The sequence below is a fragment of the Marinifilum flexuosum genome (genome assembly GCF_003610555.1).
GTDB classification, from domain to species: domain Bacteria; phylum Bacteroidota; class Bacteroidia; order Bacteroidales; family Marinifilaceae; genus Marinifilum; species Marinifilum flexuosum.
Map to the genome: position 1 here is coordinate 230,687 of NZ_RAPQ01000011.1, position 57,671 is coordinate 288,357.

The 57,671-nt window shown below is 34.1% G+C and carries 58 protein-coding genes (2 of these 58 running past the window's edge); 20 read left to right on the forward strand and 38 right to left on the reverse strand.

The features are described from left to right. Window positions 1–1,282, reverse strand: partial view of an ATP-dependent Clp protease ATP-binding subunit gene (locus BXY64_RS17145; protein ID WP_120241207.1) — the 5' portion only. 1,217 nt of this gene lie to the left of the window's left edge; the window shows 1,282 of its 2,499 coding nt (coding positions 1–1,282); it begins with the start codon at window positions 1,280–1,282; its stop codon lies off the left edge, out of view. Between the two features lie 305 nt (window positions 1,283–1,587). Between BXY64_RS17145 and gyrA the strand changes: the two genes are divergently transcribed. The 3 genes from gyrA (at window position 1,588) to BXY64_RS17160 (ending at window position 6,619) form a co-directional block, all read left to right on the forward strand. Next, on the forward strand, window positions 1,588–4,086 hold the full coding sequence (gene gyrA, locus BXY64_RS17150; protein WP_120241208.1) for a DNA gyrase subunit A: 2,499 nt from the start codon (window positions 1,588–1,590) through the stop codon (window positions 4,084–4,086). A 102-nt stretch (window positions 4,087–4,188) separates the two neighbouring features. After that, a complete protein-coding gene (locus tag BXY64_RS17155) occupies window positions 4,189–5,358 on the forward strand; it encodes a tetratricopeptide repeat protein (RefSeq protein ID WP_120241209.1) in 1,170 nt (389 codons plus the stop codon). Window positions 5,359–5,449: 91 nt separating this feature from the next. Next, a complete protein-coding gene (locus BXY64_RS17160) occupies window positions 5,450–6,619 on the forward strand; it encodes a tetratricopeptide repeat protein (RefSeq protein ID WP_120241210.1) in 1,170 nt (389 codons plus the stop codon). Between the two features lie 117 nt (window positions 6,620–6,736). On the opposite strand, the gene BXY64_RS17165 is transcribed toward BXY64_RS17160, so the two are convergent. The 4 genes from BXY64_RS17165 to BXY64_RS17180 all read right to left on the reverse strand — a co-directional run bounded on the left by BXY64_RS17165 (window position 6,737) and on the right by BXY64_RS17180 (window position 11,348). After that, window positions 6,737–8,446 carry a hybrid sensor histidine kinase/response regulator gene (locus BXY64_RS17165; protein WP_120241211.1) on the reverse strand — a complete coding sequence of 570 codons (1,710 nt, stop codon included), beginning with the start codon at window positions 8,444–8,446 and terminating at the stop codon, window positions 6,737–6,739. Between the two features lie 9 nt (window positions 8,447–8,455). Further along, complete coding sequence (locus BXY64_RS17170) at window positions 8,456–9,553, reverse strand: FIST signal transduction protein (protein ID WP_120241212.1); 1,098 nt, start codon at window positions 9,551–9,553, stop codon at window positions 8,456–8,458. Between the two features lie 157 nt (window positions 9,554–9,710). Continuing rightward, on the reverse strand, window positions 9,711–10,880 hold the full coding sequence (locus BXY64_RS17175; protein ID WP_120241213.1) for an adenylate kinase: 1,170 nt from the start codon (window positions 10,878–10,880) through the stop codon (window positions 9,711–9,713). A 93-nt stretch (window positions 10,881–10,973) separates the two neighbouring features. Beyond that, a complete protein-coding gene (locus BXY64_RS17180; RefSeq protein WP_147376026.1) occupies window positions 10,974–11,348 on the reverse strand; it encodes a DUF7670 domain-containing protein in 375 nt (124 codons plus the stop codon). A gap of 213 nt (window positions 11,349–11,561) precedes the next feature. Here BXY64_RS17180 and BXY64_RS17185 point away from each other — a divergent pair, with 213 nt between their 5' ends. Genes BXY64_RS17185 through BXY64_RS17195 form a run of 3 tightly spaced genes read left to right on the forward strand, consistent with a single transcriptional unit; the run spans window position 11,562 to window position 14,167 of the window. Then, a complete protein-coding gene (locus BXY64_RS17185; protein ID WP_120241215.1) occupies window positions 11,562–11,963 on the forward strand; it encodes a hypothetical protein in 402 nt (133 codons plus the stop codon). 4 nt (window positions 11,964–11,967) lie between these two features. Then, window positions 11,968–12,999, forward strand: a complete 1,032-nt coding sequence (locus tag BXY64_RS17190) for a glycoside hydrolase family 130 protein (protein WP_120241216.1) — start codon at window positions 11,968–11,970, stop codon at window positions 12,997–12,999. Between the two features lie 7 nt (window positions 13,000–13,006). Beyond that, window positions 13,007–14,167 carry a glycosyltransferase gene (locus BXY64_RS17195; protein ID WP_120241217.1) on the forward strand — a complete coding sequence of 387 codons (1,161 nt, stop codon included), beginning with the start codon at window positions 13,007–13,009 and terminating at the stop codon, window positions 14,165–14,167. Here the strand turns inward: BXY64_RS17195 and BXY64_RS17200 are convergent. From BXY64_RS17200 to BXY64_RS17330, 26 genes are all read right to left on the reverse strand, one after another. Further along, a complete protein-coding gene (locus BXY64_RS17200) occupies window positions 14,164–15,648 on the reverse strand; it encodes a glycoside hydrolase family 130 protein (protein WP_120241218.1) in 1,485 nt (494 codons plus the stop codon). The genes BXY64_RS17195 and BXY64_RS17200 overlap by 4 nt on opposite strands. A 73-nt stretch (window positions 15,649–15,721) precedes the next feature. After that, entirely contained in the window at window positions 15,722–16,327 is a 606-nt protein-coding gene (locus tag BXY64_RS17205; protein ID WP_120241219.1) for a trimeric intracellular cation channel family protein, read from the reverse strand. Between the two features lie 138 nt (window positions 16,328–16,465). Continuing rightward, on the reverse strand, window positions 16,466–18,727 hold the full coding sequence (locus tag BXY64_RS21775; protein ID WP_120241220.1) for an NADP-dependent malic enzyme: 2,262 nt from the start codon (window positions 18,725–18,727) through the stop codon (window positions 16,466–16,468). A 193-nt stretch (window positions 18,728–18,920) separates the two neighbouring features. Then, window positions 18,921–19,385, reverse strand: a complete 465-nt coding sequence (locus BXY64_RS17215) for a hypothetical protein (RefSeq protein WP_120241221.1) — start codon at window positions 19,383–19,385, stop codon at window positions 18,921–18,923. Between the two features lie 98 nt (window positions 19,386–19,483). After that, a complete protein-coding gene (locus BXY64_RS17220; protein WP_120241222.1) occupies window positions 19,484–20,218 on the reverse strand; it encodes a tetratricopeptide repeat protein in 735 nt (244 codons plus the stop codon). Window positions 20,219–20,322: 104 nt separating this feature from the next. After that, window positions 20,323–21,192, reverse strand: a complete 870-nt coding sequence (locus BXY64_RS17225) for a glucosaminidase domain-containing protein (protein ID WP_120241223.1) — start codon at window positions 21,190–21,192, stop codon at window positions 20,323–20,325. Window positions 21,193–21,731: 539 nt separating this feature from the next. After that, window positions 21,732–22,262: an alpha-ribazole phosphatase gene (gene cobC / locus BXY64_RS17235; protein ID WP_120241225.1), complete on the reverse strand. Its 531-nt coding sequence runs from the start codon at window positions 22,260–22,262 to the stop codon at window positions 21,732–21,734. 9 nt (window positions 22,263–22,271) lie between these two features. Further along, entirely contained in the window at window positions 22,272–23,027 is a 756-nt protein-coding gene (locus BXY64_RS17240; RefSeq protein WP_120241226.1) for an adenosylcobinamide-GDP ribazoletransferase, read from the reverse strand. 319 nt (window positions 23,028–23,346) lie between these two features. Then, window positions 23,347–24,396 carry a nicotinate-nucleotide--dimethylbenzimidazole phosphoribosyltransferase gene (cobT, locus tag BXY64_RS17245; protein ID WP_120241227.1) on the reverse strand — a complete coding sequence of 350 codons (1,050 nt, stop codon included), beginning with the start codon at window positions 24,394–24,396 and terminating at the stop codon, window positions 23,347–23,349. 23 nt (window positions 24,397–24,419) lie between these two features. Beyond that, on the reverse strand, window positions 24,420–25,466 hold the full coding sequence (gene cobT, locus BXY64_RS17250) for a nicotinate-nucleotide--dimethylbenzimidazole phosphoribosyltransferase (RefSeq protein ID WP_110359571.1): 1,047 nt from the start codon (window positions 25,464–25,466) through the stop codon (window positions 24,420–24,422). Between the two features lie 3 nt (window positions 25,467–25,469). Next, window positions 25,470–26,618, reverse strand: a complete 1,149-nt coding sequence (locus BXY64_RS17255) for a BPL-N domain-containing protein (RefSeq protein ID WP_120241228.1) — start codon at window positions 26,616–26,618, stop codon at window positions 25,470–25,472. A 10-nt stretch (window positions 26,619–26,628) separates the two neighbouring features. Continuing rightward, window positions 26,629–27,153: a bifunctional adenosylcobinamide kinase/adenosylcobinamide-phosphate guanylyltransferase gene (locus BXY64_RS17260; protein ID WP_120241229.1), complete on the reverse strand. Its 525-nt coding sequence runs from the start codon at window positions 27,151–27,153 to the stop codon at window positions 26,629–26,631. Window positions 27,154–27,239: 86 nt separating this feature from the next. After that, window positions 27,240–28,187 (reverse strand): adenosylcobinamide-phosphate synthase CbiB, encoded by a 948-nt coding sequence (gene cbiB, locus BXY64_RS17265; RefSeq protein ID WP_120241230.1) that lies wholly within the window; start codon window positions 28,185–28,187, stop codon window positions 27,240–27,242. Continuing rightward, a complete protein-coding gene (locus BXY64_RS17270) occupies window positions 28,163–29,194 on the reverse strand; it encodes a pyridoxal phosphate-dependent aminotransferase (RefSeq protein WP_120241231.1) in 1,032 nt (343 codons plus the stop codon). The genes cbiB and BXY64_RS17270 overlap by 25 nt, the downstream gene beginning before the upstream one ends. 149 nt (window positions 29,195–29,343) lie before the next feature. Next, window positions 29,344–30,258, reverse strand: coding sequence for a dihydroorotate dehydrogenase (locus BXY64_RS17275; RefSeq protein ID WP_120241232.1), 915 nt, complete (start codon window positions 30,256–30,258; stop codon window positions 29,344–29,346). Next, a complete protein-coding gene (locus BXY64_RS17280; RefSeq protein WP_120241233.1) occupies window positions 30,252–31,016 on the reverse strand; it encodes a dihydroorotate dehydrogenase electron transfer subunit in 765 nt (254 codons plus the stop codon). Before BXY64_RS17280 ends, BXY64_RS17275 begins: the two co-directional genes overlap by 7 nt. 61 nt (window positions 31,017–31,077) lie before the next feature. Next, window positions 31,078–31,515, reverse strand: a complete 438-nt coding sequence (locus BXY64_RS17285; RefSeq protein WP_120241234.1) for a helix-turn-helix transcriptional regulator — start codon at window positions 31,513–31,515, stop codon at window positions 31,078–31,080. A gap of 1,003 nt (window positions 31,516–32,518) precedes the next feature. Further along, the gene (locus BXY64_RS17290) at window positions 32,519–32,872 is read right to left on the reverse strand and encodes a hypothetical protein (protein WP_120241235.1); all 354 of its coding nucleotides are present in this window, start codon (window positions 32,870–32,872) and stop codon (window positions 32,519–32,521) included. After that, window positions 32,873–33,595, reverse strand: coding sequence for a M48 family metallopeptidase (locus BXY64_RS17295; RefSeq protein ID WP_120241236.1), 723 nt, complete (start codon window positions 33,593–33,595; stop codon window positions 32,873–32,875). 50 nt (window positions 33,596–33,645) lie between these two features. Continuing rightward, window positions 33,646–33,933, reverse strand: coding sequence for a hypothetical protein (locus BXY64_RS17300; protein WP_110359561.1), 288 nt, complete (start codon window positions 33,931–33,933; stop codon window positions 33,646–33,648). 105 nt (window positions 33,934–34,038) lie between these two features. After that, window positions 34,039–34,533, reverse strand: coding sequence for an RNA polymerase sigma factor (locus tag BXY64_RS17305; protein WP_120241237.1), 495 nt, complete (start codon window positions 34,531–34,533; stop codon window positions 34,039–34,041). 185 nt (window positions 34,534–34,718) lie between these two features. Further along, on the reverse strand, window positions 34,719–35,600 hold the full coding sequence (locus tag BXY64_RS17310; protein ID WP_120241238.1) for a MerR family transcriptional regulator: 882 nt from the start codon (window positions 35,598–35,600) through the stop codon (window positions 34,719–34,721). Between the two features lie 112 nt (window positions 35,601–35,712). Continuing rightward, window positions 35,713–37,500, reverse strand: a complete 1,788-nt coding sequence (locus tag BXY64_RS17315; protein WP_120241239.1) for a fasciclin domain-containing protein — start codon at window positions 37,498–37,500, stop codon at window positions 35,713–35,715. 121 nt (window positions 37,501–37,621) lie between these two features. Then, a complete protein-coding gene (locus tag BXY64_RS17320; RefSeq protein WP_120241240.1) occupies window positions 37,622–38,926 on the reverse strand; it encodes a dicarboxylate/amino acid:cation symporter in 1,305 nt (434 codons plus the stop codon). Between the two features lie 102 nt (window positions 38,927–39,028). Then, window positions 39,029–39,571 carry an FKBP-type peptidyl-prolyl cis-trans isomerase gene (locus tag BXY64_RS17325; RefSeq protein WP_120241241.1) on the reverse strand — a complete coding sequence of 181 codons (543 nt, stop codon included), beginning with the start codon at window positions 39,569–39,571 and terminating at the stop codon, window positions 39,029–39,031. 123 nt (window positions 39,572–39,694) lie between these two features. Beyond that, window positions 39,695–40,180, reverse strand: a complete 486-nt coding sequence (locus tag BXY64_RS17330) for a thioredoxin family protein (RefSeq protein WP_120241242.1) — start codon at window positions 40,178–40,180, stop codon at window positions 39,695–39,697. Between the two features lie 242 nt (window positions 40,181–40,422). On the opposite strand from BXY64_RS17330, the gene bioA reads away from it, so the two are divergent. The 8 genes from bioA (at window position 40,423) to mtaB (ending at window position 48,692) form a co-directional block, all read left to right on the forward strand. Then, window positions 40,423–41,709: an adenosylmethionine--8-amino-7-oxononanoate transaminase gene (gene bioA / locus BXY64_RS17335; protein WP_120241243.1), complete on the forward strand. Its 1,287-nt coding sequence runs from the start codon at window positions 40,423–40,425 to the stop codon at window positions 41,707–41,709. A 7-nt stretch (window positions 41,710–41,716) separates the two neighbouring features. Next, window positions 41,717–42,838 (forward strand): aminotransferase class I/II-fold pyridoxal phosphate-dependent enzyme, encoded by a 1,122-nt coding sequence (locus BXY64_RS17340; RefSeq protein ID WP_120241244.1) that lies wholly within the window; start codon window positions 41,717–41,719, stop codon window positions 42,836–42,838. Then, entirely contained in the window at window positions 42,828–43,517 is a 690-nt protein-coding gene (locus BXY64_RS17345; RefSeq protein WP_120241245.1) for a pimeloyl-ACP methyl esterase BioG family protein, read from the forward strand. The genes BXY64_RS17340 and BXY64_RS17345 overlap by 11 nt, the downstream gene beginning before the upstream one ends. Further along, entirely contained in the window at window positions 43,498–44,259 is a 762-nt protein-coding gene (gene bioC, locus BXY64_RS17350; RefSeq protein ID WP_120241246.1) for a malonyl-ACP O-methyltransferase BioC, read from the forward strand. The genes BXY64_RS17345 and bioC overlap by 20 nt, the downstream gene beginning before the upstream one ends. Window positions 44,260–44,264: 5 nt before the next feature. After that, window positions 44,265–44,942, forward strand: a complete 678-nt coding sequence (gene bioD, locus BXY64_RS17355; protein ID WP_120241247.1) for a dethiobiotin synthase — start codon at window positions 44,265–44,267, stop codon at window positions 44,940–44,942. A 396-nt stretch (window positions 44,943–45,338) separates the two neighbouring features. Beyond that, window positions 45,339–45,983, forward strand: a complete 645-nt coding sequence (locus tag BXY64_RS17360; protein WP_120241248.1) for a ferredoxin--NADP reductase — start codon at window positions 45,339–45,341, stop codon at window positions 45,981–45,983. Window positions 45,984–46,068: 85 nt separating this feature from the next. Continuing rightward, a complete protein-coding gene (gene miaB, locus BXY64_RS17365) occupies window positions 46,069–47,412 on the forward strand; it encodes a tRNA (N6-isopentenyl adenosine(37)-C2)-methylthiotransferase MiaB (RefSeq protein ID WP_120241249.1) in 1,344 nt (447 codons plus the stop codon). Further along, window positions 47,409–48,692 (forward strand): tRNA (N(6)-L-threonylcarbamoyladenosine(37)-C(2))-methylthiotransferase MtaB, encoded by a 1,284-nt coding sequence (gene mtaB, locus BXY64_RS17370; RefSeq protein ID WP_120241250.1) that lies wholly within the window; start codon window positions 47,409–47,411, stop codon window positions 48,690–48,692. The genes miaB and mtaB overlap by 4 nt, the downstream gene beginning before the upstream one ends. A 46-nt stretch (window positions 48,693–48,738) precedes the next feature. Here mtaB and BXY64_RS17375 read toward each other — a convergent pair whose 3' ends face one another. After that, on the reverse strand, window positions 48,739–49,863 hold the full coding sequence (locus BXY64_RS17375) for a universal stress protein (protein ID WP_120241251.1): 1,125 nt from the start codon (window positions 49,861–49,863) through the stop codon (window positions 48,739–48,741). 420 nt (window positions 49,864–50,283) lie between these two features. Between BXY64_RS17375 and rpsF the strand changes: the two genes are divergently transcribed. From rpsF to rplI, 3 genes are read left to right on the forward strand one after another with little or no spacing between them, the layout of a single operon-like run. Beyond that, window positions 50,284–50,634 carry a 30S ribosomal protein S6 gene (gene rpsF, locus BXY64_RS17380; RefSeq protein WP_110359545.1) on the forward strand — a complete coding sequence of 117 codons (351 nt, stop codon included), beginning with the start codon at window positions 50,284–50,286 and terminating at the stop codon, window positions 50,632–50,634. 3 nt (window positions 50,635–50,637) lie between these two features. Then, a complete protein-coding gene (gene rpsR / locus BXY64_RS17385; protein WP_054721204.1) occupies window positions 50,638–50,907 on the forward strand; it encodes a 30S ribosomal protein S18 in 270 nt (89 codons plus the stop codon). A 23-nt stretch (window positions 50,908–50,930) separates the two neighbouring features. Beyond that, window positions 50,931–51,374 carry a 50S ribosomal protein L9 gene (gene rplI, locus BXY64_RS17390; RefSeq protein ID WP_110359544.1) on the forward strand — a complete coding sequence of 148 codons (444 nt, stop codon included), beginning with the start codon at window positions 50,931–50,933 and terminating at the stop codon, window positions 51,372–51,374. A 116-nt stretch (window positions 51,375–51,490) separates the two neighbouring features. Here the strand turns inward: rplI and BXY64_RS17395 are convergent, their stop codons facing one another. Then, window positions 51,491–51,997, reverse strand: a complete 507-nt coding sequence (locus BXY64_RS17395) for a CAP domain-containing protein (RefSeq protein ID WP_120241252.1) — start codon at window positions 51,995–51,997, stop codon at window positions 51,491–51,493. Between the two features lie 203 nt (window positions 51,998–52,200). Here BXY64_RS17395 and BXY64_RS17400 point away from each other — a divergent pair, with 203 nt between their 5' ends. Beyond that, window positions 52,201–52,908, forward strand: coding sequence for a TapB family protein (locus tag BXY64_RS17400; RefSeq protein WP_147376027.1), 708 nt, complete (start codon window positions 52,201–52,203; stop codon window positions 52,906–52,908). Between the two features lie 16 nt (window positions 52,909–52,924). Here BXY64_RS17400 and BXY64_RS17405 read toward each other — a convergent pair whose 3' ends face one another. From BXY64_RS17405 to BXY64_RS21740, 3 genes are read right to left on the reverse strand one after another with little or no spacing between them, the layout of a single operon-like run. After that, window positions 52,925–53,794: a fructosamine kinase family protein gene (locus BXY64_RS17405; protein ID WP_120241254.1), complete on the reverse strand. Its 870-nt coding sequence runs from the start codon at window positions 53,792–53,794 to the stop codon at window positions 52,925–52,927. Further along, window positions 53,791–54,264: a low molecular weight protein-tyrosine-phosphatase gene (locus BXY64_RS17410; protein ID WP_120241255.1), complete on the reverse strand. Its 474-nt coding sequence runs from the start codon at window positions 54,262–54,264 to the stop codon at window positions 53,791–53,793. Before BXY64_RS17410 ends, BXY64_RS17405 begins: the two co-directional genes overlap by 4 nt. Window positions 54,265–54,274: 10 nt before the next feature. Continuing rightward, window positions 54,275–54,484, reverse strand: coding sequence for a zinc ribbon domain-containing protein (locus BXY64_RS21740; protein WP_120241256.1), 210 nt, complete (start codon window positions 54,482–54,484; stop codon window positions 54,275–54,277). A gap of 409 nt (window positions 54,485–54,893) precedes the next feature. Here BXY64_RS21740 and epsC point away from each other — a divergent pair, with 409 nt between their 5' ends. Both epsC and cysK read left to right on the forward strand, forming a co-directional pair. Beyond that, window positions 54,894–55,733 carry a serine O-acetyltransferase EpsC gene (gene epsC / locus BXY64_RS17420; protein ID WP_120241257.1) on the forward strand — a complete coding sequence of 280 codons (840 nt, stop codon included), beginning with the start codon at window positions 54,894–54,896 and terminating at the stop codon, window positions 55,731–55,733. An 11-nt stretch (window positions 55,734–55,744) separates the two neighbouring features. Continuing rightward, the gene (gene cysK, locus BXY64_RS17425) at window positions 55,745–56,653 is read left to right on the forward strand and encodes a cysteine synthase A (protein ID WP_120241258.1); all 909 of its coding nucleotides are present in this window, start codon (window positions 55,745–55,747) and stop codon (window positions 56,651–56,653) included. A gap of 58 nt (window positions 56,654–56,711) precedes the next feature. Here cysK and BXY64_RS17430 read toward each other — a convergent pair whose 3' ends face one another. Together BXY64_RS17430 and BXY64_RS17435 are read right to left on the reverse strand one after the other, a co-directional pair. Then, entirely contained in the window at window positions 56,712–57,299 is a 588-nt protein-coding gene (locus BXY64_RS17430) for a TonB-dependent receptor plug domain-containing protein (RefSeq protein ID WP_120241259.1), read from the reverse strand. A 62-nt stretch (window positions 57,300–57,361) separates the two neighbouring features. Beyond that, window positions 57,362–57,671 carry the 3' portion of a TonB-dependent receptor plug domain-containing protein gene (locus BXY64_RS17435; RefSeq protein ID WP_170150695.1) on the reverse strand. It continues 362 nt past the right edge of the window, so the window shows 310 of its 672 coding nt (coding positions 363–672); its start codon lies off the right edge, out of view — the gene reads right to left on this strand; its stop codon occupies window positions 57,362–57,364.

Below are 57,671 nucleotides of genomic sequence, written 5' to 3' on the forward strand. Positions count from 1 at the left end.
CCGGCACATGAATGTTTGAAATGTGAACACGAGAACCTGCTTCATCCAATGCATCAATTGCTTTATCTGGAAGATATCTGTCACTAATGTATCTCGAAGTTAGTTTTACACAAGCATCAATAGCTGCTTCTGTGTAATACACATTGTGATGATCTTCGTAACGTTCTTTGATGTTGTTTAGAATCTCAATAGTTTCTTCAGGAGAGGTAGGTTCTACCATCACTTTTTGGAAACGCCTTTCTAAAGCACCGTCTTTCTCGATATTCTGACGATATTCATCCAGGGTTGTTGCACCAATACATTGAATTTCTCCACGAGCAAGGGCTGGTTTTAACATGTTAGCAGCATCCAATGAGCCAGTTGCGCCACCTGCACCAACAATAGTGTGAATCTCATCAATAAACAAGATGATGTCAGTTGTCTTAGATAGTTCATTTAGAATGGCTTTCATTCTTTCTTCGAACTGACCACGATATTTGGTTCCTGCAACAATAGAAGCCAAATCTAAGGTTACTACACGCTTACCAAATAGTACTCGCGAAACTTTTTTCTGAACAATTCTTAAAGCTAAACCTTCTGCGATAGCAGATTTACCAACACCTGGTTCACCAATGAGTATTGGGTTGTTTTTTTTACGACGACTCAGGATCTGTGCTAAGCGCTCAATTTCAGTTTCTCTACCCACAATTGGGTCAAGAGTTCCTTCCTCTGCTGATTTTGTGATATCAATACCAAAATTATCAAGAACAGGAGTTTCTGATTTTCCTCTGGCGCTAGCACCTTTAGAACCTCCAGACATTCCACCTTTTCCCTCTCGCTCTTCAGATGGATAATCAGCTTGGGCTTTAGGGAACAAAGTTTTTAAATTTTCTTTTACCTTATTATAGTCTACAGTTTGGTCCTCTAATATTTGGGTAACCATACTCTTATCATCCTTTAATATGGCAAGAAGTAAATGACTGGTGTCAATAGTGTTATTTTTTAAGGCCTTAGCCTCTAAATAAATCAATTTAAGAACTCTTTCTGCTGATCGTTGTAAAGGAATGTTGTTTTGATCTAAATCAGTAATTGTATCTGATTTAATTTCCCTTTCAATGTTTTTTCTGATGTCGTAAAGATCAACACCCAAAGAGATAAGGATATCAACAGCAATGCCTTCACCTTCTCGAAGAATTCCTAAAAACAAATGTTCCGTTCCAATAGCGCTATTTCCAAGCCTTTCAGCTTCTTCTTTGCTGTATGAAAGAACATCTTTAATACGAGGTGAAAATTTTGAATCCATATAGTAGGTCTTTAAATTAAATTCGTAAGTAATTGTAATGTCAATATTCGAATAATATTTCTCGAATTGATTAAAGCAACATTAAAATAATGAAAAAATATTAGATACCGCCTAATTTCTGTATCAAATTTCAATTAAAAACTCAATTGAAATCGGAATTAAACTAGAAATCAAGCTCTAAAGTAAAAATGCTAAATATTTATCTTAATCCATATACAAATATAGATGCTTTTCTTACGCAAAAATCACTTATTTTGTTACTTTTGTAGTTCTGAGAAATGTTTAGAATTTTAAATTAATTATAGATGACTACGGGAGAAAGAATTATACGTATCAACATCGAGGAGGAAATGAAATCAGCCTATATCGATTATTCGATGTCGGTTATTGTTTCCAGGGCCTTGCCAGATGTTAGAGACGGCTTAAAACCGGTTCACCGAAGAGTGCTTTTCGGTATGGGCGAGTTAGGTATCACAGCAAGCAAACCGTATAAGAAATCAGCAAGAATTGTTGGTGAGGTATTGGGGAAATATCACCCACATGGTGATAGCTCTGTATACATGACCATGGTTCGTATGGCTCAACATTGGTCTTTACGTTACCCATTGATTGATGGACAAGGGAACTTTGGTTCTGTAGATGGCGATAGCCCAGCTGCTATGCGTTATACAGAGGCAAGGATGGATAAGATTGCTGAAGAAACCTTATCGGATCTGGATAAAGATACTGTTGATATGGTTCCAAACTTTGATGAATCATTAAAGGAACCAACTGTACTTCCAACCCGTATTCCTAACCTTCTTGTTAATGGTGCATCTGGTATTGCTGTAGGTATGGCAACTAATATGCCTCCACATAACTTATCAGATACTATTGATGCGATTGTAACCACTATTGATAATAAAGAAGTGGAAATGGATGAGCTTATTAAGATTATTAAAGCTCCGGATTTCCCGACGGGCGGTACGATTTATGGTTATCAAGGTGTTAGAGAGGCATTTGAGACAGGTAGGGGGCGTGTGGTAATTCGTTCCAAAACTAATATTGAAACGGATGAAAAAGGCCGTGAAAAGATAATTGTAACAGAAATTCCTTACATGGTTAATAAAGCAGAGCTGATTATGAAGGCTGCTGATTTAATCAACGATAAAAAGATTGATGGAATTTCGAATGTAAACGATGAATCAGACCGTAATGGTATGAGAATCGTATTCGATCTTAAGAGAGATGCAATTGCAAATGTTGTGTTGAATAAATTATTCAAATACACGCAAATGCAAACTTCTTTTAGTGTAAATAATATTGCACTCGTAAAAGGGCGTCCAAAATTGCTTAATCTGCGTGAATTAATTGATAATTTCGTAGAGCACAGACATGACGTTGTTGTGCGCAGAACTCAATATGAATTAAGACAAGCTGAAAAGAAAGCGCACATTCTTAAAGGGTTGATTATTGCCTTAGATCATATTGATGAAGTGATTGCATTAATCAGAGGTTCTAAGACTCCTGAGGAAGCGAAGAATGGATTGATGAGCAACTTTGATTTGGATGAAGTTCAAGCAAAAGCAATTCTTGATATGCGCTTGCAAAAACTTACAGGTTTAGAACGTGAGAAATTGCATGAGGAATACGAGGAATTGATGAAGTTGATCGATCACTTGAATGCAATTCTTGCTAATGAATCGATGAGAATGGATATCATTAAAGAAGAATTGATGGAAGTTAAAGCAAAATACGGTGATGAAAGAAGAACCGATATTGTTTATGCTTCTGAAGAGTTCAACCCAGAAGATTTCTATGCTGATGAAGAAATGGTAATTACGATTTCTCACATGGGTTATATCAAACGTACGCCATTAGCAGAGTTTAAAACACAGCATAGAGGTGGAGTAGGTTCAAAAGGATCTATTACCAGAGAGGAAGATTTCCTTGAACACATGATTATGGCTACAATGCATAATACCATGTTATTCTTTACAGAAAAAGGAAAATGTTTCTGGCTTAAAGTATACGAAATCCCAGAAGGAACTAAGCAGTCGAAGGGTAGAGCAATTCAAAATCTGTTGAATATTGAGCCGGATGACAATGTGAAGGCATATATAAATGTTCTTAACCTAAAAGAAGAGGAATATATTAATAATAACTACATAGTTTTATGTACTAAGAAAGGTGTTGTTAAGAAAACTCCTCTTGAAGCTTATTCTCGCCCTAGAGTGAATGGTGTAAATGCAATCACTATTCGTGAAGGAGATCAACTTCTGGAAGCAAAACTTACAAATGGTAAGAATGAAATCTTAATTGCAGGACGTTCGGGTAAAGCCATTCGATTTGCTGAAGATCAAGTTCGTTCAATGGGTAGAACAGCCTCTGGAGTACGAGGAATTACGCTGAAAGACGAGAGTGATGCAGTTGTTGGCATGATATGTGTTGAGAATGGAGAAGAGGATATTCTTGTTGTTTCGGAAAATGGTTATGGTAAAAGATCAAATATTGATGATTACAGAATTACCAACAGAGGAGGTAAAGGTGTTAAAACCATAAGCATTACTGAAAAAACTGGTGATTTGATTGCTATTAAGAATGTAACTGACAATGATGATTTGATGATCATTAATAAATCAGGTATTACCATTCGATTGGCAGTTTCAGATCTTCGAGTTATGGGACGAGCGACTCAAGGTGTTCGTTTGATTAATTTGAGTAAAAAGAGTGATTCTATTGCTGCTGTAGCTAAAGTAAATTCATCGAATGAAGATGATGAAGAAAAAGGAGCGGAGCAAGCAACTGAAAATACTGAAGAGTAGTATTTTGATACGTAGAATAATTATAAAGTGATTAATCTTGTTCGAATATTCAAAGAAAGGTATATTTTTGTTCGAGATTGTTATAAAAACTAAACATTGATTATGAGAAAATTATCATTAATTCTGGTTATGATTTTGAGCGTTTCGGCTGTATTCGCACAAAAAAGTAAGGTTACCGGAGCACAAAACTTTCTTACTTCAGGTAAGTTAGATAAGGCTAAAGCAGCTATTGATGAAGGAATTAAGCATGAAAAATGTGTAAACTATCCTAAAGCATACCTTGTAAAAGGTAAAGTTTACCAAGGAATTTTTGAGAGTCCACTTCCTGCATATAAAGATTTGGCTAAAAATCCACTTGATGTGGCTTTTGCTGCTTATATTAAAGCTTTAGAATTGGATGAAAAAGGAAAAATGGTTAAACCTGTAAAAGCACAGATGACTAATATGATTCCTGATTATACCAATGAAGCTGTAAATCTTTATAACGAAGGAGACCATGCTGGTGCATTGGCGGCTTTTGAAAAAGTATTGGAGATTGAAGCGATGGATATGTTTAAAGATAATCCTGTGGTAGATACTGCAGTTATTTTTAATGCAGGTATGGCAGCTCAGAAAGCTGAAATGTATGATAAAGCTATTAAGTATTACAAGCAATCTATTGATTACAATTACGGTGGAGCTAAATCATATGCTAATTTGGCAAATGTTTTAAAAACAAACGGTAATGAAGTAGAAGCAGTTAAATATCTTCACAAAGGTTTTGAATTGTTCCCAAATGATTCTTGGATGTTAGTTGAGTTAATTAACTACTATATGTTAGGAGGAGAGCCTCAAAAAGCTGCTGATTACCTTGATAAAGCCATTGCTTTAGATCCTAATAATGGTTCTTTCTATCGCGCAAAAGGTACTTTATATGAAAAGACTAAAGAACCAGCAAAAGCTGAAGAAATGTACATTAAGGCTTTAGAGTTAACTCCAGATGATTATACATCTCAGTATAACCTAGGACTTTTAAAGTTGAACGCAGCAATTGCTAAGCACAAAGAGGCTAATGAAATCATGGATGCTAAAAAGTACAATGCAGCAATTAAGGTTGTTTATGCAGAGTATGAAAAAGTAATTCCATATTTTGAAAAAGTTCTTGAAATGCAGCCAGATGAGAAAAACTCATTGATTACTTTGAAAGAATTATATTTCAAACTTAGAAACGAAAACGAAGCTTATTTAGAAAAATACAACGAAGTGAAAGCTAAGTTGGACGGAATGGAATAAAATTTCTATATTGACATAAAAAAGAGGGAAGCATTGTGTTTCCCTCTTTTTTTGTTACATTTAAACATCATTAAGTTTAATTATAGAAAACATGAAAAAATTATCATTCATTCTGGTTATGATTTTTAGCGTTTCTTCTGTATTCGCACAAAAAAGTAAGATAACCGGAGCGCAAAATTATCTTACTTCAGGTAAATTAGATAAAGCTAAAGAAGCTATTGATGAAGGAATTAAGCATGAAAAATGTGTAAACTACCCCAAAGCCTACCTTGTAAAGGGTAAAGTTTACCAAGGTATTTTTGAAAGTCCACTTCCTGTTTATAAGAGTTTAGAAAAAAATCCTTTGGATATTGCATATGCTGCATATTTAAAGGCGCTTGAGTTAGATCAGAAAGGGAAGATGCTTAAGCCTGTAAAAGCTCAAATGACCAATATGATTCCTGATTACACAAACGAAGCTGTTACTCGTTATAATGAAAAAGATTATGCTGGAGCTTTGGCAGCATTTGAAAAAGTTCTTGAAATTGAATCCATGAATTTCTTTAAAGACAATCAAGTTGTAGATACTATTGTAATTTATAATGCAGGTATGGCAGCTCAGAAAGCTGAGAAATATGATAAAGCAATTAAGTATTATAAGCAATCTATTGATTACAAGTATGGAGGGGCAAAAACATATGCATATTTGTCGAAGGTTTTAAAAGCAAAGGGTAATGAAAAAGAAGCTGTAGAGTATATTCAGAAAGGATTTGAGTTGTTTCCAAATGACTCTGATATGCTTGTTGAATTAATTAATTATTACATGTTTGGAGGAGAGCCACAGAAAGCAGCGGATTATTTAGATAAAGCGATTGCTCTGGATCCAAACAATGCATCTTTTTATAGCGCAAAAGGCCAATTATATGATAAAATGGGAGAGTTAGATAACGCCATCACCATGTATAAAAAATCAATAGAATTAGATCCAGAAGCGTTTATTCCTAGATATAATTTGGCCATTATTGTTTCAAATAAAGTTAGTAAGCATCATAAAGAAGTAAATGAAATTTTGGATGCTAAAAAATATAATGAAGCAATAAAAGAGGTTTATGCTGAGTACGAAAATGTTATACCATATTTTGAAAGTGCACTAGAAGTAAAACCAGGTGAGAAAAACATCTTGTTGATTCTGAAAGAAATTTATTTCAAGCTTAGAAATCAAAAAGAGGCTTACCTTGAAAAATATAATGAGGTTAAATCTCAATTGGATGACATACAATAAGGCTAAATTAAGGGATCAAAGATTGATCCCTTTTTAAATACTTGCATAAAAAACATAATATGAATTATAAGACTTGTAATGGTTTGATTTTATGCTTTCTATATTTTATTTGAATTCTTATTGCAAGTATTCTTGGAGTATTTGAATTAGTTTCCTTGGATCAATTGGTTTGGTTATGAAATTATCAGCGCCTGCATGTAAACATTCTTCTCGTTCATTGTTCATTGCGTATGCAGTTTGTACAATAACAGGAATTGATTTATTTGTATCCTTAATCTGTTTAATAGCTTCCATGCCATCTATTTCAGGCATTCTGATATCCATTAGCACCAAATCAATTTTAGGATTGTTATCACGACAAATTTGGATTGCATCTTTTCCGTTTTTTGCCCATACAACTGATGCGTCGGTTAATTCGATTATTGCATTTAAATAATTAAAGTTAGATCGAACATCTTCAGCTATTAGAATATTCTTTTCAGAAAAATCTAAATCGTTAATGGAACCAAGATTATCATTTGAGTTTGGCTTAGTATCATTTAGTAAATCCATCTGAACTCTACCATTGCCTGATAATCTGAAGTAAAAATTTGATCCAACGCTTTCTTCTGAATCAAACCAGATTTCACCCTTCAACAATTGAATTAACTTTTTACACAAAGTAAGCCCTAATCCAAAACCTTCGAATTTTCTATTGGCTTCATAATCCAGTTGTCGAAATACTTCAAATATATGTTTTTGTTTTTCCTTAGAAATTCCAATGCCCGTATCTCTTATGTAAAAAACTGGAATCGACTTATCATCTATATAATACCCTAATTCAATATTGCCAGTATTGGTAAATTTGATAGCATTATCAACCAAACTATCCATTATTTGAATCAACTTATCACGGTCAGATTCAATCTGTACATCCTCAGAATTATTAGGAAATACCAATTTAAAATTTACTTGAGGCTTATTGGCGAGTTGAGAATTCAAATGTGCTTTTACATCCCTTAAAGTTTCATTTATTTTAAAAGTTTTCAATGTGTAATTTAGTTGGTTTGAATCTATTTTTGATACATACAATAGATTATTAACCATCTTAAGCAGTTTACTGCTGCTATTCAGTATGTTATCAATAAATCCCTTCTGTTCTATGGGATTAATATCTTGATTTTTTAATAAATTTGAAAACCCAATTATTGCATTGATTGGAGTTCTAAATTCATGACTGATATTTGAAAGAAATGCTGATTTTAATTCATTTGATTCTTCAGCTTCTTTCTTTGCCTTTTCCAACTCCTTCTGAGTCTTTGAAATTGTGATGAGATCAAGGATAGATTTTTCGTGAAACAAACACGCCTTTATTGAAATAGCAAATTTATTAATTACATTTTTAAGTTTCCTTTGTTCAATTTCATCCCACAGTTTGTCTTGGGCCGAAGAATACAATACAACAAACCCTAACTCCCGTAGTTTGTAGCAGGTGATAACACCTCTCTCCTTCTTTCTAAACCCAATTGCTTCTCTCGCCTCCATTGTTAATGGAATTGAAAAGGAATCCTTTTCTTCGAAACATTGATTTAAAAAATTAGAATCTTCTATATAAGTTTGCTCAAGTTTAATTTGTGGATGAGAATATATTACTGTATATCCAGTAGTTTTTGCTGAGTATGGAATACTATAATTTCGAATCCAAACGCCTCCAAACTCTAAGTTTTTTCTTGACATCAAAGTTTGTAAGAAATTTTTACAGTTTTCTTTTCTATCAAGAGATTGTCCTACAGATAAAGAAAGTTCGTATAAAAAAGATATATCAGTAATTAAGCTATTTGTATTCATTATTATAAATTAATAAGCTAGTCCTAAAACAATCGATTTGTTTAGTAATTCCAAGTATCCTTCCCCACTAGAGTATATTTCTCCTATAGATAACGCACCTTCCAATTCACAATGAGGAAATTTTGTAATCAGCTCATTGTTTAATGCTTCCAATTCTTCGTCAAATTGATTTTGTAAATGTTTAACTCTTGATATACAGCTAAACATTATTGCAATTGGAGTACCCTTCGTTTCCACAAGACAATTGGAAATCATTATTTTTGAGATACTTTCTAGCTGTTCTTTTTCAATAGCCAGAATATCAATTAATGAATTTTCAGGAATATTACCAACACATGTTATGTGACCATTTGGATTTACATCAAACGGATCACGTACAATGTAATCCCTTTCTTCCTTATAGATTCCAAATGGAAAATGAATTGAATGTGTTGAGAAATTTTCTTTTGTTAGATTAATGTTTTGAGTTTCCTTGAGACATTTTTTATATACTTCAAATGCATTTTCCCAGTTGAGCTCTTTAATTAAATTTTTTTCTGATTTGGTAACAATAAATGGACCTTCAGACTTTTGCCATCCATGCTTTGAATCCATTCGAGTATTCGAATTTAGAAACACGACAATGGTTCCTGTGTTAAAGACTCCATCATTGGTTAATAAAATGCCTTTATCTTTGGTTTCTAAACAACCTACACCACCACCGAAAAAGCGAACGTTATTTCCTAAATGTGTAAATAAAGTGGTCAAATGATCAGATGCCTTTTCGGAAAGACCATCAATTAAAGTAAATGCCGTGGTGAATTTATGTTCGTGATAATCTGCATACTGATTTAAAAATTCCTCCTCAGAGTTGAAGTAAATTGGGACTACATCCAAATTAATCATTTTAATGATTATACCAGTGTCGGATGTAAGATTTTTATAAATCACTTTAGGAAATACTCCACCTATGAATAAGTGTTTTGCTTTATTTAAGGAAAGTACTAGTTCCTCTAGGTTTAATTTACAGTTTTCCCCAATCAATAATAAAAATTGAGTATTATCAGAAACAGATAGTCTCTTTAAACCTTTAAGAATACTATTGATAGTAGGTTTTTCTAAATACATAAACCTTAAAAGTGATTGATGTGATTTACAATGTTAGCAAAATTAAAAAATAATTTTCCTCAGATTTGACAAAATATCAAAACGAGATTGTCAAGTGGCGATTTTTGTGTTTTATCGAAAAAAAAAACCGGTTTTTAAATTAAAACCGGCTTTTTTGTTATCTAATCTTTTTAAATGATTCTATTACAGCTTCACTAAGTCGATCCGCAACCAGATCTTCATCCCCAACTCCATCAACTAATTCTAGTTTATTTTGTTTCGAATAGTAATTACTCACTTTAGAACTTCTTTTTTCGTGTTGTTCCAATCGATGAATAATTATATCAGTATCGGCATCATATGCTCTTTTGCTCTGTGTTTTGCTTCGGGCTGTTAACCTTTTAATCGACTCCAAAGTAGGTACATTCAAACTAATAGTGGAAGTAACCGTAGATTGAAGTTTTCTAAGTAATCCATCCAAAATATATGCCTGAACAATTGTTCTAGGAAACCCTTTAAAAATAAATCCGTTTGCGTCAGGATGCTTTTTGATTTGTCTTTCAATAAGTTTAATCGCAATTTCATCAGGAACTATATCTCCTTTCTCGATATAAGTTTTAGCACTTTTCCCCATTTCAGTTCCTTTCTTAATTTCCTGACGCATTAAATGTCCAGTTGAAATATAAACCAAGTTGAATTTTTCTGCTAATTTTCTTCCCTGAGTTCCTTTTCCTGATCCTGGAGGTCCAAGAAGAACTAAATTGATCCAAGATTTTTCAAGTGTTTGATCAATAACATTCGTTAAACGATCGAAAATTTGATTAATTCCACCTAATCCATCAATCCCATGATAGATTTCTTTTTCCTTATAAAAGTTAGCTACTGGAGCAGTTTTGGTGTCATATTCTTGTAGTCTAACATTTATTACCTCTTCAGTATCATCAGGTCTGTTCTCTTTAGTTGCTCTATCAAGCAAACGATTGCGTAATTGATCCGTAGGAACTTCTAGGCTCAACATACAATCTAATTTCGTGTTCATTTTTAGAAGCAAACCTTCTAAAATATAGGCCTGTACTGTTGTACGTGGAAAACCATCGAATAAAAAGCCCTTAACTTCGGTATTTGTTTTTATTCTCTCCTCAATAATTTGAACTATAATTTCATCCGGTACTAAACCTCCCTTTTTGATTATGTCTTTAGCTTGTAGGCCTAATTCGGTTCCTTCCGCAATTTCATTTCTTAGGATATCTCCAGTTGATATATATGCTAAGTTATACTTCTCAACCAGCATTTTAGACTGAGTTCCCTTTCCGGCACCAGGAGGTCCGAACAATGCAATGTTTAACATGTGGTTAAATTTATGTTTTTTAAGTTAGTTAAGATCCAAAATTAGTAAATTTTATGCTACATCTACCCGTTTTTAATGTTTTTATATGCTTTATTATTTTAAAAACATACGCACAGAAAAATTAAATTTTTTAGCAATTCTAAAAGCTTCTGCAAACCAACAAAATAGGTGAAGAATACCAATTAGCATAAAGATTGGAAAAATAGGCCCTATCCAGAAAGAGTAATTTACAATAGAGAAAAAGATATATCCGCCAATTAAAAGTACACATCCAATAAATTCATATTTCCAAACAACAATCAAGCCTATAAGCATTATAAAATTGCCAAGAAATAATTTTACTTCCTGATTGCTCATCATGTCGAAATCAGGAGAACCTATTTCTATAGCAAACCAAACAAAAAATAGGAATAGAAATATTCCTAAAAATCTAGCTACCCAACGAATAATGTTTATTAATAACTTCAAATCTAATAATGTTTTGCCATTTCAATTTAGCGTAATTCAAATATAACCGATTTAAAATGGATTTGAAAGTTTGATCTTAAACTAAATTGCTTTCTAAATTTTATGAGTAAAAAAACAATGTTTTATATGCTTGATTATTAATAAATTTAAGTTGACATTCTTCAATTAAAGGCGTATATTTTTATATCTAACGAACTATTTAAACTTATTGTTATGAATGCAAATTATATATGTCCACATTGTCGAAACTATCTAAATGTTAATGATAGAATTGTGATCTCAGCAAAAAATGAAAGAGGGCAAAAAGGAGTACTTTTATTTAGCATACACCTTGGTGATTATGAGATTCTTAAGCATGCGAATTTTGAAATGGAGAATGATGAGAAAATTTCCATGTTTTGTCCTTGTTGCCACAAAAGTTTATTGGACAAAAGAATTCATGAGAACATTTACAAAATCGTAATGCAGGATGAAGAAGACCAAGAATATGAAATTTTATTCTCGGGAGTATATGGTGAACGTTGCACCTATCAAATTTCTGAGGATAAAGTAGATACTTATGGTGAGCATGCAGCTAAATACCTAAACTTCACGAATTTGATTGATATGTCTTGAAATCATGAAGAGACATAATAGTAATCCGTTGATTCGCCCAGAAGATGTTAAGGCTTCCAATCCTTCATTTAAGGTTTTAGGAGCATTTAACCCTGGAGCAATACAATTTAGAGATGAAACTCTTCTTTTGATCAGAGTGGCAGAGAATTCTTTACCCGAAGAAAATCACATTACCATTCCGTATTATCAAAATGGAGAAGCCAAGGTAATGAGAATTGAAAAGGATGATCCTGAATTGATTTATAAAGATACACGAGGGTATTTTTATAAAGGTGTTGATTATTTAACAACTATGAGTCACCTGAGATTGGCTCGTAGCAATGATGGAATAAAATTTATTGTAGAGGGAAAACCATTTATCTACCCTACTCTGGATTGTGAGTGTTTTGGAGTTGAGGATGCTAGAATTGTTCAAATAGATGATGTTTTTTACATTAACTACACCGCTGTTTCAGGAGATGGATATGTAACTTATTTGGCCAAAACCAAAGATTTTATAAATGTGGAAAAGCTTGGAATTGTCTTCCCTCCTTTAAACAAAGATGTGGCTTTCTTCCCTGAGAAAGTAAATGGAAAATATGCAGCCATTCATCGTCCGGATAATAAGGGATTTGGATTACCTTCTATTTGGTATGCTACTTCTCCAGATATGATGAATTGGGGTGAACATATTTGTTTGTTACGTCCTGATGCATCAAAAACAGAACAGCAAAAAATTGGAGGCGGTTCTTCTCCAATTAAAACAGATAAAGGTTGGTTGATAGTTTACCATGCGAAAGGAGAAGATAGCGTTTACTCCTTAAAATTACTGCTTCTTGATCTTCATGATCCTACTAAAATATTAAAGAAAGTAGATACACCTGTATTGATTCCAGAAATGGAATATGAGAAAAATGGCTTTTTCCCTAATGTTGTTTTTACAAATGGTTTAGTGGAAAAAGATAATGGAGAATTGTGGATTTATTATGGCGCTTGTGATGAGACGGTTTGTCTTGCAATTACAAGTGTACAAGATCTTTTAAAATATTTTAATTAAGCCTATTATGAGAATTGCATATATTTCAACCTATCCACCTACCGAGTGTGGAATAGCAACTTACACCCAATATTTAAGTGACTCTGTAAGTGTAAAAGGAAAAGAAATTAGAATATTGGCTCAAATTGGAGCTAAGGGAGATAATGTATTTGAGGTATATGCACCACATGACAAAGACATTGCTTCCAAATTATTCTTTCATGTAGAAAGATTGACTCCTGATATTGTTCAAATAGAACATGAGTTTGGACTATTTGGAGATCAACGAGGTGTGCAGATTATAGAGTTTTTAATTCGTTGTAATCTAGCCGATACTCCTGTAGTTGTAACTTTGCATACTGTTTTTGAAGACCTTAAATATCAAGAAAAAATAATCGTACAGCATATCCTAAATCTGAGCTCAACAATAATTGTTCATGAAAACTTTCAGAAAGATATTCTGCTGAAGAGCTATAATTGCCCGAATCCAATACTTGTTATTCCACATGGAGTCCGGGAAGTAAAGAGAGTTGAGAATGCGAAAGAACTACTTGGTTTGGAAGGAAAGCAGGTGCTTTTATTAGCAGGCTATATGAGATCAACTAAGAACTTTGAGAAAATTATTGATTTGCTTCCGCGATTGGTTGAAAAGAATAAAGATTTAGTTTTGCTTATGGCTTCCAGAAGTAGAATTAATGAGCATTCAGATTATAAAGATTTGCTTTACCGATCATTGAATAAGCCAGATGTAAAGAAGCATGTTAAAATTCTATATGGCAAATTTCCTCAATTTACTTTGGATACAATTTTAAGTGCTGCAGATGTTATGGCTCTACCATATCTTAAGGGAGGTCAAAGTGGAGTGTTGGCTCAAGCATCAGCTTTGTTATTACCAGTAGTTACTTCTGAATTAATGAGTTTCAAAAATTGGATAGAAGAAGTTAAAGGTGGATTTTATGCTAAAACGGATGATGAATATGTAAATCATATCACAAATCTCCTGCAAGATGATGATTTAAGGCTTGAATTTCAAGAGAATATCAGGATTAGCAATGAGAAAATTAATTGGTCACAAATTGCTAACAGGCATATCGAATTGTATGAGAAACTTTTAGTGCCACCTATTGGTGGTGCACAGTTCTATTATAGACCAGAACGTTTAGATTCAAACACAAAAATTGTTCATTAATAATAAATCATCTTATCAAGCAATTCTTTTACTTTAAGTGATGCTATTCCAGAGCGTGAATCGGACATTGCATATGGAAGAATTAGCATGTCTTTGTGAATAATTGCACCGCATGAATACACAACATTAGGAACGTAGCCGTTTCTTTCTTGTTCGTTTGGAATTAAAAATGGATCTTTTAATAATCCAATCACTTTTGTAGGATCTTCCAGATCGAGTAAAATGGCACTTATGGTATAGGTTCGTACCGGTCCAACACCATGAATTAAAAGAAGCCAGCCTTTTTCGGTTTCAATTGGAGAACCACAATTGCCAATTTGGAAAAACTCCCAATAAAAGGCAGGTGGTTTCAAAAGTATTGGATTTTCCCAATGTTTGATATTGTCAGAAAACATGATGTACAAATTTTCATTATCATTTCTGGAAATGGTGGCGTATTTGCCATTTATCTTTCGTGGGAATAATGCCATGCCTTTGCCCTTTGATCCTTCACCCAAAAGAACCGATACTTTAAAGTGACAAAAATCAACAGTTTCTATTAATTGTGGTAAAGCTGTAAAACCATTGTAAGCTGTATAAGTTGCGTAATAAACATGTTTGCCCGTTCCGTTGCCATTTTTAAATAATACAAACCTGGCATCTTCAACTCCTTTGATCTCATTATTCGAAACAGGAAAGATTACACGTGCACTAATATCTAATTCTGGTGAAAATTTAATTTCATAATTAGCGTTGGCCAACCACAACAGGGTTTCAATAGCCTCTTCGCTACTTCTCCCTACTTTTTTGTGTTTTATATCCTTCTTTTTCCTGAAAATGTGAATGGCTTCCTTTAATTCGTCAAATGTGAATTCATCCAGTAAATTGTCTAAGATTTTTGATACTAAATCATAAGTTCCAATTTCTTTTAGCTTCAAACAAAAATCACTTTTTAAATATATGGGATCAGGAGTTCTGTTTACGCGTTCAATCAAAGCACTGTTTTTTTGTACCAAAAGTTCACCATTAGACCTAATTACACCACGTCTAAAAACAATTGAAGAAATATGTCCTTCTCCTACGGCTCTAAAACTTAGCAAAACTTTTAATCTACCAGATTCAGAATCGATAGCTTCAGGGTGGATGACAATGGATGGATTAAACAGCGCTGCAGATTCTATGGAATATTCCATGGTAAAATAAGAACCTATTAATAGCTTTTGCTCTAAACTAAAATCGTTTTTGAATTCTGTTGTCTTAACAATTTGGTCGAAATTGTCCTTAAAAATTCTCTTTATATTACGATGGCGCTTGGAAAAACTTTTTAAAGTTTGATCTAGAATTTTTTTAGCTTCTTCCTCAGGCAAAAGAAATATTCGTTCAAAAATATTCTCAATGCGCTTTGAGTTTCCTGGAGTAAAAAAACGTGTTACTACTCTGGAATCATCCGGAGTAAAATGAAGAATTTGTTTGTTTATGGAAATTGCTTTTTTATTAGCCATCTGAATCCTTTTTAACGAGCTTACTAAATATACGAAATTTCGGCTCGTTAAAGAAAAAGGAATGGCTTACCAGCTAGTATTTTAATACAGGTAATGAGATTTTAAACCTGATACAAAGCAACCTGAAAAGTATAATACAAAAAATGGTGAGGAACTGATTTAATGCAGAATTAATCTCTAAATAATTTAATAGAATAAATAAAACTCCACCAGCGAGACATGCAGTTGCATAAATTTCTTTTCTGAATATTAAAGGAATATCGTTACACAAAGTATCGCGAATTACTCCGCCCATTACCGCTGAGAATAATCCCATGATAATTGCCAGAAATGGGTGAATACCAAGACTCAATGATTTTTCAATGCCGATAATTGTAAAAACTCCAATTCCAATAGTATCAAAAAGAAACAGAGTACGCTTCAAAGTCATGATTGTATTCTTGAAAAGAAAAGTAAGTATTACACCCAAACTAATAATTATGATATAATTTAAATCACTAATCCAGGCAACCGGGAAATTACCCAATATTACATCTCTTAGCGTGCCACCGCCAATAGCTGTAATAAATCCAGTAAAGTAAGCTCCAAATAAATCAAGCTTTTTATTTGCTGCAGACAATGTTCCACTGATGGCAAATACTAGCGTTCCAATAAGATCTAGAAAATATATTACACTCATGATTTAAAATTTTTGCAAAAATAGAAAGTCCGATGATAAAACAATACCAATTGTCAATTAAAATGATCCTTTTTGATAAAAAAAGAAAGAGGATGAAATTAACTTTCATCCTCTTCATATTTGTGTTAATTTTTTAATTTATCCTTGTGCATCAACCACGGCTATTGCAGTCATATTAATGATTTCTCTTACCGAGCATCCCATGGGTACAATATGGAAAGGTTTTGCAGTTCCTAACAAAATAGGTCCGATATTTTCCAATCCACCAAGATCTTGCATTAGCTTGTAAGCAATATTTCCGGAGCTAAGGTTTGGGAAAATAATTGTATTCACATCTTTTCCTTTAATCTTGTTAAAAGCAAAGGTCTCATCTCTCAGTTTTTTATCGAGGGCAAAGTTCAATTGCATTTCACCATCAACGGGTAATTCAGGATGATTTTCGTGTAAATATTCAATTGCTTTATTGGCTTTTACAGGACTCCCTTTTCTTACCGAACCAAAGTTTGAATAAGACACCATTGCCATTACCGGATCAACATTGAATGTTTTTAATGCGCGTGCAGTACTCAATGTGGTATCAACCAACGATTGTGGCGTTGGTTCTGAATTTACTGTAGTATCAGAGAAGAAAAGTGGTCCTTTTTTGGTCATGATAATATTCATTCCTACAAGAGTTTTCATTCCTTCCTCAATACCAATTACTTTGCTGGCAATTTTAAGAGCTTCAAAATATCTGGTTGCGTATCCTGAAATAAATGCATCTGCATCACCATTTTCAACCATCATGGCACCAAAATAATTTCGGTCGTACATTTTTTCAGCTGCTTCCTTGTGAGTTAAACCTTTACGGCCACGTTTCTCACATAAAATATTAGCATAGCTGTCTCTTCTTCTTCTTTCAGCTTCACATCGAACGTCAATAATATCAGCACCAGTTAAATCCAACTCATTTTCTTCAACAATGCGCTGAATATTTTCTGGATTACCCAATATAATTGGTTTCGCAATCCCTTCGTTTAAAGCAATTTGTGCAGCTTTAAGCACATTAAAGTTATTACCTTCGGCAAATACAACACGCTTAGGGAATCTTTTTGCTTTGTTGAATACTGTTCTCAGTAATTCATTTTCTGTTCCCAATCGTTGTTTTAACTCTTCTGCGTAGGCATCCCAATCTGTAATTTCCTTTTGTGCCACACCCGATTCAACAGCAGCTTTTGCAACTGCAATGGAAACACTCGAAACCAATCTAGGATCCAAAGCTTTTGGTATAATATAATGTCTACCAAATACGATATTGGCTTCGTTATAAGCGGCATGAACAGCCTCTGGAACAGGCTCTTTTGCTAATTTAGCTATGGCATTAACCGAAGCAATTTTCATTTCTTCGTTAATAGCTGTAGCCCTAACATCAAGAGCTCCTCGGAAAATATATGGGAAACCCAATACATTGTTGATCTGGTTAGGATAATCAGATCGACCCGTAGCTACAATTACATCTTTACGAGCATCGAAAGCATCGTTGTATGAAATTTCAGGATCAGGATTTGCCAAAGCGAATACTACAGGGTTTTCAGCCATTGAAAGAACCATTTCTTTGCTCATGATTCCACCAACTGATAATCCTAAAAATACATCGGCACCCACCAAAGCTTGTTCAAGAGTATCAACATCTTGTGTTGTTATGAATTGTTTTTTCTGTGTATTTAAGTCGGTACGTTTTGAGTTGATTACACCACGACTATCGCACATGATTACATTTTCAGGCTTAACTCCTAATGAAATGTACAGTTTGGTACAAGATATTGCAGCGGCTCCTGCTCCATTTACCACTACTTTTACATCTTCAATTTTTTTATTCCCAAGTTCTAAAGCATTTAATAAACCTGCCGCAGAAATAATAGCAGTACCATGCTGATCGTCATGCATTACAGGAATATCTAACTCCTTTTTCAGTCTTTCTTCAATCTCGAAACATTCCGGAGCCTTAATATCCTCAAGGTTAATACCTCCAAAAGTTGGAGCAATAGCTTTAACTGTTTCTACAAATTTATCTACATCAGTTGCATCCACTTCGATATCGAAAACATCGATATCTGCAAATATTTTAAACAACAGACCCTTACCTTCCATAACCGGTTTCCCGGCCAATGCTCCAATATTACCTAAACCCAGAACTGCTGTTCCGTTAGAAATTACTGCTACAAGATTTCCTTTGCCAGTGTAACGATAGGCATCTGCAGCATTCTTTTCAATTTCGAGACATGGCTCGGCAACACCCGGACTATAGGCTAAAGCCAGATCTCGTTGAGTTCTGTATGGTTTTGTTGGAATAACCTCAATTTTACCAGGACGTCCTTCGGCGTGGTATCTTAAAGCATCTTTTGAACTAATCTTTGCCATTTGTTTGTTTTTCTTTGTGCAATACGCACGGTTAATAGTATTTTGTGAGTTGCAAAGATGCTAATAAAAGAGTGTAAGAAATGCCGGGAATTAGTTAAAAACTGTAATGATATCAGTATCTTACTGAATTACTTTTAATTAAGACTAGTGATAAATAAGAGAAATTTTTCTTGAATATACAGGAGGAATGAAGCTATCTTTTGCTTTTAATCAGTAATGAGTGAGAAAACTTATTTTCAGCCAGGAATTTCTTGTCGTAAGTGTGACTATTACCTTCTAAATCTTCTACAACAATTTTATTAATTTTCCATTCACCATTTTCGGATTTCTTTTTAAACAAGATTCTTCCCAAAAGCATTCCAACTTTTGTTTTTTTCTTGTTCTCACAAGTGGTTTGAATCACTTGCTTCCCCGATGGAGACTCAAAGTAAATGTCAACCTTATTTAATCCCTGTAAAGAATAAGCTCTTAAAGAAAAATAAAGTGTTTCATCTGATTTGCTTACGTCGATTGACTTTTGAACCAAATTTACGGAGTGTAAATTGAATTTACCTTTTAATTCATTGTTCGCATAGACCGAAAATGACAGCACACATATTGTCAAGAGTAGAATACCCTTGAAAAGAATCTTTTGAATGTGCTTGTAATTTAATCTCATAATCGGATGGCATGAAAATACAATTTCCTATACGAAAGAAAACAAAAAGGGATACTCAATTTTGAGTATCCCTTTCAATTTATATTATTTCTAAGAAATTACTTGATCTCAGCCTTAACTGTAGCCATTGTTTGTAAAAGATCTTCTCTTGTTGGAGCCAATGCTTTTGCTTTGGTTAACTCAGCCATTGCTTTTTTGTAGAAACCTTGAGCTTTTGCTGATTCAGCTTTAAATTTTTCTGGCTCTTTGTTAGCAATTGGATTCGCTTTTTGCATGATAGTAGCACCTTGGTTGAAATACAACATACCTAAACCAACTAATGCATCAGCCTGGTATTTTGATTTACTTTCGCTAGCTTTCTTGTAAAGATCTTCAGCAGCATCCATTTTGTTTGCTTTTTGAGCTTTTTGTCCTGCAACCAAGTAATGCTTTGAAAGAGATGCAATTAATTTTGAATTTTTAGTAGGAATTGCTTCAATACCTTTTTTCAATGTAGCAACCATTTCGTCCATTTTCTTTTGCTTCTTTTGTACTGAAGCAAGATATTGGTATGATTTTGAAAGTTTATAGTTGTTTGAAACAGATTGAGCAAAGTATTTTTCAGCTTTAGCGTAATCTTTCAATTTATTTGCACAGTAAGCAGCATTAAAAACCAATGCAGGATCTTCGAATGTATCTTCAGCTCCTAAAAATGCTTCATATTTTTCAAGTGCAGTTTTGTAATCTTTCGATTTTACTGCAGCATTACCTTCATTTTTTAGTTGAGCAGCAGATTGTGCGAATAAGCTTGTGGCACAAAAACATACTGCGATAAATAAAATTAACTTTTTCATACTTTGAATTTTATGATTATTTGATTTTATATTTTTCTGTCAAAACAAGCCTAAAAATAACGATTTCAGAGAAAATTCAAATAGAATTAACACAAAAATATTCTTCAATAAAGATTGTTTAGAGGAAATTTATTTAATTGAGCCAATTCAATGGTTTCTTTCTGTAAATACTTATCATCAATCGTATAATTGTCGTATTGAGTAAGCTGATTGTTCTTTATCAGGCTATTGAGTTTCTTCGTATATGCCTCTCCAATCTCCGAATAGCGATGCAATAATGGTACCAATTTACAAGGGTCATCGGTATTCGATCTCTCTAATCGAAACTCTTTGTAGGCACGAACCCTTGCAATGGTCTGATAATAATCATTTACCGACTCTTCTATGCTAGAATATCTGCGCACGTAGATATGTGTAGAATCTCTTCCTACCAAGGCTTTAATTCTGTTCTCTCCTTTGTTGTACGACCATATGCCAAATACATTATTTCCTTCCTGAAAAAACCTGGATGACCCCCAACCTGATTCCAAAGCGGCTTGTCCAAGAACAATACTGGCAGGATGTGGTTTTAATCTATTCTTCAATTCGGATATTTCGGAACATTTGTACTGTTCGAACAATTGAAAAAGGAAAATACTATCGCTTTCAATGTAATTAGGATGCTGTGTAAGCCAGGTTTCAATGTGTTCTACTCGTTTAATTTTCTGATTTAAATTGTGTTGAGCCAAAAGAACCGATGGCAATAACATTTCCACAAACTTCTGCTTTTTCTCTTTTACAGGAAGCATTCGTAAGGAGATTACTTTGGTATATATATAAGGAGTAATGAGTGTATCAGCAAAGGCATGCACATCGTCTTTGCTTACAATCTCTGCATATTCCGGCCTAACCTTCTCATGCGTGAATACCACACGTTCTGTACATGATACGCACATTAAAAGCAAGCAAATCAAAGAAATAAACAGTTGTTTCATGTTGAATTATTGTTAATTCCAGTTTGCTAAAATAGTATTTTATTTTGTGCTGGCAAATTTAAAACTAAAATGATCGTTGATTAGAGAAAGGTTGTTGGGGCAATCAGAAACCCTCTAAATACCATTATACTGCGGAAGCAGCTTAATTTTAGGAAAACATGCATTGCAAGCTTGCATTCCATGTTCGACCACAAAAAAATGTGTATCTCACGCTTGCAATACACATTTTATTGCAGAGAAATATGCATTTCATGCATGCAAAGTTTATTTTACGCAAAAAAAATATACTTCACATGCTTGCAAAGAATGTTCCACCAGAAAAAAATGATTTGCACATGCTTGCATTGCTTGTTGATCTCCAAAAAAATATGCTTCTCATGCGTGCAAAGCATGTTTTACCAAAAGAAAATACTCTTTACATGAGTGTAAAGGGTGTTTTTTTGTTTTCGAGGAGCTTTTTCATTAAAGTGTACCAAAAAAATCCACAAAAAAAGCAGAACCTAATTGGCTCTGCTTAAGCTTATACTATCAAAAGAAACTTATACATTTAATACAACCACCTCGCCAAATGCTGGTGTTGCAATATTAAATGAATCTTCCAACTTGATGTTCTCTTCAATAGCCTGAATGGTTCGAATTACACCGCCGTGAGTAAATACTGCAACTTTATTGTGATCCTGTGCTTTCAATTCATTCCAAAATTCCAAAACACGATCGCGAAGCATTACAAACGACTCGCCATTAGAGCATTTAAGATTTACGAAATCTTCCATCCATTTCTCAAGAAACGGATCTTTAATTTCGTCCCAAACTTTTCCTTCCCAATCGCCAAAGTGCAATTCCATTAGTCTTTTTTCTTCTTCTGCTTGATCAGGATAAATATCGTTGGCTAGTTTTTTTGCTCTTGAAAGTGGACTTGTATAAATTTTATCAAACTCCACTCCATCAAGGTTTTTCTTGACAGCTTCTAGCTCTTCAGGATATGTTTCGGCCAAATCAACATCTTTTTGTCCGTAGCAAACTCCTTGTTCTACTGCTACTGCTGTATGACGAATTAAATAGATTTCCATTTTGTAATATTAATAGTTTAAAAGTGATAAATAAGATAGGTAGAAGACAATTTCGCAAACCTGTTGAGTTGCACCAATGCAATCGCCTGTGTATCCGTTTATCCACTTGTTGTAATATCTTCCTAATAAGAATTTGCAAAGATATACAGGAATTATAATCAGGAAAAATTTAGCATTTCCTAAAAGAGCCAAAGGCAAAATTCCTGTTAATACCATAAATATAAAATTACCAATGCTTAGTTTCTGCGAATAGTCTTTTGCTTTAGAATTCTCAACTCTTGCATATTGGTGTGTGTTTACCAAAGTGGCTGCTGCCATACGTGTTGTTGAATGTGCTGCAATTAAAATCCAAGGCAATTGGTTTGCCGATATGGAAAACTGACAATAAAACTTTGTCAATATCAGGAAGATGATTCCCGTAACACCAAATGCACCAATCAAGGAATCCTTCATAATTTCCAGGATTCTTTCTTTGGTCCAACCGCCACCAAATCCGTCGCACACATCCATAAAACCATCTTCGTGTAAAGCTCCGGTTAGCAAGGCTGTTGCTACCATGCTCAATATTACTGCCAAATTAAAGGGTAAAAGGATGTTACTCATATAAAAAACAAGAGCCGCCACTCCACCAATTATTAGGCCAGCAATAGGAAAATATTTTATGGCTTCGTGCTGATATTCCTTTTTAAAATCAGCCCATTTAGGAAATGGAATTCTTGTGAAAAAGGATAATCCTGTAAAGAAAATATTGAATTCGCGTTTCATAAATTATATTGAAATCAAATTAGCGGTTGACAACTTTTTTATCTCAATTCTTGAGACTGTTTTTAATAATCTTAACTCCTTCTCGTGATGATTTTTTCCCTTTTAAGGGAACCGTAGCGAAGCGGAGCTCGTGAACACAATTGAAAATTAACTTAAATGTGAACAAAATCCCGACAGGGAAAAGGGTGAAAAAGAGAATTATAAACAAAGATACACCCTTCTGGCTGTCGCCATCTTCCCTCTGAGGGAAGAATTTAAAAATTAAAGGATTGGCAATCTAATTCTTTGTTACACTCCTTTCAAAAGAATAAATATATACTTACTCATTCACTACTTTATCGCTATTGCTTACGCCAGCATCCTCGAAACTAGCCATTTGATTCAGGAAGTTAACTGCTGATTCGATAATTGGATAAGCTACAGCAGCTCCGGTTCCTTCGCCCAATCGCATGCCCAAATCTAATATAGCATTGGCATTTAAATGTGCCAGCATATGCTTGTGCCCATTTTCGTTCGATTTGTGCGTAAAAATACAATATTCCAACACTTTAGGATTCATTTTAGATGCAGCCAAAAGTGCTGATGTAATGATGAATCCGTCTACCATGATGACCATTTTCAGTTCGGCAGCTTTTAGCATTGCTCCTGCAATCATTACGATCTCAAATCCACCAAAGTGAGCGAATATTTTTTCAATTGTTGAATCACCTTTATAGTTCTCAACAGCTGATTTTAAGATTTCATATTTTCTTTTCAAGCCTTCATCATCCCATCCGGTTCCTCGGCCAACACACTCCTTTAAATCTACATCAGCCAATAAATGCAATAAAACAGCTGCAGAAGAGGTGTTTGCAATACCCATTTCACCAAAACCAATGATATTGGTTCCACCTTTATGAGCTTGTTCAACCAAATCAGCTCCACTTTTAATGGCTAGTTGAAATTGTTCTGCAGTCATCGCGGCACCATTAAGGTACGATTTGGTTCCATGGGCAATTTTGGCATCAATTACATTCCACTCTTTGTCGAAATCGTAATTTACACCTGCATCAACAATTTTGATATCAATACCATTCTGACGACCAAATACATTGATGGCAGCTCCTCCAGCCATAAAGTTGGCAACCATTTGCCAGGTTACTTCTTGTGGATAAGGGCTAACGCCATCCAATGCTATGCCATGATCACCAGCAAAAACCATTATTGTAGGTTGTTTTAATTCTGGGGATAAGGTGTTTTGAATGCAACCTATCTTAACAGCCAATTGTTCCAACATTCCTAATGAACCAATTGGTTTGGTTTTAAAATCAATTTTGTGTTGAAGTTGTTCAATCAACTCTTTGTTTGGAGTTTTTATATCGAAATTCATATTGAAATTGAGTTTAATCTGGTTTATATTTCTTCTGTTGCTTCGCTAACGCCAGCATCCTGAAAGGAAGCCATCTCGTTCATGAATTGAGCTGCACTTTTTATTAAAGGAAAACAAACCATTGCTCCGGTTGCTTCGCCCAAACGCATACTAATATCAAGAATTGGTTCGCCACCCATGATATTCAGCATTTTAATGTGAGCTTGTTCATTCGATTTGTGTGCAAATAAGCAATAATCCTTAACCTTAGGATTGATTTTAAATGCTGCCAGTAATGCCGATGTAATGATGAATCCATCAATTAAAAGTGTCATTTTTAGTTCGGCAGCTTTTAACATGGCCCCAACAATCATCACAATCTCAAATCCTCCAAAGTGAGTAAGCACATCAATTGGATCCTTTGATTGATTGTATTTTGAAAGGCCTTCGTTTAAAAGATCGAATTTACTCTTCACACCTTCTTTATCTAATCCGGTACCTCTGCCAACACACTCCTCCAAAGAAATATCACCTAAAAGGCTAAGTATTAGTGAAGCTGATGAAGTGTTTCCAATTCCTTTTTCACCGAAAATAATGAAATTGCAACCATTTTGGTGAATTTCTTCAATCACCTCGGCACCTCGTTTAATTCCTTCGAGGCATTGTTCTTTAGTCATAGCTGGTTCTAGTCGGTAATTTTTAGTACCGTAGGCCAACTTTCTATTAATTATAGGAAGGCTTGGATCAAAATCATGATCAACACCCGCATCAACTACATTAAATTTGATACCATGTTGTTTGGCAAATACAGTTGATGCTGCGCCACCTTCCATATAATTGTATAGCATTTGATAGCTAACAGATTTTGGATAAAAACTAACTCCATCATCAGCAATACCATGATCTCCAGCAAATACAACCACATTAGGATTGTTAATTGTTGGATTTAGGCTATTTTGAATTTTCCCTAGCTGGAAAGCAATTTTTTCCAACATTCCCAACGAACCAATAGGTTTGGTTTTCGTATCAATCTTCTCCTGTAATTCTTTATTTAAATTATCTGATAAAGAATCAATTTTAAATTCAATCATCTGTTAATTTCTATTTTTACCAAGAATATTTTTTAATTCAGTTAAGCTCTTCTCCAACTGAACTTTACAATCATCGTTAGTTTCATTAGCGAATGCTACTTCCAGATCAGCCAATGCATCTGTTCTTTCCAATTTTACCAATGCAATTGAAGCTTTGCTTCTTACATCAGCATCTTTATCACGTAACAAACCAGGAATCCATTTCTTAGAAGACCAACAAGCCAATTCGATTACTTTATCAATTGCTTCCAATTTTTCTTCTTTCGATCCTGAAAGGTTTTTGTAATATTTTGATTGAAGGTCCTGAATGTCTTTTGTATAAATGATTTCATTCTTGAAGAAGTCAGGTCGCATTACAGATTTAGGGTATTTCACCATTTCATTATTTGTAGCCCAGCGAACAATACGAGGAAGCATCCAACGCATTCCAGGAGTACATTCTGGATGGCCAACAAATGAAGCCACTTTACCTTTTCCTACCGTGTTGGCTACAATAAATGGTCTGTTATTAGTCATGTTTGCAGGTGTTCCTTCAACAGTGTGAACATCAGACAACATGGTTCCCAATGATCCTTCTTCAATTTCATCTTCCGCAGAAACCAAAACTGGTCCTTCATAATACTGACAGAATGAAATTTCACGATCTTTTAATTCAGGAAAGATTTTTTCTCCTTCTTCAGTTAAAGAGAATTTAGCCAAACCATGTCCACGATGATCATGCTCAATATCAATAGCCTTATAACCAGTAAGGTTTAAGCTTGGATAGTTAGGTGTATTGGTCATGATATATGCTCCGGCACAAATACCAACTACAGCTACACCTTTATCTTTTACCAAAGAAACAACTCTTTCGATACCTGACTCTCCAAGACTCATGGTTTCACTTCGTCCACTTCCGCCAGGGAATACAATTGCATCAAAATCAAGAATTTCATCAGATACAATTTGACTTGCACGAATTACTTCACAATCAATTTTTGGATCAATTTTTAAAGCTTCAACAGCATCAGCAATACACCATGGGCTATCACCATTTTTGTCGAATACTCCGACTTTAATTCTTTGTTCAGCTTTGGTTTCTACTCGTTTACACGAATAGTTTACGCATATTAGTGTAAATAACAATACACCAATTGTAAGAAATTTGTTCATGTTAGATTAGTTAGTGGTTTATATTAAGTGTGTTTTTTATTTCAAGAGGAATACCCGATATTACCATGCTAACAATATCAGCCTTAGCTGCAATATATTGGTTAATTGTTCCCTGGATGTCATTAAAGCGCATTGCCATATCATTGCCCGGATGACCACCCAGGCCTAATTCATTTGTTACAATAATCCAATCACAATCTTGTGCGAATATTTTATCCAGCTCTTCTTTGGCTTGAGCTATTGTTTTATCATCATCATCTCCATTATCGAAGAAAAAATTATTGAGCCATAGGGTTATACAGTCTAGTAAAATAACTCTGTTATTTACATCATGCTGACTTAAGAACTTTTCTTCTTCGATGTTGGTCCATTGAGCTCCCCTGCGAGCTTTGTGTGCTTCAATTCTTTTTCTATGATTATCATCCCAAATCCGTGAAGTGGCCATATATACAGGATTTGAAGTTTTACTTAAGATCAATTTTTCTGCAAATTCGCTTTTTCCAGATCTTTGTCCTCCCGTAATTAAATGAATCATAGCTAAATGTAAATATTATAATAAGAATTATTTGTTATGGTGAATTTACGAATTTATAATTCCGACAAGAATATTTTTTTCCTTTTTTAAAACAGGCTATTCCATGGTAAGTAACAGGCTATAATAATTAGAATACCCACAAAACAAACAGCATGGTTAATGTATTTGATTTTATTGATTTCCTCATTTCTCAAAGGTCGATCATTCTCACCTATATAAGGCTTATTAACACTAACTCCTCCATAATCATGAGGACCTCCAAATCGACAATTTAAAATTCCTGCCAATGCTGATTCAGGATATCCTGCATTAGGACTTGTGTGTGCTTTTCCATATTTAAATATGAATTTTAAGCCACGATAACTTAGTGTAACAAAAATCATTAATAAAGCAGTGATTCTTGCTGGTATAAAATTAACAACATCGTCCAAACGTGCTGCGAACCTACCAAATAATATGTACTTGTCATTTTTGTAACCAATCATGGAATCCATGGTGTTAATCATTTTATAGCACATCATGCCAGGAACTCCACCTATAGCATAATAAAATAGAGGAGCTATAACACCATCCGATAAGTTCTCTGATAAAGTTTCAAATACGGCCAATCGAATCTCTTGCTCAGACAGTTGAGAAGTATCACGTCCAACAATCCATGATAGTCTTTTACGTCCTGCTTCTAATCCTAAGCTATTTAGATGACGAAACACTTCAATTCCTTCCTGCAAGAGGCTTTTGTTGGCCAATCCATAAAATACAAATACCGACGTAAAAATAAGATACGCGTAATCATTGATCTGTAATATTAAATATGAGCACAAGTAAAAAATAGCAAATACTGATGATGCAAGGAACAAACACATGATTGCACCTTTAATGAATCGATTCTTTCCTTTGTTCAACCATTTTGTCAGTATTGAAATTGAATTTCCAAAACCAACTATAGGGTGAGGTAACTTTCTGGGATCTCCAAAAATTAGATCCAAAACATATCCAATAAGAAGGGGTATTATAATGTATTTAATTTGCTCCATTTTTGTAATGCATCAATTAGCAACTGATTTTTTTCCTGGTTTAATGTTGCCACGCGAATATAAGAAGAATTTAGGCCACGAAAATTTTTAGCATCTCGAATCAAGATGCCAAATTCAGAAATTAGATAGTTTTTTAACTCTGTAGAGTCACCTTTTTCTAGTTCGATTAAAAAATAGGAAGTTTTTGTAGGCTGAATTTTAATTCCTGAAATTTTGGCCAATTTTTCGGTAAATTTTTCCGCGCTTGATTTACAATGCTTTACAGGAGGCAAAACATCTGCTTTGTGCTGAATTAGGTATTTCCCAGCCTCAATTGCTAGTGAATTTACCGTCCAGGGAGCCTTGTAGAATTCAATTTTCTGTACCAATGCCTTGTCTGCGATCAAATATCCCAATCTCAGGCCGGGAATTGCGAAATTTTTAGTGAGAGATTTTACGATGATAAGATTTTGATGCTTTTTGATCAAATCTATTGAAGATGAAATTGCATCGGTGAAATCTATATAGGCTTCATCAATTACAAAAACAGAATTTGGATGATTCTGTAGCAAAATATCAAGATCTTTTTGTAATAAAATATCGCCAGTTGGATTATTAGGATTACAGATCCAAACGAGATCCGTATCGAAGTTGGAAAAAGAGGACAAGTCTTTCCAATTGATAAAGTCAAGCTTGTGTTTATTGATTCTACAGGCATCTTCGTATTCTGAAAATGTAGGAACAACAATGGTAGAACTCGTATTACCATAGCATTGGGCGATAAGATAAAAGGCTTCTGTAGCACCGTTTACAGCCATCAACATATTGGTTTCAACATCAAGATCTTTTGCTAAAACATGGATAAAACTCTCTGCAGAAGCTTCAGGATAGGAGTCTATGGCATTCCAATTCTTTATCAGATGCCTTTTTAAAGCTTCGGAATACCCACCGTACCAGACATTGGTGCTAAAATTGGCTTTAATGTCCTGTTTATATTTGTATCCATCATCTCCGTGTCCCTGTAACATGTTGTTATATAATATATAAAGGTTATAATTTATAAAGATATTACTTCTGGTAATTTCTTTCAAAAAAGAATGAGTTTACAAATGTAATTACAAGTGTAAACTCATCATATATTGATTAAAGAATTATTTCTTCAATAAATCAAGTTCAATTACTGAATTTGCAATGCACCAATTAAATCATTGATATCTTGAACGTTGTGGCGTTTCATATAATCTTCTAAGCCCACAACTACCTTTTCAGTAACCTGTGGATCGATAAAATTCGCTGTTCCAATTTGAATTGCGGTAGCACCGGCCAAAATAAACTCAATGGCATCTTTGGCGTTCATTATGCCTCCTAATCCAACTATTGGAATGTTAACGGCATTAAATACTTGCCATACCATTCTAAGAGCAACTGGTTTTACTGCAGGACCTGATAAACCTCCTGTAACGGTTGATAATAAAGGTTTTCTGGTTTCTGCATTGATTGCCATACCCAATAGGGTGTTGATTAATGATACTGAGTCGGCTCCTTCAGCTTCAACAGCCTTTGCTATTTCAGTAATATCCGTAACATTCGGCGATAGTTTTACCATTAAGTGCTTTTTATACACTTCGCGAACCGCTTTAACCACCGAAGCAGCAGATGCACAGCTGGTTCCGAATGCCATACCACCTTCCTTCACATTAGGACAAGAGATATTCAACTCAATGGCAGGAATGTGCTCCAGCTCGTTAATCATAGCAGCTGTTTCTACATAATCTTCAATTACTGATCCTGAAACATTAACCAAGATGTTGGTATCGTAGTGTTTAATTCGTGGATATATTTCCTTGCAGAAGTTTTCAACTCCTTTATTTTGTAATCCTACTGCATTTAGCATTCCTGAAGGCGTTTCTGCCATTCTGGGATAAGGATTTCCTTCTCTATGGTGTCTGGTGGTACCTTTTACTATAATACCGCCTAAATTGCTTAAATCGATAAAATCTTCGAACTCTTCACCGAACCCAAAGGTTCCGGAAGCGGTCATTACCGGGTTTTTTAAGCTTAGATCTTTAAGTTTTACTCCTAAATTTACCATTTCAGATCGTTTATATTGAATACCGGTCCTTCGGTACAAGTACATTTATTACCTTCCGTTGTTTCAGTTACGCAGCATAAGCAAGCTCCAAAGCCACATGCCATAGTGTTTTCAAGCGACACCTCGCAAGGGATGTTCTTTTGTGCAGAATATGCCGCAACGGCCTTCATCATTGGCTCCGGACCGCATGTAAATACGTAATCAAACTTTTCTTTTTCCAATACAGAGTGTTGTGTTGGGTATCCTTTTTCACCAAAGGAACCATCCTCCGTAGTAACCAGGATGTTACCGTATTCTTTATAAGCATCAAGCTCTACGGCATCTTTCTCTGATCTAACACCAAGAAGTGTAGTTACATTATTACCTGCTTCTTTTAGGTGTTTTGCAAGGTATAGCAAGGGAGCCACACCACAACCGCCACCAACAAGTAATGTATTGGCATTATTTGGAATGGAATATTGATTACCCAATGGATAAACAATGTTTAATGTATCACCTTCTTTTAGTTCACCCAATTTTTTGGTTCCATCACCAATTTTTTTGATGTATAAGCTAATTGTATTGCGCTCATAATCTACAAAATGGATTGATAATGGTCTTCTAAGGAAGGTTGTGTTGGAATCTTTTACCAAAACGTTTACAAATTGTCCTGGATGTATTTCCGGAAGTGGCTCTAAAGCCTTTACATCCAGCACAAAATGCTCATCGTTCAGCTCTTTTCTTTGTAGTACCTCAAAGTCTTGTACTAATTTTTTCATGGTGCCTAGCAATATTATATCTGTTAAGAATAAATCCAAGCAAAGATAATTCAAAAAATGCTTAAGATGGGTTGTATTCCCTAAAAGTTTTATCAGTATAAAACACAACTACCTTTTCTATTTGTTTACCAGGAACGAATACGTTCATTTCTGAGAAGGATTCAGGCTGATTTACAGGCTTTGCAGGTGATTCCTTTTTTAATTTAGGTGGTTGAGGAGTAGTATTAGGTGTATCTTCTTCCTTTTCAAACTGAATCATCTCATTCTCGAAAAGTTTAGAAGTTTCTTGTGATGTATACATTTCACCTTCTCCAAAAATAATCCAATCAATATTGACATGAGGGAAGGATCGTCTTATTTTTTGCACAAAATCGAGGCTAGGCTTGTTTCTACCTGATAATATATGTGATATACTGGAGCGTTGCACGCCAATAGTATCGGCAAATTTTGAAGATGTTAAACCTTCACTGTTAATTAATTGAACGATTCTATCTTTCATAGGTTGATATTTTACAGATGTTAACTGTGTCTGTCGATACAAAGGTAAAATAAAATTTACAAAAATCAAATTGAAAATTTAAATTGGTGTTACTTATGTGATTTATAAATGTGAATTGACATTTTAGACGGTTACAATTATCAATTACAATTGTAGATTACATTTCTAAACGCGCTAAGCTCCTAATTTCTCCATATATAGACTTAAAAAGACTTTCCAGAATAAATAGAATTCATTAAGTAGCACCTAAACCAAAAGAGTATATAATACGCTAAATACAATTTATAACAACCTAAATGTCAGTAGTATAGTTCATTAGGTTTTGTTTACAAGTGTATTTATTAGAAATATAACAAGAATCAACACTATTTCGGTCTGTTTGATTAAAATACTATTCGATTTTTAAGTCAATTAAAACTCGTAAATAGCTGAATAATAATATTATAACGACTGATATTTTACAATTATCACCCATATTGATACAATTTTATAGTGTTGTAAACCATACGATTAAAGTAATAATATAATACATCTCTATAAAATACTGGTTACTAGAATTAAATACTCTAGAATATTAACTATTATTAGATTTGTAACCTATATTTAAATGATATAATACATTTGAAATGTGTATACAAAAAGCAATTGAGAATAAACAATCATCGAGACACGTAATCGCCCAATTGAGTTACAATTCTAAATTACATGTGTAAAAAGTTAATTTTCGAAGATGGGATTTGACTCCCATCTCAGTTTACAATATTAATTTAATGATGTAAACAAATAAAGTGAGAAAAAGATGCTTTTGTTTACTTGAAAAGGATTGACAATTGTATTTTTTCAATCAAATGGCCTGATTGTTTACAAAAATTACAAGCTAATGAGCTTAAAAACGGTAAGAATTGCTGATAATATTCAGTAATTTAGGCAGATACAAGTATAAATAGCAAAATAATTATTGCTAAAATCTAGAAGAAAAATGATGTTTGCAAGATAAGAAAGCCTATTTCGACTTTCTTATCTTTAGATATCCCATAAAAAGAATATAGATTGAGAATCCTACAATTAAGATTCTTAAAATAAGGTTTTCCGTTACACTCCCATTGGATGTTAAAATATCTCTTGATAATGCAGGAATCATAAATATTAAAAGCCCAAAAACCAAAACCAGCATTGCAATTGTAAATATCCGTCGGAGTTTGATTTGCTTTGGTGACAACTCCTTCTTTTTGGCCTGTTTTTTCTTTTTATGATGCTTTGATTTGCTTTGTGGTGTTTTCAATGCTTTTTTTAATCGACTACCTACAAGAAAAGCAAATACGCATAGTCCTATTACGATATATAATTCTGTACTCATTTATATGATGTTTATAGAGTGTTTCTTTATTCTATTTTTCTTTTCTGTAAGATTGGGGCAATGACTTGCTAAAAGCTCCCAGAATTGGCTGGAATGGTTTTTAACGACTGTATGACACAATTCGTGAAGGATAACCATATCCGATAAATCTTCTGGCAAACGCATTAAATGCAAACTCAAATTTATTTTATTATCATGAGAGCAAGAGCCCCATCGGCTTTTGGTATTTTTGATTTGTACGGAATGGTACTTAAATCCATGTTGTTTCGCAAGAAATTCTATCCTCTTAGGCAAATAGTATTTTGCTTCGCGCCGAAGAGTTTCAATTATGGATTTTCTGATAAACTCTTGTAAGCCTGTATTAATAATTTCCATTCCTTCGGGATAAATTACCTCAAGTATGCCATTATTAAGTTTCGAAGAATAAGACTTGGTAGTTACCTGAGTAATTCTCAGCTCGTGGTATTTGGTTTTAAATTTGGTATTCTGATCAAAAATGGTTTGCTGACTTTCCCTGGCATCTTTCTTCTGTTTAGCTTGAATGATCCAGGCCTTGTTTTCTTCAGCAAACTTTATGGCTTCCTCGACGGAAATGCAATTGGGAACGTTTATCCAAATTCCTTTTGTTGGAGCCATGCGAATTGATAACCGCCTGAAACGCTTATCGGTTCTTAGTGCAATTTCTCCAATGTCTTTAATATAGATGATTTTTTCTGTAGGCATAAAAAAAGCTTTGCAAAATGCAAAGCTATTAAAATATCTAATTTTGGAAATTACTTTTCCTTAATTAAGGTGCTTAATCTGGTAAATGATTCATCTACATTCTTAATCAAGTCGTTAAAAATTGACTTGTAATATGCCTTTACCATTTTAGGATTATCTTTTCCATCAGGATGGTTAACTCTTGCAATTAAATTATTTCTTGCAATAATAGTATCCTTGATGATATCCATTACCTGCTCCCTGTTTTCCGGGTGCAAATAATTGTAGTTATAACAATCTGAAATAACCTCAAAACAAAGATAATCAATGTCTTTTTTTAAGCGTCTTCTACTAGCCATCTTAATAGTTTTTGATGAATAAATCGGGATTCTTCCCTCTGATCGGGAACAAAGGTAATAAACCCCGATTAATTTATCATTTAAAAATAGATAAAACTTGAGCACTTAGGAGTAGTCAGCCAATTGTTCAGCTAAAATTTTTCGCCCCTGGAATATTCTACTTTTAATGGTGCCAATTGGCAAATTTGCATGTTCAGCAATTTCGCGGTATTTAAATCCCTCTAAAAACATTTTAAAAGGCGTGCGCAAGGATTCTTCCAATTTGTTCAGTTCCTTCATGATATCCTTATAGTTTTGTATAGAATAAGGATTGTCAAAACTTACATTTACCTTTCCTATATTGTTGTTTGTTTCATGAGCCATCCACTCACGTTGCTTTAACTTCTTTCTATATGCATTTATGAACAAGTTCTTCATAATTGTATAAAGCCAAGCTTTAAGATTGTTATGGCTAAATTTTGCTTTGTATATGAAAGCCTTCAAAACGGTTTCCTGGCATAAATCCAATGCATCTTCTCTATTGTTGGTTAATCGGTAAGCATAAATTCTAAGTTGCTCTTCTAAATTAACGATCGTATTATTAAATTCTATTGTTGTCATGATTGTACCTCTTATTGTTTTGTCTAATAAAAATAAAAAAAGATTAGACAAAAGTCAATAAATCCTTAAACAGAACTTTAATAACAGTTCCTGATTCTAAATAAAAAAAGCCTACATTCTTTTAAATGAAAGGCTTTTGGCAATTCTATATTAGTCTTTCTAAATAAGACTAAAAAGTCTTTTAATTACTTCAATTGAAGTAGCTTTTTAAATTTTTGTGGAGATGTAATCAATTTCATGGAATCAGGCACTTCTATCCCTTCTTGCTTAAGTTGTAAGCCAGTGACCATTAGCTCTATATTTTTAAAGGATTTTTCCATACTTAACAAGTAGACATTAATATCCTCTGGATTAATCGGCGAAATGAAAGAGCTGATAATATAATCAGGATTGTAATCATTTACTGCGCTTACCAAATCCTTAAATGGCAGATTTTGTCCAAGATAAAGCGTACTGAATCCATTTCTTCTTAGTATATAATTGTAGAATAGAATCCCGACTTCATGCAACTCACCTTCCTTTAAGTATATCAGCACTTTCGACGCACCTTCCACTGACTTTCCTGAAAGAGAATCGATCGATGCAAATAATTTTTGTCTAATCAAATTTGAAATAAAGTGTTCCTGAGCTGGATTGATTGAGCCAACTTGCCAAAGCACTCCTATCCTTTCGAAAAAAGGGAAAAGTACTTCTACAATGGTTGATTCCATTCCGCTTTCGAGTATGTATCTGGACAAAATAGACTCAAACAATTCTTCATTAAAATTTACTGTTGCAAGCGTAAGTTTCTCTATGTGAAATCCAATACTTTTATTTGACCTTGACAACTCTAATATTTTAGCTTCTAGATCAATGGTGCTTAATTTAGCAAGGTGAGAAATTTTAATTCCTGATGAATTAAGCATTGAAACATTAAGCAGTTTACGAAGGTCACTATCAGAATATGAGCGAATATTGGTCTTGCTCCTTTCAGGCTGAATGATACCATATCTTCTTTCCCATATTCGAATGGTGTGAGCTTTTACTCCTGTTATTTTTTCAAGATCTTTTATGGAATATTTACTCATATTTTTCAGTTAGTGAGAAGAGTGAAAATCCACTCTCTTTAATAATTATTAAATCTAATCAAAAAAACTAAAACCTGCATAAAATGGCAGGTTTTAGTATGTATTATAGAGATTATTCTGGCAATAAAACCTTATCGATTACATGAATTACTCCGTTAGTTCCCTGAATATCTGTTGCAGTTATGTTAGTATCTCCGTTAATTGTTACGCCCGAACTTGTATCAATATCAAGCATACTTCCTTCATTTAGAGTTGATACCATGCCAGTTGATGCCTGATCTGATCTTACATTACCAGAAACAACATGGTAAAGCAAAATTGGAGTTAAAGTTTCTGCACTTAAGTCGTCAATTCCATCAACTCCTAAGGCTTCAAAAAGTGCTTCAAAAGCTGCGTCTGTTGGAGCAAATATTGTAAATGGTCCATCTCCACTTAAAGTTTCAGCTAAATCAGCCTTTACGACTGCGGCTACCAAATGCTCGAAGTTGTCGTTAGCAATTGCAATATCAACTACATTAGGAGGTAATAAAACCTTATCAATTACATGAATGACACCATTGAATGCTTCAATATCTGCTGATGTTACCGTTGTTTCTTTGTTTAGCTTTACTCCATCGTTCGTGTCTAATCGTAACATTACAGGATCCATATCCGGACTGCTGGTAGCTAGTGTTTCCACATATCCCGGATTAATATCCGTTGACATAACCTTACTGCCTAAAACATGATAAAGTAGAACTTGAGTTAGTGTTTCGACGGATAAATCCTCAATTCCTGAAACACCCAGATTGGTAAATAAATCCTGAAAGGCCTGATTGGTTGGTGCAAAAACTGTAAATGCACCTTCTCCATCCATTGTTTCTACAAGACCAGCTTTGTCAAGAGCTGCTACCAGGCTGGAAAAATCGCCATTTGCTGCTGCAATATCTGCTATCGACTGTGCTTCCTCTTCTGCTTCAGGAATTAACACCTTATCAATTACATGTATTACCCCATTGGTTCCTTGTACATCAGTAGCAACAACATTACTTGATCCGTTGATAATAACTCCACCACCATCAGCATCTATTTCAAGATTAGCTTCGGTATTTAGGGTCGAAACTGTACCAGTGCTAACATCGGCAGCTCGAACATTTTCTGAAACAACGTGATAGGTAAGAATTGGGGTAAGATCTTCTGCTGACAAATCTTCAATTCCATTTATGCCCAGATCAGCAAATAAAGCCTCGAAAGCGGCATCAGTTGGAGCAAAAATCGTAAATGGCCCATCTCCTCTAAGTGCATCTACTAAATCAGCTTTAATTACTGCATCTACTAAATGTGAGAATGTAGCATTTGCGATAGCTATGTCAACAACATCAGGAGGAAGAAGAACCTCGTCAATGATGTGAATCACGCCATTGGACGCCATAACATCGGCGCTGGTAACATTGGCGCTATTATTTAATTTTACGCCCGAATCAAGACCAACGAGTAAATTGATAGGGTAATCACCAGGAGTAAATGTACTTAGTGTTTGCACATAACCTTCAGACAAGTCTGTTGATTTTGCTTGAATACCCAATACATGATATAAAAGAATCGGGACTAAAGCTTCAGCACTCAATTCATCAATACCTGAAACTCCCAAATCCGTAAACAATTGCTCGAAAGCAGCATTTGTCGGTCCGAATACCGTAAAAGGTCCATTGGTATTTAAAGCTTCTACCAAGTCTGCCTTTGTAAGAGCGGCAGCTAAAATTGAGAAGTTATCATTACCTACAACAATGTCAACAATATTTTTTTCCGTTGGCATTGGATTTGGCATGTCATTGTCATCATCTTCGCATGAAACATTAACTATTGCTGCGATCATTAGGAGAAATAACCCTAAACTAAATTTGTAATTCCTGAAATTCATGTCATTTTTTTTAATGGTTCAATCAGGAAACAAATTCAATTCATTTTTTGTTCATCAAAATCGGAAAATAATTAGACAAAAATATAAAAATAAATACAACACTTTACTGTTTTTGGGCATTTTAAGATTTTACTTTTTCTGCAATTATTTGCGGAGGGTAAGTTAATTTTCCTTCCGTTTTAGCAACAATTGTCGAAACGGTGGCATCTCCGGTTACATTTACAACCGTTCTAAGCATGTCTAAAGGTCGATCTATACCAAGTATTAATGCCAGGCCTTCAATAGGAATACCAACGGATGTAAGAACGATAATAAGCATTACAATGCTTCCACCTGGTACACCCGGCGTTCCAATAGAAGCCAATGTAGCTGTTACAACAATTAAAAGCTGATCGTAGATATCCAATGGTACACCAAACACCTGGGCAATAAAAACCGCTGCAATGGCTTGATAACAACTTGTTCCATCCATATTGATGGTGACTCCAACTGGCAAAACAAAACTTGCAACTTCGTTTGAAACACCCATTTTATTTTCAACACACTCCATAGTTACAGGAAGTGTTGCTGCACTGGAACTTGTAGAAAATGCTAGTAATTGAGCCGGAGAGATTGATTTGTAGAAGTCAGTATACTTTATTGGAGTAAAAATTCGTAAGAATAATGGATATATTAAAAAGATCATGATCAATAATCCCGCTATTACTGTTATTGCATACCATCCCAATGCAGTAAAAAGGTCTACATCTCCTGAAAAATCAACAATTAATCCGGCAATTAATGCAAATACTCCATATGGTGCAAAAAGCATGATGATATCGATGATTTTTAGAATAATAGCATCTATTCCATCAAAAAAATCCTTTACTGCTTTTACCTTTTTTTCTTCCAGAATTACCATTGCAATCCCAAATAAAATGGCAAAGAATATGATTTGCAGCATTTTGGTATTGTCTGTGGCTGCTTTGAAGAAATTGTCTGGTACCACGTCAACTAAAAACTGAAGTGGAGATTCTTCCTTGATATGATCGGCTTGATTCTTCTTAAGGCTAATATCTGATCCAAACCTTTCCTGAAGTTCTATTTTTTTGTGCTCTGGGAAGGTGTTTCCAGGTTCAAAATTATTTACGAGTAAAAGTCCAAAACTAACTGCTATAACTGTAGAAATCACATAAAGTGAAATGGTTTTTATTCCTATGCGTGAGAGTTTTGAGATGTTTGAAAGACTTGAAATCCCCTTAACCAATGAAACAAATATTAGTGGTACAGCTATAAGTTTTAAAAGGTTTAAAAAGATTGCACCCCATGGTTTTATCCAATCTGTAGTGAATTTGGTTAAATCAAAATAAACAGCAAGCATTCCGGCAACAATACCTAAAGCCATTCCTATTAATATTTTCACATAAAGGGGTAATCTTTTCCACATAAGCTGTATTTTTAATAAGCTTTAAAGGTAGTTTTATGAAATAAAAAAACAAAGCCCGAAAACCAATTGGTTTTCGGGCTTTGTATATTTTTTGAATTGCTATTAGCAACCACAACCGCTTCCGCAGCCTCCGTCATTACAACTTCCGCTATCACATCCACCTTGTGGTGCATAAACTGCTTGTTTTTCTTCGTCGGTAGCATCTCTTACTTCGATAACTTCACCTTTAAAATACAAGTCATCACCAGCTAATGGGTGATTGAAGTCCATTTTAACAGTTGCATCTGCTACTTCTAATACGATACCGTTCATTCTACGACCTGAACTATCCTGCATTGGAACCACGTTTCCTTCTTTAATCATTTCTGCGTCAAACTCTCCGTTTACTTCAAAAATATTTTTAGGAAGGTCAATAACAGCTTGCTCAGAAGCTTCACCGTATGCTTCTGCAGTTTCTAATTTAAATTCGAATGATTCACCTACTTTTAATCCCATTAGGTTAGATTCGAATTTTTCAAGCATTTGACCAGCTCCACACAAGAATGTTAGTGGAGTTTCAGTAACTGCTTTTTCAATGATTTCACCAGCTGGATCAGTTTTTAATTCGTAAATAACTGATACCATTTTATCTTTTGCAATAGTCATAATATCTTTTTTTAGTATTTTATTCTTTAGACTTTCTTATAAATCCGATACAAAGAAAGTACATTTATTTCTTTATTCAAATAAAATAGGAGTTCTTGGTCTAATATTAACAGATTTTAGTATTTATTTGTAATTGGCTGGGTTCAGAGTGTCGGGACGCCAATTGTAAAGAAATGATTTAACCCGATCGAAATCATAACCTTTATCTTTTTCTAAATTACCTGTGTTTTGAGTATGGATTCTCTCTCCTTTAGCATTTAGCACCAGCATTACAGGAAAACCAAAGCGTTGAGGATAACCAAGATCCATTAAAACGTCTTTGTTTTTATTTTCTTTGCTATAATTTACTTCTAAGAATACATAATTATCATTCAAAAGCTTGTTAATTTCTTCTTGGTTATGAAGATATCGGTGCATTTTAATACACCATGGGCACCAATTTCCCCCAACTTGAATTAAAACATGTTTCCCTTCTTTTTTTGCTTTAGCCACAGCCTCAGTAATATCCCTTTTTGCATCAGCATTTGGATTATAGATCTTTTGAGCCGATAAGCTATTCATAATGAATAAAGTCAGACTTAAAGTCAAAAACAACTTAAATGTTTTCATTTGTTCAGTATTTATACATTCCTCAGATTTAATTAATGTTCGAAATTAGTGATTTATTTCAATGAGAGGGGGGTGAAATTGATTTTTAACAAGGAAATAACAGCCTAACTTTATATCTTGTGTAATTATCGTCTAGATTGTAAGTGTTTTAGGGGTATATGTTATAAAAATATATTCAAATCCTATTCTTGTTACCTAAGAAATCATAGCTTTACGCAAGAAATTAAAAGAATTTAAATTGTATGAGTACGCAAGGGAAAATAGACCTTAGTTTTGATAAAAACCACATTTGGCACCCTTACACCTCGATGAAAGATCCATTACCAGTATATCCGGTGGTCTCAGCAGATGGTGTAAAGTTAAAACTGGAAGATGGTCGTGAACTTATTGACGGAATGTCATCTTGGTGGTGCGCTGTTCATGGATACAATCATCCTGTGTTAAATGAAGCTGTTGAAAAGCAACTACAAAACATGTCTCATGTGATGTTCGGCGGTATAACACACCAGCCGGCAGTTGACCTTGCTAAGTTATTGGTAAAAGTTACTCCCAAATCTTTAGAAAAGGTATTTTATTGTGATTCAGGTTCGGTTGCTGTTGAAGTGGCAATGAAAATGGCAATGCAGTACAGGTTTGCTACAAATAATCTTAAGAAGAATAAATTTCTTACAATACGCTCCGGTTATCATGGCGATACTTTTAATGCCATGTCAGTCTGTGATCCGCATACTGGAATGCATGAAATTTTCACGGGAGTATTACCAATAAATTATTTTGTAGAAGCTCCCTCTTGCAAATTTAATGAGAATTGGGATGAAGAAGCATTTACTCCAATGGATAAAATGATTAGGGAGCATCATGAAGAATTAACAGCTGTTATCCTTGAGCCGATTGTTCAAGGTGCAGGTGGAATGAGATTCTACCATCCTGAATATTTGAAAAAATTGAGACTGATTTGCGATGAATTCGACATTTTATTGATATTGGATGAAATTGCAACAGGATTTGGAAGAACTGGTAAAATGTTTGCCTGCGAATACGCGAATATAGAGCCAGACATTATGACCGTCGGCAAGGCGATTACTGGTGGATACATATCATTTGCAGCAACTTTAACCAATTTAAAAGTAAGCGAAGGAATTTCTTCTGGTGCACCAGGAAATTTTATGCACGGCCCTACTTTTATGGGAAATCCAATGGCTTGTGCAGTAGGAATAGCCAGTATTTCTCTGCTATTAAGTAATAATTGGCAAACTAAAGTAAATAGGATAGAAAGTGTTCTTGAACAGGAATTAAAGGCCGCAAGAAGCTTTAATAATGTTGCTGAAGTACGTATTTTAGGGGCAATTGGCGTTATTGAAATGAATGAACCTGTTGATATGGCCAGTATGCAAAAGAAATTTGTTGAAAATGGAATCTGGGTTCGCCCATTTGGCAAGAATGTATACCTAATGCCTCCGTTTATTATTAGTGACGAAGATTTGATTTTCTTATGTAAAAAGCTTATTTCTATAGTTAAAGATTCTTAATATTGTGATGAGTAGTTTATTGGATAAATACAAAGAGGAATTAAGCAAATTAGAGGATTCGGGAAACTTGAGATCACTAAAAAAAATCTCACATAATGACTTCAAAGTGAACCTCTCCTCCAATGATTATTTAGGAGTAAGTAAGAAAAATATTCCAAGACCTAAGGGAAATTCTTTTGGATCGGGTTCATCACGTTTACTGACGGGGAACTTTCCGGAATATGAACAGTTGGAAGAAGAATTAGAAAGATTGTACACGCGCTCCGCTCTATTTTTCAACTCCGGATATCATGCAAATATCGGAATTTTATCCGCCTTATCCGGAAAAGGAGATTTAATCTTGTCTGATAAGTTAAATCATGCTAGTATTATTGATGGGATTCGCCTATCGAATGCTGAATACATGCGTTTTAAGCACTTGGACTACAATCAGCTAGAAACAATACTGCAAAACAAAAGAAATCAATATGATAAGATATTTATTATAAGTGAATCGATTTTTAGTATGGATGGCGATGAAGCTGATGTTCAAAAACTTATCGAATTAAAGAAAAAGTACAATTGCTTTTTATATCTCGACGAAGCTCATTCGTTAGGAGTAAGAGGTGAAAAGGGATTAGGATTAGCCGAAGAGCTTGATTTTATGCATGAAATAGACCTTTTGGTAGGTACTTTTGGCAAAGCCATGAACTCAATAGGGGCATTTGTAATTTGCGATTCAATCATTAAAAAGTACCTGATTAATCGAATGAGATCCTTAATTTTCACAACTGCCTTGCCTCCTATCGTAATCAGTTGGAATATTATCATGCTGCGCACTATCGTTAAAATGCAAATAGAAAGAGAGCATGTAATGATGTTAGCTAATAAACTGAGAGATAAACTTATAAAATTAGGCTTAAAAACAGATGGTAATTCGAATATTGTTCCGGTAATTATCGGCGATAGTCAAAAATGTGTAAATTTAGCTGAGTATCTGCAAAAGAAAGGATTTTTGGTCTTTCCAATTAGACCACCAGCTGTTCCTGTTGGCACTTCGCGTTTGCGTTTATCGATTTGTGCCGATATGAACTGGGAAGAATTACAAGATGTACCACGATTGATAAAAGAGTATTGCGATGAAAACTAAATGGTTACACAAAACTTCAAAAAAGAAGTGTATTCTTTTTTTTAACGGATGGAGCTGTGATGAAAAGCCATTGCAGAATTTAACTTCAAAGGAATATGATGTTCTTAGTTGTTATGATTTTAGGGATATCTTACTTCCCAAGGAGGTGAATCGTCTTTTTGAAAATTACGATGAGATTTATCTTATAGCTTGGTCTTTAGGTGTTTATGTGTCAAATCTTTTGTTAAAAACTCGAAAAAGTTTATTTGCTGACGCCATAGCGATTAATGGCACCATAAATCCAATTGATAACCTAAAAGGTATACCTCCTGCTGTGTTTCAAGCTACTATAGATGGGTTAAACTTAAAGAGTTTGGAAAAGTTTTGGATGAGAATGTGTGGAGGAAAATCTGCCTTTACTCACTTTAAATCGAATGTTCCAACTAGAGAATTCGATGATCAGTTATTGGAATTGAAAGAGTTACAGAAGCTTATTCAAAACCACTTTGTAGATTGGAACATATACAATAAAGCCTTAATTGGCAAACAGGATTTGATATTTACTGCAGACAATCAAAAACTTTCATGGAAAGAATCTATTGATATTGTAGAGAGAGAATATCCTCATTATTGCTTTGACAAATGGAATTCGTGGGATGATATAATTGAAGATTTAAGTTGTGAGAAATCAGAATATTAACAAAGAAAATGTTCAAAAAAGCTTTGTAAAAAGCATTGAAACTTATCGCAAGCATGCTATTGTACAAGAAGCTATTGCATCGAGATTAATAAATGAGTTATTGAACATTAAAAAGAATAATTTTCAAAAGGTTCTTGAAATTGGATGTGGACCAGCAGTTCTAACCGAGAAGTTTTTTCGCCATTTCAAGGCAACGGAATACTTTGCCAATGACATTGTTGAAGAGTATAAAGATGTACTGCAAAACATAGACAATAGTATTCGATTTTTTGGAGGAGATATTGAGTCAATTGAGCTCCCTAAGAACCTTGATTTGGTCATATCAAGTTCTACTTTTCAATGGTTTACAGACTTGGAGTTGTTTTTGAGTAATATTTATGATGCCCTAAATCCCGAATCTCTGTTGGTATTTAGTTCCTTTGGTCCCGATAACTATCGAGAGATTAGAGATGTAGAAGGAAAAGGATTAAACTATTTATCATTTGGAAAGCATGAAAGGTTACTGTCTGATAAATTTGATATCATATGGAGTGATAGAGAAACAATTAAAAGATACTTTGCTGACCCGGTAGGCGTATTAAAACACATGAAGCAAACTGGAGTAAATGGACTTCCAGGTAAAGTATGGACAAAGAGTGACTTGAAAAGATTTGAAGAGGATTATTCGGACCTATTTGGAACCGAATTAGGCGTTCCTTTAACCTATCAGCCAATTTACTTTATTGCAAAACCTAAAAAATAAATTACATGTCGATATATTTTATTGCTGGCATCGATACAGATGCTGGAAAATCTTTTGCCACAGGACTATTAGCCAGGCACTTACTAAACAAGCAAGTGAATGTTGTAACACAAAAATTTGCACAAACAGGATGTAAAGGAATATCAGAAGACATTCAAACTCATCGCGAAATAATGGGGATTGAATTAATGGATGTTGATAAAGACAAAACCACTTGTCCTTTTGTTTTTGACTATCCTGCATCACCTCATTTGGCTGCTGAAATGCAAAATAAAACAATCAATATTGAGAAAATCAATAATTCAAGTAAACAATTAGATGATGAGTTTGAAGTTGTTCTACTTGAAGGTGTTGGAGGTTTAAATGTTCCTATTACATTAGATTATTCACTACTGGATTTTTTGGAGGAAAAGAAATATCCAACCATTTTGGTTAGCTCTTCCAAATTGGGTAGCATCAATCACACCCTACTTAGCCTGGAAATTTTACAGAAGAGAAATATTCCACTGCATGGGTTAATTTATAATCACTTTCCTGCCAATAGTGAATTTATCTTGAAAGACTCAATAAAAGTTTTCGAACACTATTTGAATAAAATGAATTTTGATTGTCCGATTGTTGAAATTCCGGTAATCGATGATTTTAAAAAATCAGAAGTTGATTTCTCTGCATTTTTCGAATAAAGATATCCTAAAGTTAGAATGTGATAAATTTCACATAAACAGCGAAAATTTTAAAAGGAAAATACGTAAATATTCTGACCAAGAACTAAGGTAGCAAATAAATAATGGATTCTGAGAGACTTTAAAGCTTGTATTAACCTATCAAACTATCGCATATTCAGGCATTTGATAAAAAATTAAACAAGACTCAATCAAGCAAAATCTAGGAGAAAACTAGCTTTTTAATACCAATTTTTGTAAAAAAGTTAATTTTTAAATTTAAACCAGATAAAAAGATCCCATAATGCTTGTAACTTAAATGAAATTTCTATTTTTTTGTAAACCCTTATTTAAAAAGATTCCATATAGATAAAATATTAGGGAATTGAGGGAAAAATCAAAAAACAGCAAATTTGTATGAGATCACATAAAGTTATTGAAATAAGAAATCTTACTCTATCTACTTATATTATAAAAATGGAGAAGAAAGATTTTACTTTTAAAACTGGACAATATATCACCTTAGGATTTTCTGGTAGTATCGACCGAAGAGAATATTCTATTTATAGTTCTGAACAAGATAATTTTTTAGAGGTATTGATTAAAGAGGTGGAAGATGGTTTGGTATCCAAAAAATTAAAGAGGTGTAAACCTGGCGATTACCTTGATGTTGATGGGCCATTTGGTCATTTTTCCTTGAAGGAAGATGAAATATCCAAAAAGAAATTTTTGTTTATTGCTACGGGAACGGGTATCTCTCCCATTCACAGCTTCATAGCAACTCATCCCAATATGGATTACCAACTGTTACATGGAGTACGAATGAAAGAGGAAGCCTATGAAAGAGAATCCTACCAAAACAACAACTATATTCTATGTACTTCCAGAGAAAAATCTGGTGATTTTCATGGAAGAGTTACAGAATATTTGAAAGAAAACCCTGTGCCTTCTGATACAGTATGCTATTTGTGTGGCAATTGCCATATGATTTATGAAGCATACGATATTCTTGAGAAGCAAGGAATTAACTTAGGTCCTATTCATACGGAAGTATATTTTTAAAATGTTGTAAACTAATTTAATGGGTGAACAAATTGTTTGTAAAAAGCAATTGAATTAACTCATTATAATTCTTAATTATTGAAGAATGAAATATCACTTAGTATCATTGGGTTGCCAAATGAATGCTTCCGACGGAGAACGTGTTCGTTCTGTTATTGAAAAAATGGGATACCAGTGGACCGATCGTGAAGAGGAGGCTAATTTAATTGGAATATTGGCTTGTTCGGTACGACAAAAAGCGATTGATAAAGTATATTCCAAAATTCATAAATGGAATATTTGGAAGAACAAGAGAAACCTTGTCACCTTTGTTTCCGGTTGTATATTACCATCTGATTTAGAGAAGTTTTTAAAATTATTCGATATCATATTTCAGATGAAAGATTTGCTAAAATTGCCTGAAATGATTCAGCAATATGGAATTGCTACTCCTGTGGGATTGCAAAATGGCTTTGATTCTCGGAACGAAAACATTTCGGAATTTTGGAATGTGAAACCAAACTACACTTCAATTTTTGAGGCATTTGTGCCAATACAAAATGGTTGCGATAAGTTCTGTTCCTTTTGTGCAGTTCCATATACCAGGGGGCGAGAGGTGTCTCGTCCATCTGATGAAATCATAAATGAGCTTAAAAATTTAGTGGAAAAAGGATTCAAATCCATTACTTTACTAGGACAGAATGTTAATTCTTATGGATTAGATAAAAATGGTAAAGAGATTGATTTCCCGGAACTTTTAAGACGCATTGGTCAGTTAGGAAATCAATTCAAGAAGGAATTTTGGGTTTATTTTACTTCTCCACATCCTCGTGACATGACAGATGAAGTGATTGAGGTAATTGCTGAATATGATTGTCTTGCAAAGCAGATTCACCTTCCTATACAATCGGGTGATGATAAGGTTTTAATTCATATGAACAGAAAACATGGTGTTGAGAAATATCGCCAAATTGTTCAAACCATACGAAGATTAATTCCTCAGGCAACTTTGTTTACTGATATTATTGTTGGATTTACGGGTGAGAATGACGAGCAGTTCGAAAATACACGAAAGGCTATGGATGAATTCCAGTACAATATGGCATATATTGCAATGTACTCTCCTCGCCCTGGAGCTTTAAGCCACAGGTGGTTTGATGACGTAAGTTTAGATATAAAAAAACAACGCCATCATCAGTTGACCGAAGACTTAAAAATTCATTCAAGAGCTTATAATGAAAGCATGGTGGGTAAAACATTCCGGGTTTTGGTTAAAGGAGAAGCAAGACACGATGGATATTTGGCTGCACTAACAGAAGGAAAGATAAATGTTCGATTTTTATCGTCAGACATGGCTTTAATAGGTGAGTTTGTTGACATTAAAATTACATCGGCTGTTGATTTTTCGGTTGAAGGAGAATTGGTTGTTGTAAATGAAAAAGTAGCGTGAAAAAAGTAGCTTTTAAAACATTAGGTTGTAGATTAAATCAGTATGAAACAGATGCCATAGCTTCTCATTTCCAGAATAATGGCTTTAAACTGGTTCCGTTTGATAAGGAAGCGGATGTGTATGTAATTAACTCATGCACCGTTACACATCAAAGTGATCATAAATCCAGAAACTTTATCAATCAGGCAAACCGAAAAAATCCTGATTCTGTTTTGGTCGTAACCGGATGTATGGCAAACAATGCCAAAACTGAATTGGAAGGTCGAGATGAAATCAATTATGTGGTGGAAAATGACCAGAAAAGTTCGGTTTATTCATTGGTTGAAGCACATTATAATGGTGAAATTTTTCATCCATCGAAGATGAATTCTGATCTGTTCGCATATGGTTCAACAGATAAAGGATTTCACACAAGAAGTATGGTTAAAATACAGGATGGTTGTGATAATTTCTGTACGTTTTGTATCATACCATCGGTACGTGGCAGAGCTGTAAGTAGGCCTATTCAGGACATTTTAAACAATGTAAAAAGTGTAGTTGCAAATGGTGCGAAAGAGGTGGTTTTAACTGGTGTAAACATAGGCCGCTACGAATATGAACATTACAGATTCGACGATATTGTGGAGCAAATTCTCGATTTGAATGGAGATTTCCGATTGCGCATTTCATCTATAGAACCCGATGGATTTGGTGATAAATTTCTTGGTCTGTTAAATCATCCTAAGATGACTCCTCACCTTCACCTTTGTTTGCAAAGCGGATCAGATTCTATTCTTTTGCAAATGAGACGAATGTATAACATTAAACGATTTAAGGAAATTGTAAATAAAGTTCGTTCAATTCGTCCTGACTTTAATATCACTACGGATATTATTATTGGATTTCCTAACGAATCGGATCAAGATTTTGAATCTACATGTAATATCATAAAAGAGCTACAATTTGGCCATGTTCATGCTTTTAAATATTCGATAAGAAAAGGAACAAGAGCCGAACGAATGACAGCACAAGTAGATGAAAGAATTAAAACGTTAAGAAGTGAAACCTTAAGAAAGGTTGCTGAAGATGTAAAACTCCAATATAGAAATCAGTTTATTGGTAAAGAACAAATTGTTTTGGTTGAAAAAACTGATGGCGAAAATGCAAAAGGATACGGAGAACACTACTTGCCAGTAGAGTTTAAGGGATACGAACTTAAGAAGAATCATTTCTACAAAGTAAAAATAACTGATATTAATAAGGATATAGATCCTGTATTAATTGGTGAACAAGTAAAATAAAAAAAGACGCATTTTGCGTCTTTTTTTATTAGTTCTAATTGTCTATCTAGTGGAACACCAATATTGGCATATGAGTTTTTATAAATAGTTTTCGAGACATTTGTCCGAAGAATAATCTTTGCAACAAATTGTGCTTTCTAGCCAAAATTGCAATTAGTCCAACATCATGATCATGAATATACTTTTCAATCCCTTCCATCTTTTCATCTTCATGAATTATTCTGCAGCTTACTTCAGAATCTCCTAAAGCTCGCTTTAAATACTTGCGGATAATTTGCATTCGGTGTTCTTCCATTGGATCATCAGTAGATTTATCATCGAAATGAACACAATGAATTTTCATATCGTAAGGCTGTGTAATGTATTTAAGATTGGCAATTGCCCTAAAATCTGCTTTATCAAAATCAGTTGCATACATGATATTGCGGATCTCATCAAAATCAACTTCATCGCCCTGATCGGATAAAATCAACATGGGAACATCTGTTTCTTCAATTACATTGGAAACTACACTTCCTAAAAGGTTTGTAGTACCCGCAGTTTCGCCTCTACTACCCATTATCATTAAATCGGGTTGATACTTGCTACACATGTTTAAAATTTCGGATGATGCAGTCCCTCCACTAAGTGCATAATCTACTTCAATTCCTTCAACCTTCTCCTTCTCTAGTCTATTACGGATATCGTAATACAATTCCTTAATTTTCGCCTTTGCATTCTTCTCTACCTCTGATAATACTTCTACAACCGTGGAGTTGTATGTATAGCTATCGGAAAATGGAACAGTTTCTATGGCTGATGCAAAATAGGTATGAAAAAGTAAAATATCTGCATTAAACTTTTTCGCTATTCCCACTGCAGAATCGCATAGTTTTGGAGAGAAATCTGAAAAATCAACAGGAACCAAAATGCGATTTACATCAATATTCTGATGTGGAAAAGCTGCATCTAAATCTTCCTGTGCGTAACTTAAATCGAGTTCTTCTATAATTTTTAAAGCTCGATTGAGATCTTCTTCTTTTATTCTAACCTTTACTCCACCTCCAATGGCGGATTGAATCAGGTTTAAATTTTTCAAATAGCACTCTACTCCTTCTGATTCCAGACGAGTTTGAAGCAACTGGGCTCTAGAGTAACTATAGGTCGCTAATGTTATCATCCTGTCCTTCATAAGCCTGAGTTTAGTTATACAGTTATACCATTTAAATTTCAAAGTGAGCTTTTAGCGAAACCGTGAAATGCTTAAATTGAAATGCCGATATATAATTAGTTAGGCATTTGGACTTATGCGAACAAATGACATCTGTTAATTAATAATCGGTACTACTAATAAGTTACAAAAAAATAGATGTCTTGCCAAAGAAGCCAAGGAATACAGATTGATTAAAAACAGTGTGTTTTACACTGTTCTGCTAGGATATTACTTTAAATTAATTCTCTAAAGTCCTTTCCTAATAAACTTGTTATCCGTACTTTTGCAATTCGTAGTCGAATAAAGAATTGATATTCTTGAAAAATCAAAAAAGAATAGTTAATTTTGCGGCTCGATAAAAACACTTAATTATTAAGTATTAATTAAATTATTTAAGTTATGTTGAATCATTATGAAACCGTTTTCATTGTAACTCCCGTTTTATCTGAGGCTCAGGTAAAGGAAGCGGTAGAAAAATTCAAGACTCTTATTACCGAAAATGGCGGTAAGATTGAAAATGAAGAGAACTGGGGACTGCGCAAGCTGGCTTATCCAATTCAGAAAAAAAGCACTGGTTTTTACCAATTGCTTCAATTTGAAGCTCCAGGTGAATTCATCGAGAAATTAGAAGTTAACTACAGACGTGACGAAAGAATCATGCGTTTCTTAACTTTCAAGCTTGATAAATACGCTTATGAGTATTCAATTAAAAGAAAAGGAAACCTTAAAGAAACTAAAGAGGAGAAATAAGCTATGGCACAGAATCAATCAGAAATCAGATATCTAACCCCACCTTCAGTAGAAATCAAAAAGAAAAAATACTGTCGTTTCAAGAAAAATAAGATCAAGTACATTGATTACAAAGATCCTGAATTCTTGAAGAAATTCTTAAACGAGCAAGGTAAAATTTTACCTCGTCGTATCACAGGTACTTCTTTAAAATATCAAAGAAAGGTAGCTACTGCTGTTAAACGTGCTCGTCACTTAGCATTACTACCATACGTAACTGACATGATGAAATAATCTTTAAAGAAGGAGGAAACGAAATGGAAGTAATCTTAAAACAAGATATCCATACTTTAGGATATAAGAACGATATCGTAACTGTTAAGAATGGTTACGGAAGAAACTATTTAATTCCTAACGGTCTTGCTATTTTGGCTACAGAGTCGGCTAAGAAAATGCATGCTGAAAACATGAGACAAAGAGCTCATAAAGAGGAAAAAATTAAGAACGAAGCACTAGAAGTTGCTAAGAAATTAGAAGGTGTTACTTTAAGTTTAGGTGCTAAAACTAGTACTACTGGTAAAATCTTCGGTTCTGTTAACAACATCCAAATCGCTGAAGCATTAGTTGAAAAAGGATTTGAAATTGACAGAAAAGTGATTTCTATTAAAGACGCTGTAAAAGAGATCGGTAAATATACCGCTTCAATCAAGCTTCATAAAGAAGTTAAGGTTGAGATCGAATTTGAAGTAGTGTCAGAATAATTCGCTTCAAAACAAAATTAATTTAAGTTTTTAACAGACAGACTTAAAGCTTTTCAAACAAACAGATATAAGCCACACCGATTAACGCTCGGTGTGGTTTTTTTCTTTTCAGAATTTCATCTTTGCGTTCCAAAATTCTGAGTCCAGTAATTCCCAACCCGCCCTAAGCCCATCTCTTTAAAGTTGCCATTCATGATATTGGCGCAATGTCCTTGACTCTTTAACCAAATTTCAATTACCTGTTGCTCACTGGTATAGCCATATGCAATATTTTCTCCAGCGGTGGAGTAATTATACTCTACTTCTTGTAAGCGTGTGCTTAGAGTACTTCCTTTAGGTGATTCATGAGAAAAAAAGTCATTTTCATACATATCGGCACTATGATTGATTGCAGCCTCCTCAAGCTTGACATTCCATAAAACAGCATCAACCGGTGGGTAATAAGTATCACCACAGGTTCTTCCTTCTGCTCTAGCATCATTTACCAAATTCAACAATACTTGAGCATCAATTTTAAGGGGTTGGGATATAATCTCTTCTTCTATGATTACTGTTTCATCGCTACGACACGCACTTAATACCAATAAAATGGTAGCAATACCTACACATAATAAATTTCTCATTCTTGAAAGCTTTAGAATTAATATTGTAGGTTGACATTAAAAAGGTGGTCACCCAAATATAGTTCTTTTTAATAATAATTAAACTACATGTACCTTATTTAGAATTCGATGAGATTCCCATAAATAATAACCTGCAAAGTTTTTTCTCAGTTGAAATTTATGTAAATTTGGTTTTAACACAAGCGTATTTTAAAGCAGAATTGATGAAGCATATTTACTCTACCCTTTTATTCTTGATGATTTCCATTCTTTGTTTTGGGCAAAGAGACTACTCATACATGCCTTCTAAGAGGAATTTTAAAGTTAAATATGTGAATTACGATCATAAAAATCGAAAAGTGTATACCGAGATTTGGCAATTGGCTGGTAAATCAAAAGATGAATCAGGAAAAATAAGATATAATATCGAATCAGAGATTACAACAGTCAAGCAAAACACTTTTTATCAATACTTTCATTTTACCTCCAAAGATTCCAACTTCTATATTGGTGCTGAAAGATACCTGGACCCTATCAAATTGGATTCCTACCAGAAAATGGTTGTTAAAATCGATGCAGATAGAGTTGTTTTACCTATTAAACCAATTCCCGGTAAAATTCTTCCCGAAGCTAGTTGTCAAGCCGACATACTTCGAGGTACAGGCTCTGTTTTAATGTCTATGACTGTTTTGTTGGTAAATCGAAAGGTAGATGGTATTGAAACTATTGAAACGCCTGCAGGCAAATTTAAATGCTATAAGATTTCTTCGGATAAAATATATTTCTCAGGAATATCAAGAAACAAAACAAAGCTTGTAGAGTGGTATGCAATTAACGTAGGTCTTATTAAAATGGAAGAATACCACAAAAAGGGCAAACTAATTTTTTACAAGCAAATTGAAAGTATTGCTGAAGATTTCTTTATTCCATAGTGAAATTATTTGCCATCTAGTGCAGGTAAGACCATACCAAACGTACAGCTTGTCCGTAATAGGAAGAACCAAATAAATTTAAGTGATTCAGTACATGATATAACAGGTAAATATTTTCCCTGTAATCGTAGCCTTGTGGTAAAGGATTGTGTTTGCTATAAGATTGATAGAATTCGTTGGTAAAACCACCAAAGAGCTTTGTCATGGCCAAATCAGCTTCGCGATGGCCGTAATATACCGCAGGATCAATTAAGACCGGATTTGAGCCCAAATCACACAAGTAATTTCCTCCCCATAAATCTCCATGCAATAAACAAGGTTTTTCTTCACTTCCTTCCAGTATCTCTTCTATCCTATTTTCAAGAACCAAAAAACCGTTTTTTAATTCATTTCCAACCAGTTGATTTTGTTCTGCCAATTTATATTGATACAACAATCTTTTGTTATAGTAAAAGTCAATCCAACTTTCAGATTCAGTACCCTTTGGAATATTTAACTGTGGTGTTGAACCTATATAATTGTCTTCTTTAAAACCAAATTTAAAACTGGTATGTCTATGCAAATCTGCCAATTGCTTTCCAAATTTTATAAAGAAGTTTTGATCCTTATGTCCTGGCTCAATGAACTCCATCAGTAATAATTCTTCTTCAACACAATAAACATCAGGTGTTCTGATGCAAGCAGTTTTTTGAATCTCTTTAAGGCCACTAGCTTCCTTAAAAAAAACATCAGAATGTTCAGAACCTGTTTTAAGTAAACAGGTTCTGCCATCCTCAAATTTAATTAAATTGGTTTGAGCAATAGAACCGCCGGATACAGATTTTTGTTTCTGTATTTTGCATCCTGCCCAGTTTTCGATTTTCTCAATAATTTGAGATTTTATCATTTATCGATTTGTTTTAGTAATCCATCACATGCATCTTCTAAAATATCCAGAACCAATTCAAAGCCATCGGCTCCACCATAATAGGGATCAGGGACCGAATCGAAATGTTTGTATTGGCTACAATAATCAGTCATTAATTTGATTTTACACAAATCTTCAGAACTTCTTACCATTCCCTTAAGATCGGATACATTTTGAGAATCCATACCTAAAATGAGATCAAAATCATCAAAATCATTCTTTGGATTGAACTGTCTGGCAATGCTTGTTAGGTCATAATCTCTTCGAGCTGCATGAGTTCTCATCCTACTGTCCGCCCTCTCTCCAACATGCCATCCACCTGTTCCGGCAGAATCACATTCGAATTCATCATCCATCAGATTTACTTTTAAATATCCATTCATAACTGCCTCGGCACTGGGCGATCGGCATATATTTCCCAAGCACACAAAAAGTAATTTTTTCTTCATTAAAATGATTTTAATTGGTTAAGAAATCAAAGATATTTCCTAATTGACTAGTTGTTCCTTTATATAATTCTGTATAAGAACACCTGGAACATGTAATAGTAGTAAATTTTTTATTTTGAACATCGAAAATCTTAGCAAACCTACCTCCTGTTGCTCTAAATTCATCCGTTTCAAACTTATTGTTCCCACATTTAGGGCAAATGTATTTTGATGTATTCATTTTCAGTTCGTTTATGATACTTATATTAAAAGTAATAAAAATCTCATTAAAGCTATTTTTTTAAATGGCTAAAATTAAATAACATTTTTTTAACAGAAATATTCGGACTTAAGAGTCTTGTTTAATTTATTTTTTTTAAGTTTGCTTTTAGAAACTTCAAAATGAAAAGGAATATAAAACATATCAAAGTCAAGCAATCAAATCGAAAACCTTCGATTGCATTTGGTATGGCATCAATTCAACAATCCTTTTCAAATTATTCCCAAATATTCGAATACAATAACAATCAAGTCTGTTGTTGTTGCTGTTGTTGCTAGTAGATAATTAATCTTACTAACAATCCCCTCATAGGTATACTTGAATGTTTACCTGAATAATTTCGTATCAACACATTAAAAATCATAAAACAATGAGTTATTTAAGTAAAGTAATGGATGAATTGCAAGCTTCCAGAAACAACAATGAGATTGACATGCCTGCAAGAGATCTTGCACACCGATTTGTTGAAGAGGCCATGAATACCCTATTTCCTATTAGTGCCAGGAGAAGTAAGAGTTGTTGTGCCGAAGAATCTTTACTTTATCAAATGGAATCAACTTTAAAGCTATTACTACTGCCCGTAAACTTTAAATTGAATAAATCTGTGGAGCAAATTACGCACGATTTTATGATAGAAATTCCATCAGTCTACCGAGCACTGTTGAAAGACGCTGAAGCTATACAGAAATTTGACCCTGCTGCGGATACTATTGGAGAGGTGATAATTGCTTATCCAGGTTTTTTTGCCATAATGGTATATCGTTTAAGTCATGTCCTGTACCGCTTGGGAGTTCCAACTGTACCAAGGCTTATGAGTGAGTATGCACATACAAAAACAGGTATTGATATTCACCCGGGAGCAACCATTGGAGAATCCTTTTTTATCGATCATGGAACTGGTGTGGTAATTGGCGAAACTGCAATTATAAAGAATAATGTAAAAATATATCAGGGAGTGACTTTAGGTGCATTGCAGGTTAAAAAAAGCCTGGCCAAAAAGAAAAGGCATCCTACTGTAGAGGACAATGTAATTATCTATTCCAGCGCTACCATATTAGGTGGTGACACTGTAATTGGAAGAAACAGTATTATTGGAGGTAATGTGTGGCTAACTTCAAGTGTAGAATCAAATAGTATTGTTTACCACAAACATGAAACCAAGGTCAGAACAAACCTTGATGAAAGTAAGATTATCAATTTTCAAATTTAAATATCAAACAAATGAAAATCAACAATATTTTAGAAGGAATTGGAAATACTCCGGTAGTGAAACTTAATAAAATCTTTGACGGAGCTAATGTATGGATGAAGCTGGAAAGATCGAACCCTGGAGGAAGCATTAAAGACAGAATTGCGTTATCCATGGTAGAAGCCGCAGAAAAAGATGGTACCTTAAAAGAAGGATCAGTAATCATTGAACCAACTTCTGGAAATACAGGAGTTGGATTGGCCATGGTAGCTGCCGTTAAAGGATATAAGTTAATATTGGTAATGCCGGAATCAATGTCGGTTGAAAGGCGAAGTTTAATGGCTGCATATGGCGCCGAATTTGTACTTACTCCAAGAGAATTGGGAATGAAAGGTGCGATTGAAAAGGCGGAGGAATTAATTGCGAGTAATCCTAATTCATGGATGCCTTCACAATTTGACAATGAAGCCAATGTTGATATACACAGAACTACAACTGCAAAAGAAATTATAGCAGATTTCCCTGATGGATTGGATTACCTAATAACAGGTGTTGGAACGGGAGGTCATATTAGTGGAGTTGCTGAAATTTTGAAGGAAAAATTTCCAAATTTAAAGGTACTTGCCGTAGAACCTGAAGCGTCTCCGGTAATTAGTGGAGGTCAGCCAGGGCCACACCCTTTGCAGGGTATTGGTGCAGGCTTTATACCTAAAAACTTAAATACGGAAATACTTGACGGAGCAATTCAGGTAAGCAAAGACGATGCCTTTGCCAAAGTAAAAGAACTTGCAGTTAAGGAAGGTGTACTTGCAGGTATTTCAACTGGTGCATCACTTGCTGCTGTTAGCAAACAATTAAATTCAGTAGAAGCTGGTGCGACAGTTCTTACCTTTAACTATGATACAGGCGAAAGATATCTTTCGATAGAAGAGCTATTTTAAAAACATAAAGAGGGTGTCAAGTTAAAATTTGACACCCTCTTATATTATTTTCTGGAAATTACTTCTTGGTAATTACCCTTACTACTCCATTTCCACCTCTAACTCCATAGATTGCAGCATCACTTCCTTTGACAATTACAATTTTAGCAATATTGGTTGGTGATAAATTAGACAATACTGCATAATCTGTCATAACTCCATCAATCTCAATGTTTGCCGCACTTGATCCATAAAATGACGACTTTCCTCTTATAATTATTTCTCCATTTGAAATTTGCAATGAAGGGAATTCATTTCTAATGATATCTATAAAAGAAGTATATTTTGAGTAATTCTTTTGACTAGAATACTTCTTTGCCAATTCTTTAAATGAATCAACTATTAGAATATGTCCTTTATCAATTGCAATTTCTGCTGCGTTAGGAATTTTAGCCAACTTTAAATTACCTATTAATTTATTACTCTTCTTTTTGACTTTAATCGTGTATTTATTAAAACCTTTGGCTGTAACTATTAATTTATCTTTTTCATTACACTCACACTTAAACTCACCTAAATAATTCGTTTTAATGGTTTCCTTGGTACTTTTTACCCTTACATTAGCATTGACAACTGGTATAGAATCAAATACTACAACTTTACCCATTACTAGTGATGTCTGGGCTTTGGTAAAAACAAAAATGAATTGTGATAATGTGAGTAAGAAAATTATTTTTTTGTTTTGATCACAATCATCCCATTTGTACCCCGAGCACCATACCTTGCAGCTTCACTACCTTTTACCACTTCTATACTAGCTATAGTATTAGGATTTAGAGACTTCAGCATACCTAAGTCCACTAGTACTCCATCCACTTCGATTCCAGCACTACTAGATAGTTGAATTGAAGAGGGACCTCTTATTATTATCTTATTTGATGTAATTTTTAATAAAGGAAATTCATTGTTAAGAGCTTCCATTAGAGTGCTATATTTTGAGTAATCTTTATAATTAGGACCTTGATTTACAAACTCTCTA

Excerpts from the sequence above, each read along its gene's own strand:
- rpsR (WP_054721204.1), top strand. The coding sequence starts at position 50,638 with ATGGCACAGAATCAATCAGAAATCAGATATCTAACCCCACCTTCAGTA.
- BXY64_RS17190 (WP_120241216.1), top strand. The coding sequence starts at position 11,968 with ATGAAGAGACATAATAGTAATCCGTTGATTCGCCCAGAAGATGTTAAG.
- BXY64_RS17165 (WP_120241211.1), bottom strand. The coding sequence starts at position 8,446 with ATGAATACAAATAGCTTAATTACTGATATATCTTTTTTATACGAACTT.
- cysK (WP_120241258.1), top strand. The coding sequence starts at position 55,745 with ATGAAAATCAACAATATTTTAGAAGGAATTGGAAATACTCCGGTAGTG.
- BXY64_RS17270 (WP_120241231.1), bottom strand. The coding sequence starts at position 29,194 with ATGTTACAGGGACACGGAGATGATGGATACAAATATAAACAGGACATT.
- BXY64_RS17285 (WP_120241234.1), bottom strand. The coding sequence starts at position 31,515 with ATGAAAGATAGAATCGTTCAATTAATTAACAGTGAAGGTTTAACATCT.
- BXY64_RS17260 (WP_120241229.1), bottom strand. The coding sequence starts at position 27,153 with ATGATTCATTTAATTACGGGAGGACAAAGATCTGGAAAAAGCGAATTT.
- gyrA (WP_120241208.1), top strand. The coding sequence starts at position 1,588 with ATGACTACGGGAGAAAGAATTATACGTATCAACATCGAGGAGGAAATG.
- BXY64_RS17275 (WP_120241232.1), bottom strand. The coding sequence starts at position 30,258 with ATGGTAAATTTAGGAGTAAAACTTAAAGATCTAAGCTTAAAAAACCCG.
- BXY64_RS17175 (WP_120241213.1), bottom strand. The coding sequence starts at position 10,880 with ATGTTAAACATTGCATTGTTCGGACCTCCTGGTGCCGGAAAGGGAACT.
- bioD (WP_120241247.1), top strand. The coding sequence starts at position 44,265 with ATGTCGATATATTTTATTGCTGGCATCGATACAGATGCTGGAAAATCT.
- BXY64_RS17295 (WP_120241236.1), bottom strand. The coding sequence starts at position 33,595 with ATGCCTACAGAAAAAATCATCTATATTAAAGACATTGGAGAAATTGCA.
- BXY64_RS17375 (WP_120241251.1), bottom strand. The coding sequence starts at position 49,863 with ATGAAGGACAGGATGATAACATTAGCGACCTATAGTTACTCTAGAGCC.
- cobC (WP_120241225.1), bottom strand. The coding sequence starts at position 22,262 with ATGGAAATCTATTTAATTCGTCATACAGCAGTAGCAGTAGAACAAGGA.
- BXY64_RS17170 (WP_120241212.1), bottom strand. The coding sequence starts at position 9,553 with ATGTATTTAGAAAAACCTACTATCAATAGTATTCTTAAAGGTTTAAAG.
- BXY64_RS17325 (WP_120241241.1), bottom strand. The coding sequence starts at position 39,571 with ATGACTATTGCAAAAGATAAAATGGTATCAGTTATTTACGAATTAAAA.
- BXY64_RS17405 (WP_120241254.1), bottom strand. The coding sequence starts at position 53,794 with ATGATAAAATCTCAAATTATTGAGAAAATCGAAAACTGGGCAGGATGC.
- BXY64_RS17310 (WP_120241238.1), bottom strand. The coding sequence starts at position 35,600 with ATGAGTAAATATTCCATAAAAGATCTTGAAAAAATAACAGGAGTAAAA.
- BXY64_RS17195 (WP_120241217.1), top strand. The coding sequence starts at position 13,007 with ATGAGAATTGCATATATTTCAACCTATCCACCTACCGAGTGTGGAATA.
- BXY64_RS21775 (WP_120241220.1), bottom strand. The coding sequence starts at position 18,727 with ATGGCAAAGATTAGTTCAAAAGATGCTTTAAGATACCACGCCGAAGGA.
- BXY64_RS17360 (WP_120241248.1), top strand. The coding sequence starts at position 45,339 with ATGAGATCACATAAAGTTATTGAAATAAGAAATCTTACTCTATCTACT.
- BXY64_RS17160 (WP_120241210.1), top strand. The coding sequence starts at position 5,450 with ATGAAAAAATTATCATTCATTCTGGTTATGATTTTTAGCGTTTCTTCT.
- bioA (WP_120241243.1), top strand. The coding sequence starts at position 40,423 with ATGAGTACGCAAGGGAAAATAGACCTTAGTTTTGATAAAAACCACATT.
- BXY64_RS17290 (WP_120241235.1), bottom strand. The coding sequence starts at position 32,872 with ATGAGTACAGAATTATATATCGTAATAGGACTATGCGTATTTGCTTTT.
- BXY64_RS17410 (WP_120241255.1), bottom strand. The coding sequence starts at position 54,264 with ATGAAGAAAAAATTACTTTTTGTGTGCTTGGGAAATATATGCCGATCG.
- BXY64_RS17280 (WP_120241233.1), bottom strand. The coding sequence starts at position 31,016 with ATGAAAAAATTAGTACAAGACTTTGAGGTACTACAAAGAAAAGAGCTG.
- rpsF (WP_110359545.1), top strand. The coding sequence starts at position 50,284 with ATGTTGAATCATTATGAAACCGTTTTCATTGTAACTCCCGTTTTATCT.
- BXY64_RS17240 (WP_120241226.1), bottom strand. The coding sequence starts at position 23,027 with ATGAAACGCGAATTCAATATTTTCTTTACAGGATTATCCTTTTTCACA.
- rplI (WP_110359544.1), top strand. The coding sequence starts at position 50,931 with ATGGAAGTAATCTTAAAACAAGATATCCATACTTTAGGATATAAGAAC.
- BXY64_RS17320 (WP_120241240.1), bottom strand. The coding sequence starts at position 38,926 with ATGTGGAAAAGATTACCCCTTTATGTGAAAATATTAATAGGAATGGCT.
- BXY64_RS17205 (WP_120241219.1), bottom strand. The coding sequence starts at position 16,327 with ATGAGTGTAATATATTTTCTAGATCTTATTGGAACGCTAGTATTTGCC.
- BXY64_RS17185 (WP_120241215.1), top strand. The coding sequence starts at position 11,562 with ATGAATGCAAATTATATATGTCCACATTGTCGAAACTATCTAAATGTT.
- BXY64_RS21740 (WP_120241256.1), bottom strand. The coding sequence starts at position 54,484 with ATGAATACATCAAAATACATTTGCCCTAAATGTGGGAACAATAAGTTT.
- cbiB (WP_120241230.1), bottom strand. The coding sequence starts at position 28,187 with ATGGAGCAAATTAAATACATTATAATACCCCTTCTTATTGGATATGTT.
- cobT (WP_110359571.1), bottom strand. The coding sequence starts at position 25,466 with ATGATTGAATTTAAAATTGATTCTTTATCAGATAATTTAAATAAAGAA.
- BXY64_RS17255 (WP_120241228.1), bottom strand. The coding sequence starts at position 26,618 with ATGAACAAATTTCTTACAATTGGTGTATTGTTATTTACACTAATATGC.
- BXY64_RS17340 (WP_120241244.1), top strand. The coding sequence starts at position 41,717 with ATGAGTAGTTTATTGGATAAATACAAAGAGGAATTAAGCAAATTAGAG.
- BXY64_RS17305 (WP_120241237.1), bottom strand. The coding sequence starts at position 34,533 with ATGACAACAATAGAATTTAATAATACGATCGTTAATTTAGAAGAGCAA.
- epsC (WP_120241257.1), top strand. The coding sequence starts at position 54,894 with ATGAGTTATTTAAGTAAAGTAATGGATGAATTGCAAGCTTCCAGAAAC.
- BXY64_RS17330 (WP_120241242.1), bottom strand. The coding sequence starts at position 40,180 with ATGAAAACATTTAAGTTGTTTTTGACTTTAAGTCTGACTTTATTCATT.
- BXY64_RS17225 (WP_120241223.1), bottom strand. The coding sequence starts at position 21,192 with ATGAAACAACTGTTTATTTCTTTGATTTGCTTGCTTTTAATGTGCGTA.
- BXY64_RS17315 (WP_120241239.1), bottom strand. The coding sequence starts at position 37,500 with ATGAATTTCAGGAATTACAAATTTAGTTTAGGGTTATTTCTCCTAATG.
- BXY64_RS17215 (WP_120241221.1), bottom strand. The coding sequence starts at position 19,385 with ATGAGATTAAATTACAAGCACATTCAAAAGATTCTTTTCAAGGGTATT.
- BXY64_RS17155 (WP_120241209.1), top strand. The coding sequence starts at position 4,189 with ATGAGAAAATTATCATTAATTCTGGTTATGATTTTGAGCGTTTCGGCT.
- miaB (WP_120241249.1), top strand. The coding sequence starts at position 46,069 with ATGAAATATCACTTAGTATCATTGGGTTGCCAAATGAATGCTTCCGAC.
- BXY64_RS17200 (WP_120241218.1), bottom strand. The coding sequence starts at position 15,648 with ATGGCTAATAAAAAAGCAATTTCCATAAACAAACAAATTCTTCATTTT.
- cobT (WP_120241227.1), bottom strand. The coding sequence starts at position 24,396 with ATGAATTTCGATATAAAAACTCCAAACAAAGAGTTGATTGAACAACTT.
- BXY64_RS17430 (WP_120241259.1), bottom strand. The coding sequence starts at position 57,299 with ATGGGTAAAGTTGTAGTATTTGATTCTATACCAGTTGTCAATGCTAAT.
- BXY64_RS17395 (WP_120241252.1), bottom strand. The coding sequence starts at position 51,997 with ATGAGAAATTTATTATGTGTAGGTATTGCTACCATTTTATTGGTATTA.
- BXY64_RS17220 (WP_120241222.1), bottom strand. The coding sequence starts at position 20,218 with ATGAAAAAGTTAATTTTATTTATCGCAGTATGTTTTTGTGCCACAAGC.
- BXY64_RS17400 (WP_147376027.1), top strand. The coding sequence starts at position 52,201 with ATGAAGCATATTTACTCTACCCTTTTATTCTTGATGATTTCCATTCTT.
- BXY64_RS17345 (WP_120241245.1), top strand. The coding sequence starts at position 42,828 with ATGAAAACTAAATGGTTACACAAAACTTCAAAAAAGAAGTGTATTCTT.
- BXY64_RS17300 (WP_110359561.1), bottom strand. The coding sequence starts at position 33,933 with ATGGCTAGTAGAAGACGCTTAAAAAAAGACATTGATTATCTTTGTTTT.